Origin of the sequence: Alcaligenes sp. 1735tsa3 (genome assembly GCF_024134565.1) — a bacterium.
Classification (GTDB): domain Bacteria; phylum Pseudomonadota; class Gammaproteobacteria; order Burkholderiales; family Burkholderiaceae_B; genus Alcaligenes; species Alcaligenes phenolicus.
Genome location: NZ_CP099862.1, coordinates 798179 through 854863 on the forward strand (window position 1 = coordinate 798179; position 56685 = coordinate 854863).

At 57.9% G+C, this 56685-nt stretch carries 50 protein-coding genes (2 of these 50 only partly in view); 30 read left to right on the forward strand and 20 right to left on the reverse strand.

All coding sequences use genetic code 11. The annotated features are described in order from the left end of the window. Together NIZ92_RS03680 and NIZ92_RS03685 are read left to right on the forward strand one after the other, a co-directional pair. Positions 1-423: the 3' end of a patatin-like phospholipase family protein gene (locus NIZ92_RS03680; RefSeq protein ID WP_035271147.1), read on the forward strand. The gene continues 774 nt to the left of window position 1, outside the view; the window shows 423 of its 1197 coding nt (coding positions 775-1197); its start codon lies off the left edge, out of view; it ends in the stop codon at positions 421-423. Continuing rightward, positions 423-890 carry a barstar family protein gene (locus NIZ92_RS03685; protein WP_009455142.1) on the forward strand — a complete coding sequence of 156 codons (468 nt, stop codon included), beginning with the start codon at positions 423-425 and terminating at the stop codon, positions 888-890. The genes NIZ92_RS03680 and NIZ92_RS03685 overlap by 1 nt, the downstream gene beginning before the upstream one ends. Positions 891-893: 3 nt before the next feature. Here the strand turns inward: NIZ92_RS03685 and NIZ92_RS03690 are convergent, their stop codons facing one another. After that, complete coding sequence (locus tag NIZ92_RS03690) at positions 894-1622, reverse strand: 16S rRNA (uracil(1498)-N(3))-methyltransferase (RefSeq protein ID WP_009455141.1); 729 nt, start codon at positions 1620-1622, stop codon at positions 894-896. Positions 1623-1816: 194 nt separating this feature from the next. On the opposite strand from NIZ92_RS03690, the gene tkt reads away from it, so the two are divergent. The 3 genes from tkt (at position 1817) to NIZ92_RS03705 (ending at position 6141) form a co-directional block, all read left to right on the forward strand. Further along, a complete protein-coding gene (tkt, locus tag NIZ92_RS03695; RefSeq protein WP_203145076.1) occupies positions 1817-3862 on the forward strand; it encodes a transketolase in 2046 nt (681 codons plus the stop codon). A gap of 12 nt (positions 3863-3874) precedes the next feature. Next, entirely contained in the window at positions 3875-4888 is a 1014-nt protein-coding gene (gap, locus tag NIZ92_RS03700) for a type I glyceraldehyde-3-phosphate dehydrogenase (protein WP_009455139.1), read from the forward strand. Between the two features lie 62 nt (positions 4889-4950). Further along, entirely contained in the window at positions 4951-6141 is a 1191-nt protein-coding gene (locus NIZ92_RS03705; protein WP_063688601.1) for a phosphoglycerate kinase, read from the forward strand. A gap of 64 nt (positions 6142-6205) precedes the next feature. Here the strand turns inward: NIZ92_RS03705 and NIZ92_RS03710 are convergent, their stop codons facing one another. Then, a complete protein-coding gene (locus NIZ92_RS03710; protein WP_367881688.1) occupies positions 6206-6478 on the reverse strand; it encodes a type II toxin-antitoxin system HicB family antitoxin in 273 nt (90 codons plus the stop codon). Then, the gene (locus NIZ92_RS03715) at positions 6468-7310 is read right to left on the reverse strand and encodes an NAD-dependent epimerase/dehydratase family protein (protein WP_238441691.1); all 843 of its coding nucleotides are present in this window, start codon (positions 7308-7310) and stop codon (positions 6468-6470) included. Before NIZ92_RS03715 ends, NIZ92_RS03710 begins: the two co-directional genes overlap by 11 nt. A 75-nt stretch (positions 7311-7385) precedes the next feature. Between NIZ92_RS03715 and NIZ92_RS03720 the strand changes: the two genes are divergently transcribed. The 8 genes from NIZ92_RS03720 (at position 7386) to NIZ92_RS03755 (ending at position 15570) form a co-directional block, all read left to right on the forward strand. Next, the gene (locus NIZ92_RS03720; protein ID WP_254002719.1) at positions 7386-8828 is read left to right on the forward strand and encodes an aldehyde dehydrogenase family protein; all 1443 of its coding nucleotides are present in this window, start codon (positions 7386-7388) and stop codon (positions 8826-8828) included. A gap of 136 nt (positions 8829-8964) precedes the next feature. Continuing rightward, the gene (locus tag NIZ92_RS03725) at positions 8965-9723 is read left to right on the forward strand and encodes an SDR family oxidoreductase (RefSeq protein WP_009455130.1); all 759 of its coding nucleotides are present in this window, start codon (positions 8965-8967) and stop codon (positions 9721-9723) included. Between the two features lie 80 nt (positions 9724-9803). Then, positions 9804-10433 (forward strand): molybdopterin adenylyltransferase, encoded by a 630-nt coding sequence (gene mog, locus NIZ92_RS03730; RefSeq protein ID WP_052159344.1) that lies wholly within the window; start codon positions 9804-9806, stop codon positions 10431-10433. An 81-nt stretch (positions 10434-10514) separates the two neighbouring features. Beyond that, on the forward strand, positions 10515-11579 hold the full coding sequence (gene fba, locus NIZ92_RS03735; protein WP_009455128.1) for a class II fructose-bisphosphate aldolase: 1065 nt from the start codon (positions 10515-10517) through the stop codon (positions 11577-11579). 139 nt (positions 11580-11718) lie between these two features. Then, positions 11719-12600, forward strand: coding sequence for a phosphoribosylaminoimidazolesuccinocarboxamide synthase (locus NIZ92_RS03740; RefSeq protein ID WP_254002720.1), 882 nt, complete (start codon positions 11719-11721; stop codon positions 12598-12600). Positions 12601-12842: 242 nt separating this feature from the next. Continuing rightward, positions 12843-13355: a 5-(carboxyamino)imidazole ribonucleotide mutase gene (gene purE, locus NIZ92_RS03745; RefSeq protein WP_254002721.1), complete on the forward strand. Its 513-nt coding sequence runs from the start codon at positions 12843-12845 to the stop codon at positions 13353-13355. A gap of 24 nt (positions 13356-13379) precedes the next feature. Beyond that, positions 13380-14552, forward strand: coding sequence for a 5-(carboxyamino)imidazole ribonucleotide synthase (locus NIZ92_RS03750; protein ID WP_254002722.1), 1173 nt, complete (start codon positions 13380-13382; stop codon positions 14550-14552). Beyond that, the gene (locus NIZ92_RS03755; protein ID WP_254002723.1) at positions 14545-15570 is read left to right on the forward strand and encodes an L-threonylcarbamoyladenylate synthase; all 1026 of its coding nucleotides are present in this window, start codon (positions 14545-14547) and stop codon (positions 15568-15570) included. The genes NIZ92_RS03750 and NIZ92_RS03755 overlap by 8 nt, the downstream gene beginning before the upstream one ends. A 65-nt stretch (positions 15571-15635) precedes the next feature. On the opposite strand, the gene NIZ92_RS03760 is transcribed toward NIZ92_RS03755, so the two are convergent. Continuing rightward, the gene (locus tag NIZ92_RS03760) at positions 15636-16451 is read right to left on the reverse strand and encodes an alpha/beta fold hydrolase (RefSeq protein ID WP_060185596.1); all 816 of its coding nucleotides are present in this window, start codon (positions 16449-16451) and stop codon (positions 15636-15638) included. Positions 16452-16826: 375 nt separating this feature from the next. On the opposite strand from NIZ92_RS03760, the gene NIZ92_RS03765 reads away from it, so the two are divergent. Next, positions 16827-17273: a MaoC family dehydratase gene (locus tag NIZ92_RS03765; protein ID WP_035271462.1), complete on the forward strand. Its 447-nt coding sequence runs from the start codon at positions 16827-16829 to the stop codon at positions 17271-17273. A gap of 263 nt (positions 17274-17536) precedes the next feature. Here NIZ92_RS03765 and NIZ92_RS03770 read toward each other — a convergent pair whose 3' ends face one another. Continuing rightward, positions 17537-18730, reverse strand: coding sequence for an acyl-CoA dehydrogenase (locus NIZ92_RS03770; RefSeq protein WP_022983442.1), 1194 nt, complete (start codon positions 18728-18730; stop codon positions 17537-17539). A 290-nt stretch (positions 18731-19020) separates the two neighbouring features. Here NIZ92_RS03770 and NIZ92_RS03775 point away from each other — a divergent pair, with 290 nt between their 5' ends. Both NIZ92_RS03775 and ggt read left to right on the forward strand, forming a co-directional pair. Beyond that, entirely contained in the window at positions 19021-19902 is an 882-nt protein-coding gene (locus tag NIZ92_RS03775) for a LysR substrate-binding domain-containing protein (protein ID WP_254002724.1), read from the forward strand. Beyond that, complete coding sequence (gene ggt / locus NIZ92_RS03780) at positions 19899-21644, forward strand: gamma-glutamyltransferase (RefSeq protein ID WP_254002725.1); 1746 nt, start codon at positions 19899-19901, stop codon at positions 21642-21644. Before NIZ92_RS03775 ends, ggt begins: the two co-directional genes overlap by 4 nt. Before the next feature lie 322 nt (positions 21645-21966). On the opposite strand, the gene purU is transcribed toward ggt, so the two are convergent. From purU to NIZ92_RS03805, 5 genes are all read right to left on the reverse strand, one after another. After that, positions 21967-22821 (reverse strand): formyltetrahydrofolate deformylase, encoded by an 855-nt coding sequence (purU, locus tag NIZ92_RS03785; protein WP_164837966.1) that lies wholly within the window; start codon positions 22819-22821, stop codon positions 21967-21969. Positions 22822-22846: 25 nt separating this feature from the next. After that, entirely contained in the window at positions 22847-23962 is a 1116-nt protein-coding gene (locus NIZ92_RS03790; RefSeq protein ID WP_254002726.1) for an NAD(P)/FAD-dependent oxidoreductase, read from the reverse strand. 88 nt (positions 23963-24050) lie between these two features. Then, complete coding sequence (locus NIZ92_RS03795; RefSeq protein ID WP_009455106.1) at positions 24051-24563, reverse strand: flavin reductase family protein; 513 nt, start codon at positions 24561-24563, stop codon at positions 24051-24053. 39 nt (positions 24564-24602) lie between these two features. Beyond that, positions 24603-25235 (reverse strand): pyridoxamine 5'-phosphate oxidase, encoded by a 633-nt coding sequence (gene pdxH, locus NIZ92_RS03800; RefSeq protein WP_035271119.1) that lies wholly within the window; start codon positions 25233-25235, stop codon positions 24603-24605. A 9-nt stretch (positions 25236-25244) separates the two neighbouring features. After that, positions 25245-25916 (reverse strand): gamma-glutamylcyclotransferase, encoded by a 672-nt coding sequence (locus tag NIZ92_RS03805; protein WP_009455103.1) that lies wholly within the window; start codon positions 25914-25916, stop codon positions 25245-25247. Positions 25917-26168: 252 nt separating this feature from the next. On the opposite strand from NIZ92_RS03805, the gene NIZ92_RS03810 reads away from it, so the two are divergent. Beyond that, positions 26169-26969: a ThiF family adenylyltransferase gene (locus tag NIZ92_RS03810; RefSeq protein ID WP_035271118.1), complete on the forward strand. Its 801-nt coding sequence runs from the start codon at positions 26169-26171 to the stop codon at positions 26967-26969. On the opposite strand, the gene NIZ92_RS03815 is transcribed toward NIZ92_RS03810, so the two are convergent. From NIZ92_RS03815 to uvrA, 3 genes are read right to left on the reverse strand one after another with little or no spacing between them, the layout of a single operon-like run. Further along, positions 26946-27596, reverse strand: coding sequence for an aminotransferase class IV (locus NIZ92_RS03815; protein ID WP_254002727.1), 651 nt, complete (start codon positions 27594-27596; stop codon positions 26946-26948). The two genes, NIZ92_RS03810 and NIZ92_RS03815, sit on opposite strands and share 24 nt — an antisense overlap. A 10-nt stretch (positions 27597-27606) precedes the next feature. Next, the gene (pabB, locus tag NIZ92_RS03820; protein ID WP_254002728.1) at positions 27607-28719 is read right to left on the reverse strand and encodes an aminodeoxychorismate synthase component I; all 1113 of its coding nucleotides are present in this window, start codon (positions 28717-28719) and stop codon (positions 27607-27609) included. After that, the gene (gene uvrA / locus NIZ92_RS03825) at positions 28692-34394 is read right to left on the reverse strand and encodes an excinuclease ABC subunit UvrA (protein WP_226348931.1); all 5703 of its coding nucleotides are present in this window, start codon (positions 34392-34394) and stop codon (positions 28692-28694) included. The genes pabB and uvrA overlap by 28 nt, the downstream gene beginning before the upstream one ends. 225 nt (positions 34395-34619) lie before the next feature. On the opposite strand from uvrA, the gene NIZ92_RS19610 reads away from it, so the two are divergent. Together NIZ92_RS19610 and NIZ92_RS03830 are read left to right on the forward strand one after the other, a co-directional pair. Beyond that, positions 34620-34748, forward strand: a complete 129-nt coding sequence (locus tag NIZ92_RS19610; RefSeq protein WP_003803595.1) for a hypothetical protein — start codon at positions 34620-34622, stop codon at positions 34746-34748. 251 nt (positions 34749-34999) lie between these two features. Continuing rightward, a complete protein-coding gene (locus tag NIZ92_RS03830; RefSeq protein WP_251196015.1) occupies positions 35000-35923 on the forward strand; it encodes a glycosyltransferase family A protein in 924 nt (307 codons plus the stop codon). A 6-nt stretch (positions 35924-35929) separates the two neighbouring features. Here NIZ92_RS03830 and NIZ92_RS03835 read toward each other — a convergent pair whose 3' ends face one another. Beyond that, positions 35930-36430 carry a hypothetical protein gene (locus NIZ92_RS03835; protein WP_254002729.1) on the reverse strand — a complete coding sequence of 167 codons (501 nt, stop codon included), beginning with the start codon at positions 36428-36430 and terminating at the stop codon, positions 35930-35932. A 162-nt stretch (positions 36431-36592) separates the two neighbouring features. Between NIZ92_RS03835 and ettA the strand changes: the two genes are divergently transcribed. The 3 genes from ettA to NIZ92_RS03850 all read left to right on the forward strand — a co-directional run bounded on the left by ettA (position 36593) and on the right by NIZ92_RS03850 (position 39166). After that, positions 36593-38266, forward strand: coding sequence for an energy-dependent translational throttle protein EttA (gene ettA, locus NIZ92_RS03840; protein ID WP_009455087.1), 1674 nt, complete (start codon positions 36593-36595; stop codon positions 38264-38266). Positions 38267-38276: 10 nt separating this feature from the next. Then, positions 38277-38813 carry an isochorismatase family protein gene (locus NIZ92_RS03845; RefSeq protein WP_009455085.1) on the forward strand — a complete coding sequence of 179 codons (537 nt, stop codon included), beginning with the start codon at positions 38277-38279 and terminating at the stop codon, positions 38811-38813. Between the two features lie 125 nt (positions 38814-38938). Beyond that, entirely contained in the window at positions 38939-39166 is a 228-nt protein-coding gene (locus NIZ92_RS03850; protein WP_035271107.1) for a glycine zipper 2TM domain-containing protein, read from the forward strand. 122 nt (positions 39167-39288) lie between these two features. On the opposite strand, the gene NIZ92_RS03855 is transcribed toward NIZ92_RS03850, so the two are convergent. The 5 genes from NIZ92_RS03855 to NIZ92_RS03875 form a co-directional block, all read right to left on the reverse strand. After that, complete coding sequence (locus tag NIZ92_RS03855) at positions 39289-40437, reverse strand: aromatic ring-hydroxylating dioxygenase subunit alpha (RefSeq protein ID WP_254002730.1); 1149 nt, start codon at positions 40435-40437, stop codon at positions 39289-39291. A 257-nt stretch (positions 40438-40694) separates the two neighbouring features. Further along, complete coding sequence (gene minE / locus NIZ92_RS03860; RefSeq protein ID WP_009455079.1) at positions 40695-40973, reverse strand: cell division topological specificity factor MinE; 279 nt, start codon at positions 40971-40973, stop codon at positions 40695-40697. Position 40974: 1 nt separating this feature from the next. After that, on the reverse strand, positions 40975-41790 hold the full coding sequence (gene minD / locus NIZ92_RS03865) for a septum site-determining protein MinD (protein WP_009455077.1): 816 nt from the start codon (positions 41788-41790) through the stop codon (positions 40975-40977). Between the two features lie 223 nt (positions 41791-42013). Continuing rightward, positions 42014-42784: a septum site-determining protein MinC gene (gene minC / locus NIZ92_RS03870; protein ID WP_026485162.1), complete on the reverse strand. Its 771-nt coding sequence runs from the start codon at positions 42782-42784 to the stop codon at positions 42014-42016. A 10-nt stretch (positions 42785-42794) separates the two neighbouring features. Next, positions 42795-44552: a glutamine--tRNA ligase/YqeY domain fusion protein gene (locus NIZ92_RS03875; RefSeq protein WP_035271102.1), complete on the reverse strand. Its 1758-nt coding sequence runs from the start codon at positions 44550-44552 to the stop codon at positions 42795-42797. A gap of 161 nt (positions 44553-44713) precedes the next feature. On the opposite strand from NIZ92_RS03875, the gene NIZ92_RS03880 reads away from it, so the two are divergent. From NIZ92_RS03880 to yfaE, 8 genes are all read left to right on the forward strand, one after another. Continuing rightward, the gene (locus NIZ92_RS03880; protein WP_254002731.1) at positions 44714-46054 is read left to right on the forward strand and encodes a cytochrome ubiquinol oxidase subunit I; all 1341 of its coding nucleotides are present in this window, start codon (positions 44714-44716) and stop codon (positions 46052-46054) included. Next, positions 46051-47100 carry a cytochrome d ubiquinol oxidase subunit II gene (locus NIZ92_RS03885; protein WP_009455069.1) on the forward strand — a complete coding sequence of 350 codons (1050 nt, stop codon included), beginning with the start codon at positions 46051-46053 and terminating at the stop codon, positions 47098-47100. Before NIZ92_RS03880 ends, NIZ92_RS03885 begins: the two co-directional genes overlap by 4 nt. An 8-nt stretch (positions 47101-47108) precedes the next feature. Continuing rightward, complete coding sequence (locus NIZ92_RS03890; protein ID WP_083054112.1) at positions 47109-48881, forward strand: ClcB-like voltage-gated chloride channel protein; 1773 nt, start codon at positions 47109-47111, stop codon at positions 48879-48881. Positions 48882-48902: 21 nt separating this feature from the next. Then, positions 48903-50039, forward strand: a complete 1137-nt coding sequence (locus NIZ92_RS03895) for a hypothetical protein (protein ID WP_060185607.1) — start codon at positions 48903-48905, stop codon at positions 50037-50039. A 9-nt stretch (positions 50040-50048) separates the two neighbouring features. Further along, positions 50049-51875: a DNA helicase RecQ gene (recQ, locus tag NIZ92_RS03900; RefSeq protein ID WP_063688547.1), complete on the forward strand. Its 1827-nt coding sequence runs from the start codon at positions 50049-50051 to the stop codon at positions 51873-51875. A gap of 198 nt (positions 51876-52073) precedes the next feature. Further along, on the forward strand, positions 52074-54353 hold the full coding sequence (nrdA, locus tag NIZ92_RS03905) for a class 1a ribonucleoside-diphosphate reductase subunit alpha (RefSeq protein WP_035271093.1): 2280 nt from the start codon (positions 52074-52076) through the stop codon (positions 54351-54353). An 18-nt stretch (positions 54354-54371) separates the two neighbouring features. Then, positions 54372-55508 carry a class Ia ribonucleoside-diphosphate reductase subunit beta gene (nrdB, locus tag NIZ92_RS03910; protein WP_026485169.1) on the forward strand — a complete coding sequence of 379 codons (1137 nt, stop codon included), beginning with the start codon at positions 54372-54374 and terminating at the stop codon, positions 55506-55508. Further along, positions 55505-55813 carry a class I ribonucleotide reductase maintenance protein YfaE gene (yfaE, locus tag NIZ92_RS03915; protein ID WP_009455057.1) on the forward strand — a complete coding sequence of 103 codons (309 nt, stop codon included), beginning with the start codon at positions 55505-55507 and terminating at the stop codon, positions 55811-55813. The genes nrdB and yfaE overlap by 4 nt, the downstream gene beginning before the upstream one ends. A 15-nt stretch (positions 55814-55828) precedes the next feature. Here yfaE and NIZ92_RS03920 read toward each other — a convergent pair whose 3' ends face one another. Then, positions 55829-56685, reverse strand: the end of a protein-coding gene (locus NIZ92_RS03920; RefSeq protein ID WP_035271091.1) for an ATP-binding cassette domain-containing protein. Its footprint extends 958 nt past the window's final position; 857 of the gene's 1815 nt are visible here — the last part of the coding sequence; its start codon lies beyond the right edge, outside the window — the gene reads right to left on this strand; it ends in the stop codon at positions 55829-55831.

Below are 56685 nucleotides of genomic sequence, written 5' to 3' on the forward strand. Positions count from 1 at the left end.
GAATCCAAGGATCCGCCATACCCCTCTTTGGCGCAGATCAGTGGCTATGCTTTATCCAACATATTCCTCGATAGTGTGTCAACGGATATTGAGCGTATGGAACGCATCAATACATTGCTTGCCTATATGCCTGCAAATGTATTACAAAGCCAATCGCTGCGTCCTGTCAGCACGTTTGCCATCACCCCCAGCCGCTCGCTGGATGAAATTGCCACTCGGCATATTCATCAGATGCCAACTGCTGCACGTACCCTATTTCGAGTACTTGGTGTATCTTCAAAGTCCGGTCCGACCACAGGCGGTGCATTAATTTCATATTTGTTATTCGAGTCCGGCTACACCCAAGAGCTGATCGAGTTAGGAAAGACCGATACCATGAGTCGTCGTGAAGAAGTGTTAGCGTTTTTTAAGGAAGCGTCCTGATGAGCCAATCCCTGACTTTGCAAGAAGCTTTGCAACAAGGCGGTGTGCTCGACGCAACGGGCCTGACGGCTGCTGATTTTCTGGAGCAGGCACAGGACCAGGGGCTTACCGCCCTGGAAGTAAGTTGCGATCGTGCGCGCAATCGTTCCGCTGTGCTGCGAGCAGTCGCCAAGGCTGTCGATTACCCTGAATTTTTTGGTGGCAATCTGGATGCGCTCTACGATTGCCTGTGTGACACCGTGCTAGATCAGAAAGCAGGCCTGGCCCTGTGGCTGGACAATCTGCACAGTGGTGATCCTGCATTGGAAAAAGACGCCCAGGCTATTTTGGGTGTGTGTGAAGATGTGCATGCCTGGGCCTCGAATAACGAGCGCCGTTTTGTATGTGTCGTTCTGCACGCTGGCAAGCATCCTGACCCTGAACCGGGTGAGACCCCTGCTTCCTACTCCAGCCAGGACGAAGAATAAGCCTTATTCCCAGCCTTGCAAGGCGCTGATCGCTGCTGTCAGCGCCAAGGCGGCGGTTTCGGTTCGCAGCACGCGGTGCCCGAAACGAATCGCCTGAGCCTGGGCTCCCAGTGCCACCTTCTGCTCTTCGGGCGACCACCCGCCTTCGGGGCCAATCAAGATAGTCATGGCCTGATCTTGCGGTCCAATGGCCTGCGCCAATTGCTGGGGCGCATCGGGATCACAGAACAGATGCAGGCCAGTTTCCGCCTCGCGGAAATATTCGGCCAATGTCAGCGGCGCTGACAGTTCCATCAAGCGGTTGCGACCACACTGCTCGCTGGCCGACTCAATCACTCTTTGCCAATGGCCCATACGCTTGGCCTGTCGCTCCGCGTTCAGTTGCAGCACGCTACGTTGCGCGCGAATCGGCACAAAGCGGCTGACGCCCATTTCCACGGCTTTTTCAATAATCCAGTCCATCTTGTCGCTGGAGGCAATGCCTTGCAGCACCGTTATGCGACCGGCCAGCTCGCGGACAGGTGTTTGGGCATCGCCCAGGCTGGCAAAGCCCTTTTTGCCATCAATGCGCAAGGTGGCGGGATACTGGGTTCCGCGCCCGTCAAACAGGACAATGTCCTGACCGTCCTTCAAACGCAGCACCCGGATAGCGTGATGCGCCAGAGCCTCGGGCAGGGCGATCTCGGTCTGGGCCGTCAAGTCCAGGGGGTGGTAGAAACGGGGAGCTGCCATATCAAGACACCATCAAGCATAAAAAACCGCACAAGCATACCGTACCCAGGCTTCGGGGAGAAAGCGCAAGGCCCCAGCTCAAGTGGGGGCGATTTAGCGCCAGCAATGCTAAAATAGCGCGTTTTATAAACTAATCAGGGCCGTGAGCCGTCCGCCTGTCGGAATTGTCGCGCCGCCGCCCCAATGAGCTTCTAATGGATATTGCGTCAGCCTCTGATAAAACCCTAGCCAATGCCATCCGTGCCTTGTCTATGGATGCCGTGCAACAAGCTAATTCGGGCCACCCCGGTGCGCCCATGGGCATGGCCGATATCGCCCAGGTTCTCTGGACCCGGCACCTGAAACACAACCCTGCCGACCCTGCCTGGTTTGATCGCGACCGTTTTGTGTTGTCAAACGGCCACGGTTCCATGCTGATCTACGCTTTGTTGCACCTTAGTGGCTACGACCTGCCCATGGACGAGCTGCGCAACTTCCGTCAGATGCATTCACGCACTCCCGGCCACCCTGAAGTGGGTATTACCGCGGGCGTGGAAACCACCACAGGTCCTTTGGGCCAGGGTTTGGGCAATGCTGTTGGCTTCGCATTGGCTGAAGCCTTGTTGGCGCGCGAGTTCAACCGCGAAGGCCACGATGTGGTCGACCACCTGACCTGGGTTTTCGCTGGCGACGGCTGTTTGATGGAAGGTATCTCGCACGAGGCTTGCTCCTTGGCCGGTACCTGGAAACTGTCCAAGCTGGTCGTGATGTACGACGATAACGGCATCTCCATCGACGGTAAGGTCGAGAACTGGTTTGGTGACGATACGCCCGCCCGTTTTGAAAGCTACGGCTGGAACGTGATACGCGCGGTTGATGGCCACGATGCCGCTTCGATCAATAGCGCGATTGAACAGGCTCGCCGCAATGCGAAAGAGGGCACGGGTCCTACCCTGATTTGCTGCCGTACCGTGATCGGCAAGGGTGCTCCTAACGCCGCCGGTTCCGAGAAGGTTCACGGTGCCCCACTGGGCGCTGATGAAATTGCCGCCACCCGTGCAGCACTGGACTGGAACCACGGACCGTTTGAAATTCCTCAGGAAGTCTACCAAGGTTGGGATTGCCGCGAAAAAGGCGGCGCCCAGCAAGCAGAATGGCAAAAGCGCTTTGACGCCTACAGCCAGGCTTATCCTGAACTGGCCGCCGAACTGGCTCGTCGTCTGAAAGGCGAGCTGCCTGCCGACTACAGCGCCAAAGTACAGGCCTTTATTGAAGAAACCGCCCAGAAAGCCGAAACCATTGCATCGCGTAAAGCGTCGCAATTGGCCATCAGCGCCTTGGTCAATGTGCTGCCAGAAATGCTGGGTGGCTCGGCTGACCTGACCGGCTCGAACTTCACCGACTGGAAGGGTGCCGAAGCGGTTCGCGCCCACGCCGACGGTGTGCATTTTGGCCGCCACATCAACTACGGTGTGCGTGAATTCGGTATGGCCGCCATCATGAATGGTCTGGCTCTGCACGGTGGTTACCTGCCTTTTGGCGGTACCTTCCTGACTTTCTCCGACTACTCGCGCAACGCCATCCGTATGGCTGCCTTGATGAAGCAGCGTGTTGTGCACGTGTTTACCCACGACTCCATCGGTCTGGGCGAAGACGGTCCGACACACCAGTCCATCGAGCACGCCAACAGCCTGCGTTTGATCCCCAACCTGCACGTCTGGCGTCCTTGCGACACCACGGAAACGGCGGTGGCCTGGGCTTGCTCGGTCGAGCGTCCTACCAGCATCGGTATGGACGTACAGGACGGTGGTCCTAGTGCCTTGCTCTTGTCGCGCCAGAATCTGCCTTTCGTCGAGCGCGATGCGCAAACCATCCAGAACATTCGTCGTGGTGGCTACGTGCTGCGTGACGCGCAAGATGCGCGCGCCATCATTATGGCAACCGGCTCGGAAGTGGGTTTGGCGCTGCAAGCACAGGAGCAACTGGCTCAGCAAGGTATTGCGACCCGTGTGGTGTCCATGCCTTGTACCAACCTGTTCGACGCGCAGGACAAGCAGTGGCGTGACCAGGTCCTGACACCAGGCATCCCGCGTGTTGCGGTTGAAGCCGGTACCACAGGTCTGTGGTTCAAGTACGTGGGCCTGGAAGGCGCCGTGGTGGGTATTGATACCTACGGCGAATCCGCCCCGGCTGGCGTCCTGTTCAAGCATTTTGGTCTGACAGCAGAGAAGGTCGCTGCGGCCGTTCAAGAAATTTTGTAATTGGAGTCTGACATGACGATTCGCGTCGCAATCAATGGTTATGGTCGTATCGGCCGCATGATCTTGCGTGCCCACTACGAGTACGGCAAAAAACACGATATCGAGATCGTGGCCATCAACGCCTCGGGCGGTGCCGAGATCAACGAACACCTGACTCGCTATGACTCCGTGCATGGCCGTTTCAACGCTGATGTGTCGCTGGATGGCGATCATCTGGTGGTCAACGGCGACCGTATCCGCCTGCTGAGCCAGCGTGATGCGCTGACCCTGCCTTGGGCTGAGCTGGGTGTGGACGTGGTGCTGGAATGTACCGGCGCTTTCACCACCAAGGAAAAGGCCGGTGAGCACATTCAAGCCGGTGCCAAGAAAGTCATCATCTCGGCCCCCGGTGGCAAGGATGTGGACGCCACTATCGTGTACGGCGTGAACCACGACATTCTGAAGAGCACCGATACCGTTATCTCCAACGCATCGTGCACCACCAACTGTTTGGCTCCCCTGGTTGCTCCTTTGCACAAGGAACTGGGTGTGGTCAGCGGTCTGATGACCACCATCCACGCTTACACCAACGACCAGGTTCTGACCGACGTGCGTCACAAGGACATGCGCCGTGCCCGTTCGGCCACCAGCAGCATGATCCCCACCAAGACCGGCGCAGCGGCTGCCGTGGGTCTGGTGCTGCCAGAACTGAATGGCAAGCTGGACGGTTACGCCGTGCGCGTTCCCACCATCAACGTGTCCATGGTTGACCTGACTTTCGTGGCCAGCCGCAACACCAGCGTTGAAGAAGTGAACGGTATTCTGAAAGCCGCCTCGGAAGGCGCCATGAAGGGCATTCTGGACTACTGCACCGAACCTCTGGTTTCCATCGACTTCAACCACACCACCGCTTCCAGCACGGTTGATTCCCTGCTGACCAAAGTGACTGGCGGCAATATGGTCAAAGTGGCTGCCTGGTACGACAACGAATGGGCCTTCTCCATTCGCATGCTCGACAGCACCATCGCACTGATGTCGGCCAAGTAAGATCTGAATAGCAGGGGCGGGATTTCCCGCCCCTGTCACGTTAATTCCCAGAACAAAAAATCATGTCTACAAGCATCAAGACCTTGTCTGCGTTGGCCGAAACGGACGCGCTGCGAGGCAAGCGGGTATTTATCCGCTCTGATCTGAATGTCCCCCTGCAAGACGGACGTATTACCGAAGATACGCGCGTGCGTGCCTCGGTGCCTGCCATTCGCATGGCGCTGGATGCCGGCGCTGCGGTGATGGTCACGTCTCACCTGGGTCGCCCTAAAGAAGGCGAGTGCCAGCCTGTGGATTCGCTGGAGCCCGTGGTGCAACGTTTGTCCGAGTTGCTGGGCATGCCCGTTGAGCTGCGTCGCAATTGGCTGGATGGCGTGCAAGTGTCGCCCGGTCAGGTGGTCTTGCTGGAGAACTGCCGCTGCAACGTGGGGGAAAAGAAGAACGATCCCGAGTTGGCTCGCAAAATGGCAGCCTTGTGTGACGTTTACGTAAACGACGCCTTCGGTACGGCTCACCGTGCTGAAGCGACTACCGAAGGTATCGCCCGCTTTGCTCCCGTGGCTTGTGCCGGTCCTTTGCTGGAAGCCGAGTTGAAGGCCTTGGGCCGTGCCCTGAACCAGCCTGCCCGTCCTCTGGTCGCGATTGTGGGTGGTGCCAAGGTGTCCACCAAACTGTCCATCCTGCGCGCTTTGGCTGAAAAGGTTGACCAACTGGTGGTCGGTGGCGGCATTGCCAATACCTTCATGATGGCTAGTGGCCTGTCCGTGGGCAAATCCCTGGTGGAAGAAAGCCAGTTGGAAGAAGCCCGTGAAGTGATCCGCATCATGAAAGAGCGCGGTGCCGAGGTGCCTATCCCTGTGGATGTGGTGTGCGCCAAGTCCTTTGCCGCTGATGCAGCGGCTGAAATCAAGGCTGCTGATCAGGTTCAGGACGATGACATGATTCTGGACGTGGGCCCGCAAACGGCTCAGCAGATCGCTGACATCATCGCCAAGGCTGGCACCGTGGTCTGGAACGGCCCTCTGGGCGTGTTCGAGTTCCCGGCTTTCGCACAAGGCACCGAAACCCTGTCGCGTGCGATTGCAGGCTCCAAGGCCTTCTCGATTGCGGGCGGTGGCGACACCCTGGCAGCGATTGCCCAGTTCAATATTGGTGACGATGTGGACTACATCTCCACCGGCGGCGGCGCATTCCTGGAATTCCTGGAAGGCAAGCGTTTGCCAGCTGTGGCTGCGTTGGAAGACAAGGCTTAAGCCAGTCTTTGCTTCGTAAGAAAAAGCCAGTCAACGAACGTTGGCTGGCTTTTTTGTTTTCTGCCTACTTGGATAGGCCAATATCGACCATCATCCAACACCCCTCTTTATAGTCCTCATGTTCAAACCAGTCTTCAGGTGTGGTCGGTGAGGGGAGGGGGGAGCTATCACCGAAGCAGTGTGCCTTAACCGCTTCTTGGGCAACCCGAGCAAGATTCTGTAATTCATCAGCTGCTGCAAAACAGCCTGGGAAGTCGGGGAAGCGCGCGCCATAGGCGCTATGTTCATCCTTGTGCACGTGGAGTGGATAGAGCATGGACTGCGCTTCACGCCCCATCTTTAATCAACTGAGCATACCCTTGCATCGCATCCGGCCAATCCAACTGAAAGCCGCTGTCCAGCAGTCGCTGGTTGCTCAGACGTTTGCCACCTTCATTGGATTGGCGTCGTTCTGGGTGGGCCACTTCCAGTAGATCCGCCAGTCCGTCATACAGTTCGGTAATTCGATAAGGGCGGCTATCCGTACCTATGTAGCAAGGGAAGGGCGCGGGAGTGCGCAGCAGGTGCCAGCAGGCGCGCGCGGCGTCTTCAATATGCAGGCGGTTGGCCCAGTGCTCCGGGTCGTCCGGCACGGTGGCACGGCCTTCACGCAGGCGGTCCAGCAATTGGGTACGCCCTGGCCCGTACAGGCCGCTGGGGCGGATGACGACGGCTTGGGCCGGGATGCGGTGGTGCAGCAGTTGCTCGGCCTCCAGCAGTACCTTGCCATTAAATTGCGTGGGTTCGGTGGGCGAGTTCTCGTCCACCCATTCAGTGCTCGGCCCGTAGACGGCGCTGGACGATACAAAGACAAAGCGTTTCAGGGCTTTCAGGTCCAGCTCGTTGAGCAGGTTTTCCAGACCGTGCAGAAATACCCGCTCATAAGCAGCCTGGCTACGCTGGTCGGGAGAGACGGCGTAAAGTACGTGGGTGATTTTACGGTGCTTCAGGCGCAGGGAGGTGGGCTCGCTCAGATCAGCTTCCACCCATTCGATCCCGCTGTGATCGTCCAGGGGAACATGACGGCGCAGGCCGATCACCGGCCATTCGTGATGGCGGGCCAGCATCCCGGTGCGGGTGCCCAGATCGCCAGCGCCCGCTAAGAGCAAAGTACGTTGTCGAGAGTCCAAAGCAGCAGGTCCTTGAGTAGAATGATCTCGAGCAAAGCTCGATCGGCTGAGATAACAATAGCATTGGAGGCGGTCATGGAGTGTCGCAATTGGATTGACGGACAGCAACTTGGCGCGGAGGGCGGTGGTTTGCTACCGGTTATCGACCCCTCCACAGGCGAGACCTTCGCCCGCTTGGCGCAATCGTCCGAGGTGGATATTGATTGGGCCGTACAGGCCGCCCGACGTGCCAGCCAGGGGCCGTGGAGCCGTCTGACGGCCGCCCAACGCAGCCAGTTATTGTTGCGTTGCGCTCGAACTCTGTCTGATGCCCGAGAGGAGCTGGCGCGGCTGGAATCTCGCGATACCGGCAAGCCTTTGCGTCAGGCCCAGTCCGATGCTGCTGCCATTGTCCGCTATTTTGAGTTCTATGCGGGCGCGGTGGACAAGCTGCATGGTCAAACTATCCCGCTGGGCTGGGAGATGACGGCGTTCACCTTGCGTGAACCCTTGGGCGTTACCGCGCACATCATCCCCTGGAATTACCCCTTGCAGATCTTCGGGCGCAGCGTAGCCGCGTCCCTGGCTGCGGGTAATACCTGCGTGGTGAAACCGGCAGAGGATGCCAGCCTGTCCTTGCTGCGCGTGGCCGAGTTGTTGCACGAAGCGGGTTTGCCAGCGGGAGTGCTGAATATCTGCACGGGGCTGGGTAGTGAAGCCGGGCAGGCTCTGTCTGCTCATCCGGATATCAATCACATTTCCTTTACTGGCTCTCCCGGCACAGGCCGTCAGGTGGCCTTGCAAGCTGCGCAGAATTTTGTGCCGGTCACCTTGGAGCTGGGCGGCAAGTCTCCACAAATCGTGTTCTCGGATGCGGATCTGGATGCCGCTTTGCCGGTCGTGGTCAATGCGATTGTGCAGAACGCAGGGCAGACCTGCTCGGCAGGGAGTCGAGTGCTGATTCAGCGCGCTATTTATGGCGACTTTACCGAGCGTCTGGCCGAAGCCTTCAAGGCGCTGCTGACCGGGGCGGCCAGCGACAATCTGGATTGCGGTCCCCTGATCAGCGCGCAGCAGCAAGCGCGGGTGCGTTCCTATCTGGAAAATCTGGACCAGGACGGCATTGTGGTGCTGGCGCAAGGCAAGCTGGACTCCAAGGCCCCCGCAGGCGGCTTTTACCAAGTGCCTGTTTTATTGGGCCATGTGCCTGTTGAACATCGTCTGGCGCAGGAGGAAATCTTCGGTCCTGTTCTGGTGGCCCAGCCCTTCGGTACAGAGGAAGAAGCCATCGCCATGGCCAATGGCACGCCTTACAGTCTGGTGGCCGGGGTCTGGACCCGCGACGGGGCTCGTCAAGTGCGTATTGCCCGGCAACTGCGAGCCGGGCAGGTCTTCGTGAATAATTACGGTGCGGCAGGTGGGGTGGAACTGCCTTTTGGTGGAACCGGCCAGTCCGGCATAGGCCGCGAGAAGGGCTTTGAAGCCTTGTACGCCCTGACTTCCCTGAAGACGGTTGCGCTACGTCATGCGGCCAGCTGATCGTAGGGGTATTTAGGGGTAAGCGCGGCTGTGGAGGTTCGGGTTTTCTGGCAGCATGGCAGCTGAACGCTAAACAGGTTTCACCAATGGCGGCGCAAAGCCGCCATTTCTATATAAAAAGCAGAAGGAGACAAACATGCGATTGCAAGACAAAGTGGCTATCGTGACGGGCGGTGCATCGGGTTTTGGCCTGGGCATTGCACAGCGCTTTGCACGCGAAGGAGCGCGTGTACTGATTGCCGACCTGAATGCAGAGCAAGGGCAGGCCGCAGCGGCCCAGATTCAGGCACAGGGTGGTCAGGCCATTTTTGCCGCTTGCGATGTCTCGCAAGGGGACGAAGTTCATGCCCTGTTGGATATTGCCCTGCGCGAATGCGGTGGGCTGCATATTGTGGTGAACAATGCGGGCACCACGCATCGCAATAAACCGTTGCTGGAGGTCAGCGAAAGCGAGTTCGATCTGGTCTATGCCGTCAACGTGAAAAGCATTTACTGGACCGCCAAACACTTTGTGCCGTATCTGCGCGCCCAGGGCTCGGGCTCTTTCATCAATATTGCGTCTACCGCCGCCTTGCGTCCACGCCCCGGACTGGTCTGGTACAACGGCACCAAGGGCGCGGTGGTAACGATCAGCAAGGGTATGGCGGCCGAGTTGGGGCCGGATAATATCCGGGTGAACTGCATTAATCCGGTGATTGGTGACACGGCGTTGCTGGAACAGTTCATGGGCATGCCCGATACGCCGGAAAACCGCAGCCGTTTCTTGGCGGGAATTCCGCTGGGACGTTTTTGCACACCCAAGGACGTGGCAGCGGCAGCGCTGTATCTGGCCTCGGACGAGGCCGAGTTCATTACAGGCACTTGCATCGAAGTAGACGGCGGCCGTTGTATTTAAGCCCCACTGCGATTCGTTACAATCGTGCTATTGGCAGGCCCGTTCAGGGCCTGTAGTTTATTTCGCTTCCAAGGAAAAGCATGACATTCAATCGACAGTCTCCCCGCGAGCATCCGGATCAATTGCGTATCGGCTTGGTGTCGGTTTCAGATCGCGCCTCCAGCGGACAGTACCAGGATCAAGGCATACCGGCGCTGCGCAGCTGGCTGGACTCCGCCTTGACGGTAGCGCCTGCCTATCTGGAACGGCTGATTCCCGACGAGCGTGCCCAGATTACCGACACCCTGGTCGACTTGGTGGAAGCGGGTTGCGACCTGATTTTGACTACCGGCGGCACTGGTCCGGCGCGTCGCGACGTGACGCCGGAGGCCACTCTGGACGCTGGAACGCGCGAAATGCCCGGTTTCGGTGAACAGATGCGTCAAATCAGTTTAAAATTCGTACCAACAGCGATTTTGTCGCGGCAAGTTGCGGTCATCCGAGAAATTCAGGACCACGCTGCTCTGATTATCAATCTGCCTGGGCAGCCCAAAGCCATTCAGGAAACTCTGGAAGGATTACGGGATTCAGAAACCGGACAAGTATTGGTGCCGGGTATTTTTGCAGCAGTCCCGTATTGCATCGACCTGATTGGTGGACCTTACGCACAAACTCACGAGCATGTGGTCAATGCGTTCCGCCCCAAGTCGGCGCGTCGGACCGCCAGTTAATACGCTTACAAACGATCGGCTGTGCACGGAACCGTGCCCGGCCAAGTTTTTCAATTATTTTAGTCTTCAGGAGGTCTTCTCATGGCCCTAGTTTCCATGCGCCAGCTGCTCGATCACGCGGCCGAGCACGGTTATGGTATTCCAGCGTTCAACGTCAATAACCTGGAGCAGGTCCAGGCCATTATGGAAGCCGCCTCGGAGACGGATAGCCCCGTCATCATGCAGGCATCGGCTGGCGCCCGTAAATACGCAGGCGAAGCGTTTCTGCGTCACCTGATCGAAGCCGCTGTCGAGTCCTACCCCAACATCCCTGTGGTGATGCATCAGGACCACGGCCAGTCCCCCGAGATTTGCAAAGGCGCCATCGAACTGGGTTTCTCCAGCGTGATGATGGACGGCTCCTTGCTGCCCGACGGCAAGACCATTGCCGATTTTGAATACAACGTGGAAGTTACCCGCAAAGTGGTCGAAATGGCTCACAAGCTGGGCGTGACCGTTGAAGGCGAACTGGGCTGCCTGGGTTCCCTGGAAACCATGCAGGGCGACAAGGAAGACGGTCACGGTGCTGACGGCGTTCTGACTCTGGACCAGTTGTTGACCGACCCCGAGCAGGCCGCTGAGTTTGTGACACGCACTCAACTGGACGCACTGGCCATCGCCATCGGTACCAGCCACGGTGCTTACAAGTTCACCCGCAAGCCTACCGGCGACATTTTGTCCATCGAGCGCGTGAAAGAAATTCACCGTCGTTTGCCCAATACTCACCTGGTCATGCACGGCAGCTCCAGCGTGCCTCAGGAACTGCTGGCTGAAATCCGCCAGTTCGGTGGCAACATGAAAGAAACCTACGGCGTGCCTGTGGAAGAAATTCAGGAAGCCATCAAGTACGGTGTGCGCAAGGTCAATATCGACACCGATATCCGTTTGGCCATGACCGCTGCCATCCGTCGTTTCCTGTTCGAAAACCCGGAGAAATTCGACCCACGCGAATATCTGAAACCTGCTCGCGAAGCCGCCAAGAAAGTGTGCGTGGCCCGCTACCAGCAGTTCGGCGCCGCCGGTCAGGCCTCCAAGATCAAGGCCATTCCTTTGCAGGAAATCGCCCGCCAGTACAGCACCGGCGAGTTGTCCCAGATCGTTCAGTAATTTTGTCAGGCGGAGCAGGAGTGGGCAGCACGACTGCCCGCCCCGGTCTCCGCGTCTTTGCCCGGTGCCGCAGGCGCCGGGATTGTCGTCCCGCCTGCATCCATAGTCAGCGGGATGTTTTCGTTTTAAGGATGAAATCGTGCAAGAGCCCTTACATCAATCCAGCCTGAGCTCCCTGCCGCTACTCGCGCGCGGCAAAGTTCGGGACATGTATGCGGTGGGTGAGGACAAGTTGTTGATTGTGGCCAGTGATCGCATTTCGGCATTCGATGTGATTCTGGACGACCCCATTCCCGGCAAGGGCGCTGTCTTGACGCAGATGACCGAGTTCTGGCTGAACAAGCTGGCGCACATCATCCCTAATCACACCACTGGCGTGAACCCGGTTGATGTGGTGGCGCCTGAAGAGCGCGCCCAAGTGGAAGGCCGCTCCATGGTGGTCAAGCGCTTGAAGCCCATCATGGTGGAAGCCGTGGCTCGTGGTTATCTGATCGGTTCGGGCTGGAAAGACTACCAGGCTACCGGCGCGGTATGTGGCATCACCTTGCCGGCTGGTTTGAAGCAAGCGGCCAAGCTGCCCCACGTGTTGTTTACCCCGGCTGCCAAAGCCGAAATGGGCTCGCACGACGAGAACGTGGATTTCGCCCACGTGGTCAAGGAAGTGGGTCAGGAACTGGCCGAGCAGATCCGTGACGTCACCTTGCGTCTGTACACCGAAGCTGCCGACTACGCGGCCAGCCGTGGCATTCTGATTGCCGATACCAAATTTGAATTTGGCCTGGACGATCAAGGCCAGCTGCATTTGATGGACGAAGTGCTGACCCCGGATTCCTCGCGTTTCTGGCCAGCCGACAGCTATGCTGAAGGCATCAGCCCACCGTCTTACGACAAGCAATTTGTGCGCGATTGGCTGGAAACCCAGATTTGGGACAAGACGCCACCCGCTCCTCGCTTGCCTGCTGAGGTGGCCGAGCGTACGGCTGACAAATACCGCGAAGCCCTGGAACGCCTGACAGCGTGAACGGTTTACAGCCCGGACAGGCGCTCGCCGTAAACGAGTTGCCTGCTCGTCCTTCGCAGGGTGCCAAGCGGCTGCATGTCCTTGGACGACTTTGCCACAGCGAGCCGAGCTTTGGGGGAGGGCGATGGGCAGAGCAAAGTCTGCCTCGCCGGAAAACCCATCATTGGATGGACCCTGCTGTTTTTCTATTTACCAAGGCGCCTGGCAGCATGGCGCCTTCTTCCTTTTAGGGCGTATCTCTAATGAGCGTACAAACTCCTGCGGCCCCCTCAGTGGGCATTGTGATGGGTTCCTCCAGCGACTGGGATGTCATGAGCCAGGCTGTGGCCATTCTGGACGAATTTGGCGTGTCCTATGAGTGCCGTGTGGTCTCTGCCCACCGCATGCCGATTGATATGGTGGACTATGGTGCCCAGGCTCCGGCCCGTGGCCTGAAAGCCATTATTGCCGGTGCAGGCGGCGCGGCTCACTTGCCCGGCATGCTGGCTGCCCTGACGCACTTGCCCGTGTTCGGCGTACCTGTACCTTCGCGCTACCTGCGTGGTGAAGATTCCCTGCTGTCGATTGTGCAAATGCCCAAGGGCGTGCCGGTTGCCACCTTTGCCATTGGCGAAGCCGGTGCTGCCAATGCCGCGCTGCACGTGATTGCCAATCTGGCGGTCAACGATGCTGTGCTGACTGAAAAACTGATTGCGTACCGTGCCCGCCAGACCGAGGCCGCCCGAGCTATGCGTGTTCCTCCTGCTACTGCCTGATTTTATTTTGTGATGATGACCCCCATGACTGATGTTGCCCTTCTGGTCCCTGGCTCCTGGCTGGGCATGATTGGAGGCGGCCAACTGGGCCGCATGTTCTGCCATAGCGCCCAAAGCCTGGGCTACAAGGTGGCCGTGCTGGACCCGGACACCCATAGCCCTGCAGGCGCAGTGGCGGATCTGCATATCTGTGCGGCCTACGATGACGCACAAGCGCTTTCCCGTCTGGGGGACTTGTGCCAAGCCGTCAGTACCGAGTTCGAGAACGTCCCGGCGCAGTCCTTGCTGACCTTGGCCCAGCACACACGAGTCACACCGTCTGGTGATGCCGTAGGCATTGTGCAGGATCGTATTCGTGAAAAAGCCTTTATCGCGCAGGCCGGTGTGCCGGTGGCTCCTTATGCGGCCATCGAAAGCCTGGACGATTTGCAGGCCGCTGACAGCGCCTTGTTCCCCGGCATTTTGAAGACTGCGCGTTTTGGTTACGACGGCAAGGGTCAGGCACGTGTGGCAGACCGTGAACAGGGGCTGGCTGCCTTCAAGGAGTTCGGTTCCCAGGCTTGTGTGCTGGAAGCCCTGCAACCCTTGAAATCCGAAATTTCGGTTGTCTTGGCCCGTGGCCTGGACGATCAGGTCAAAACCTTCCCATGTGCCCGTAATGAGCACCGTGATGGCATTTTGGCCGTGTCCACCATCAGCGCCCAGTTTCAGGATGATGCCTTGTCCGAGCAGGCCCGTCAGGCGGCTGCCGCTATCGCCCGTACGCTGGACTACGTGGGTGTCTTGTGTGTGGAGTTCTTCATTCTGGAAGATGGCCGTTTGTTAGCCAATGAGGTGGCTCCCCGTCCGCACAATAGCGGTCACTACACCATGAACGCCTGCGTCACCAGCCAGTTTGAACAGCAAGCCCGCGTGATGGCGGCCTTGCCTTTGGGTGATACCAGCGCTTTGTGTCCTTCCATGATGCTCAACATCCTGGGCGATATCTGGTTTGATGAACAGGGCCAGATGCGTGAACCTGATTGGGCTGCCTTGCTGGCTGTGCCTGGCGTGTCCTTGCACCTGTACGGCAAGGCCGAGGCCCGTGTTGGCCGCAAGATGGGTCACGTCAATATTGTGGGCGAGTCGGATCAGCAAGTGCGTGAACGCACTGCCCGAGCCGCCGCTGCCTTGCGTATCGCGTTTGATCATGAGTGATTCCACCCGTAGCCCTTCCGAGCAGCAGATAGAGCAAGCCGCCCGTGTGCTGGCACAAGGGGGGCTGGTGGCCTTTCCAACCGAGACAGTCTACGGTCTGGGCGCGGATGCAGAAAACCCGGCGGCGGTGCAACTGATTTACAAAGCCAAGGGCCGCCCTGCGAATCATCCCTTGATTGTGCATGTGGCCCCCGGTGCTGACTTGCGCTATTGGGTGACGGATATTCCGCCAGTGGCGCAGCAATTGATTGATGCCTTCTGGCCGGGTCCTTTGACGCTGATCTTGCCGCGCAATCCGGCTATTCCGGATACGGTCAGTGGCGGGCAAAGCAGCATTGGTATTCGTTGCCCTTCGCATCCGGTGGCACAGGCTTTGCTCAAGCGCATGGCAGAACTCAAGCCCAGCGGTCAGGCCGGTGTGGCGGCGCCTTCGGCCAACAAGTTCGGTCAGGTATCGCCCACGGCGGCCAGCCATGTACGCGATGAATTCGCGGACATGAGTGCAGAGGAACTGCTGATTGTGGAAGCGGGCCCGTCGGAAGTGGGCATCGAGTCCACTATTGTGGACGTGTCGCGTACTCATCAAGGTGTGGGTGCCGTGCTTTTGCGGCCTGGCCACATTAGTGCCGCCATGATTGCCGAGGTTATCGGCTACGAACCCGCCAACCCGGATCAACAAGCCCCACAGGTTTCGGGCAGCTTGAAAGCGCACTATGCGCCGCGTACCCCTTTATCTTTGTTTGATGAAGACAGCGCGGCTGCGGTGCAGGCTGCTTTGAGCCAGGGGGGCAAGCAGGCCATTGTCGCTTTTGCCTCCTTGCCGCCATTTTCGGCGGAGGTGCACGACTGGTATGTGTGCAGCCCGGATGCGCAGCTTTATGCCCAGGACTTGTACGCCATGTTGCGTCGTCTGGACCAAGGCCAGTACCAACATATTTGGGTGCAGCGTTGCCCGGATACGCCGGACTGGCAGGCGGTCAATGACCGCCTGGGCCGAGCAGCAGCAGCCTTTGAATAAGTCTGCTGTTTAGTAGTGCGTGTGTGCTTTAAGGGCTGAGCTTAGGGACTGAGTGAGTTCGCTACTTAGCGGGCTGTTCGTTTCAGAAAGTCCACAATCGCCTGGTTCACCTGCGCTTCCTTATCCCGGTAGGGCAGGTGACCGCATTGCTCCAGTTCCAGCAGCTCCGTGTGGGGCACCAGCTCCTTGATGCGGCGGATCTGTTCCAGCGTGCCGTACTCATCATCCACGCCCTGAATCGCCAGAATCGGGCAGGTGATACGGCTGACCTCTTGTTCAATATTCCAGTCGCGGAATCGGGGATCGGTCCAGGTGGCGTTCCAGCCCCAGAAAGCGGATTCCACATCATCGTGATAGCGGCCCAGACGTTCGCGTAAAAAGCCTTGCTCGTAGGCTTCGCGGGCAACCAGAATGCCGCGCAGGGAAATGTCTTCCACGAACAGGTGCGGGGCCATCACTACAATGCCTTGCAGCTTGTCGCTAAAGCCACTGGCCGCCAGCAGGGCAATCGAGCCACCATCGCTGTGGCCGACCAGCACAATCGGGCGCTTCTTGCCGTCTTCGCCCAGTTGCTCCAGTAGTTGAGGCAGCACGTCCAGCGACTGCTCATGCAGGTAGTCGGGCTCTTTGGGGCGATTGTCCGGGCGAGGGGTGCTGCGGCCATAGCCATAGCGGGAATACATCAGGCCGCTACAGCCGGTTTGTTCGCACAGTTGTGCCGGCCAGTCTTTCCACATGGCAATCGAGCCCAGACCTTCGTGCAGGAACACCAGCAAAGGGGCGGTTTCCCGTTCGGGGGCAATGCGTTGATATTCCAGCTGGATGGCTTGTGAGCCCTGAGTCAGGCTCGCAAATTGCAAAGATGAATCGAGTGTTGTCATAGCCTTGGTTGTGCATAGCCCCGAACAAACCGGGCGCTCAGGTAATTAGTAATCAGGAAACTCTCTTTATGCCATAGATTGGTATAAGACGCACAGGCTGGCTTCTCCTGATACCGGATGTGGACAGTTTGCTGCGGTTTGTGGCGCAGTAGGGGCAGGGGCTGCAAATTCTGGCAGAGATGGTAGAGTGGCGATCTCGATCTTTTTTGCCGCCGGGCCGTCCCAAGGTGAAAGCTCCCCCTTGGAGGGGCAGCAAGCCGAAGGTGTAGCGTGGGGGCTTTTTTTTGTCGCCGGGCCGCCCCAAGGCAAAACCTCCCCCTCGGGGGGCAGCAAGCCGAAGGCGCAGCGTGGGGGCTTTTTTCGTTGTACAACAACATGAAATTTGCTGAATTTGAAGTGGGTATGGTCATCAAGCACCCACTTGTCCCTGTGACTCGCGAAGAAATGCTGGAATTTGCCCAGAAATACGATCCGCAGTCCTTTCATATTGACGACAAGCAGGCCGAAGAGGGCCATTGGGGCGGTTTGATCGCCAGCGGCTGGCTCACTTGCGGCAAAACCATGCGCATGGCCGTGGATTCTGCCTTGCACGATTCCGAGTCCTTTGGTTCGCCCGGTCTGGAGCGTCTGCGCTGGGTTTTGCCTGTGCGGGCCGGTGATTCAATCCGTCTGGAGGCCACGGTGGCGTCCAAGCGTGTGTCCAGCAGCCGTTCAGATCTGGGTATCATTCGCTGGAATTGGAATGTGTTCAATCAGCGTGATGAGCTGGTGCTGGAAATGGAATCGACCAGCATGTTTGAGTTGAAGTCCGAACAAGAATAAAAAGACCGCCACCGCATAGTTTTGGTTTACCAACTTTCCAGCGGCCACTTTGATCTTGAGACGGCCCTGCGACTGGAAAGAACCTTCATTCCAGGCTTTTTGCCCGCTGCTTATGAAGGGATACTGTTTACCTCGAGTCTCTCGGTAGTAAAAACCGTAAATGCAGACGGGAGAGAAGTCCCCTTACGGCATGTAATTCACCAGTTTGTTCCGGTTGAAACGGACAAGGGCAAAGCCTTTGGCTTTGCCCTGTTTGGTTTGCTTTAGAAGAAAGCCTGAATCCCGGTTTGTGCGCGTCCCAGAATCAGGGCATGTACGTCGTGGGTGCCTTCGTAGGTGTTCACCACTTCCAGATTGACCAGGTGGCGAGCAATACCGAACTCGTCAGAGATACCATTACCTCCCAGCATGTCGCGTGCCAGTCGGGCAATATCCAGTGCCTTGCCGCAGGAGTTGCGCTTCATGATGGAGGTGATTTCGACCGCCGCTGTGCCTTCGTCTTTCATGCGTCCCAGACGCAGGCAGCCTTGCAGCGCCAGTGTAATTTCGGTCTGCATATCAGCCAGTTTTTTCTGGATCAGTTGATTGGCCGCCAAGGGGCGACCAAACTGCTTGCGGTCCAGGGTGTACTGGCGGGCGGTATGCCAGCAGGATTCGGCGGCGCCCAAGGCACCCCAGGCAATCCCGAAGCGGGCCGAGTTCAGGCAGGTGAAAGGGCCACGCAAACCCGAGACATGGGGCAGCATCTGGCTGTCTGCAATCTCCACATCGGCCATGACGATTTCGCCGGTCAGGGAAGCACGCAAGCCTACTTTGCCGTGAATGGCCGGGGTGGACAGACCTTTCATGCCTTTTTCCAGAATGAAGCCGCGGATCTTGCCGTCGTCGTCACCACCCACGACTTTGGCCCAGACCACCAGCACATCGGCGATGGGGGAGTTGGTAATCCAGGTCTTGTTGCCGCTCAGACGATAGCCACCGTCCACTTTTACAGCGCGGCTTTCCATGGCGCCGGGGTCCGAGCCATGATTGGGTTCAGTCAGGCCAAAGCAGCCAATCCATTGGCCGCTGGCCAGCTTGGGCAGATATTTCTGTTTTTGTTCTTCGCTGCCAAATTCAAAAATCGGCACCATGACCAAAGAGGATTGCACGCTCATCATGGAGCGGTAGCCTGAATCCACACGCTCCACTTCGCGGGCGATCAAACCATAGCTGACATAGTTCAGACCAGCGCCACCGTAGGCTTCGGGAATGGTGGCCCCCAACAGGCCCAGCGAGCCCATCTCGGCAAAGATGGCGGGGTCAGTCTGTTCGTGGCGAAAGGCCTCCAGTACGCGTGGCAGCAGCTTTTCCTGTGCATAGGCGTGGGCGGCATCGCGCACCATGCGCTCTTCATCGCTCAACTGCTGATTCAACAGCAGGGGGTCGTCCCAATGGAAAGAGGGATTGGCAGACATAGAGGTACTCCGGGAAGATCAAAGAGGGTCAGTCAGGTGGAGCCTGGATGGGCGCCATCAATCTGGAAAATAGAAAAGAGCTGCTTCAGTATCGCTGACAGTCGCCACTATGAGCAGCAAGCGCATCTTCAGGTGGCTGTGGATCAGCGAGATCAATATAAAGTCTCAGCATAGTGTGCATAAAGCGCACAAGGCAATTGATAAAATTGCACAATGTCGTGTTCTGGCGTAACGATCCGGCCCTGCACTGAATGGGCAGGGCGGAGGCGGCATGATTAAGAGGAAGACCTATGAGACAAGGCGTACCCAGTTTGGGCGCATTACAGGCCTTTGAGGCCACGGCCCGTTTGGGGACTTTTTCCCGTGCGGCCGAGGAATTATCCTTGACGCATAGCGCGGTGTACCGGCAGGTAAGCGGCCTGGAACAACGTCTGGGCGTGACCTTGCTGACACGGGTGCGGCGGCGTCTGGTGTTGACTCCGGCAGGGCGCGATTATGCTGCTCGCATCCGTCACCATCTGGAGCAAATCGGCAAGGATACTTTCAGCCTGATTGCACGCGCCGGTGTGGGCCGCAGCATCCATCTGGCCGTGCTGCCTACCTTGTCGACCGTGTGGTTGATGCCGCGTCTGGCCCGTTTCTCCCAGCGCTATCCGGATATCACCGTCAGCCTGTCCGTGCGTACCACTCCGTTTCAGTTTGGCGACCACCCCTTTGATGCTGCCATTTATCATGGACGGCAGTTGTGGCCGCAAACTGAAGGGATCAAGCTGTTTGACGAAGGCGAACTGGTGCCGGTCTGCTCGCCCGAGCTGGCCGCCAGTGACGACTGGCAAAAGCTGGTTCACCTGCATATGTCCACGCGCCCCGATAGCTGGTCGGACTGGTATCGATCTGCCGGTCTGGAGCCTGATTTGCGTGTCAGTTCCGGCCCGCGTTACGAGCTGTTCAGCCTGGTGATGGCGGCATTGCATGCTGACATGGGCGTGGCCTTGATGCCGCGTTTTCTGGTGCAACAGGCGCTGGAGCAGAGCGAGCTGATCATGCCGCTGGACCATGCCATGCCTGTCAGTGAGGCCTATTTTTTTAGTTATCCTACGGCCAATGAGCCCAGCGAAGCGGTGCTTTTGCTGGAACAATGGCTGCTTGAGGACCAAAAGGAGAACACATGAGATTGCACTGGAAACCGGCTCTGTTGTCGGCTGCCTTGACCTTGGCTCTGGCGCTACCTGCGCACGCTCGGGAAGCAGCCAACCAGCATTTGAACCCGGAAACCGCCAGCAGTGTCATGCAGCGTGACAAGCTTGTCACCCAGAAAAGCATGGTGGTGACGGCACATCCTTTGGCGACACAAGCGGGTTTGCGCATCCTGGATCAGGGAGGCAGTGCGGTGGATGCAGCCATTGCGGCTCAGTTGGTTCTGGGGCTGGTGGAACCACAGTCTTCCGGCATTGGCGGTGGCGGCTTCTTGCTGATGTTCCAGCCCAAGACCGGCCTGATGAGCTATGACGGACGGGAAACGGTGCCCGCAGCCAGCAGTCTGGATCGCTTCGAGCTGGACGGTAAAACCATGTCCTTCAAGCAGGCGGTCAATAGTGGTCGCTCGGTAGGCGTACCGGGTTTGCTGCGTGCCCTGGAGTTGATGCATAAAGACGGCGGCGTGCTGCCGTGGGCGAATTTGTTTGACCCGGCGATTGAGCTTGCCGAGGTCGGTTTTGAAGTCAGCCCACGCTTGAATACCTTGATTGCCGATAATCCTGAACTGGCTGACAAGGCGGCTACACGTGCCTATTTTCTGGACGAGCAAGGCAAGCCCTGGCCAGTTGGCCATCGTTTGCAGAACAAGGAATACGCGCAGGTGCTGCGCTTGTTGGCCAGGCAGGGTGCACAGGCTTTTTATCAAGGTGAACTTGCCCAGGATATGGTGGCTGCCGTCGCTGCCGATCCCATTGCGGGTGATCTGGCCGTGTCTGACTTGACGCAGTACCGCGCCTTGCGTCGTGAACCCCTCTGTATGGACTGGCAGCAAGTGGCCCTCTGTGGCATGGCACCGCCCAGTTCCGGGGCTATCAGTGTGATGCAGATGCTGGGTATCTTGCAGCACACGCCCATTGCTGAGGCGAAGCCGCAATCTGTGGAAGCGATTCACTATTTCTCTGAAGCGGGGCGTTTGGCCTTCGCGGATCGGGATGCCTGGGTGGCCGATCCGGCATTTGTGTCTGTCCCTCAGCAGGCTTTGCTGGCTCCGGAGTATCTGAAATCCCGCGCTGCCTTGATTCAGCCAGACCGATCCATGGGACACGCTCAACCGGGTAAGCCCTTGGCCGACTCACAAGCTGCCAGCGATAACACGCCCGAGCTGCCTTCCACGACGCATTTGTCCGTGGCGGATGCCAAGGGGCAAGTGGTGTCCATGACCACTTCGGTCGAGTCAGCTTTTGGTAGCAAGATCATGGTGCATGGTTTCTTGATGAACAATCAGCTGACTGACTTTGCCTTGAGCCCCAAAGACGAAATGGGACGCCTGTCCGTGAATCGGGTGGAGCCCGGCAAGCGTCCACGCAGTTCCATGGCACCGATGATGGTGATGCAGGATGGCCGCCCTGTCATTGCCCTGGGTTCACCCGGTGGCAGTGCCATCATTCCTTACGTGGCTCAAGCCCTGACCGGCATGTTGATGTGGAATCTGGATGCTCAACAGGCAGTCAGCCTGCCCCACTACGGCAGCCGCAATTGGGCGACTGAGCTGGAAGCTGGGACTACGGTGACGGAACAGGCGCAGGCCTTGAGGGCAATGGGGCACGAGGTGCGTGAGCAGCCTTTTCCTAGCGGTACGCATGTGATTCGCTGGACTCAGGAGGGACTGGAAGCGGGGGTAGACCCTCGGCGTGAAGGTTTAGCGTTAGGGCAATAAGCAGAGCTTGTAGCCGTGTACCCGAGGTAAACATGGGTCTTGCCGACGAGACATGCTGCAAGCGCATGGCGGACTTGGGTAAGCAGTCAGTATTCGGGAGAGGCTGTTGGCGATTTGAAGCAGATACTCGTCAGAGATTGGCAGAGACAGCAGTCGATCGTTGCCATAGGCTGGTAGAGCTAATTGCCAAGTAGCTAGCAGGCACAAATCGTCTGGCTTCTGAAAAAATGGGTGACCAGTAAGAAGCCCTCAATGCGTGGATCTATATCCATAGCATTGAGGGCTTTTTTTCAGTCTCTTAAGTCCGGTCTGATCTCGCTGCTTAGCGGAATACCACCGTGCGCTGATCGTTCAGCAAGATGCGGTGCTCTACGTGGGCACGTACTGCACGGGCCAGAACCAGAGACTCCACATCGCTACCGATCTGGGTCAGTTCGGCTGGGCTGACCGAGTGGGTCACGTGTTCCACGTCCTGCTCGATGATCGGGCCTTCGTCCAGGTCAGCCGTTACGTAGTGGGCGGTAGCACCAATAATCTTCACACCGCGAGCATGTGCCTGATGGTAGGGGCGTGCGCCCTTGAAGCTGGGCAGGAAGCTGTGGTGAATATTGATGGCGCGGCCAGACAGGGATTGGCACAGATTGGTGGACAGAATCTGCATGTAGCGGGCCAGCACAACCAGATCAATCTTCAGATCACGAGCCAGGTCGATGATTTGCTGCTCTTGCTCGGGGCGGGTTTCCGGTGTCACGGGCAGGTGATGGAAAGGGATGCCGTAAGAAGAAGCCAGACCGGCGTGGTCGGTATGGTTGGAGGCCACAGCAGCAATTTCCACCGGCAGTTGGCCGCTATGGGCGCGGAACAGCAGATCGTTCAGGCAGTGGCCCTGACGGCTGACCAGGATCAGCAAGCGGGCTTTGCGTTGTGCGTCGTAAATATTGGCGTCCATGCTGAATTTTTCAGCAATGGGTGCGAAGCTGGTTTGCAGCGCATTGACGTCCTGCTTTTCGGGCAGGGAAAACTGGATGCGCAGGAAAAAGCGGTTGGTGGCGGCGTCGCCGAACTGCTGTGCCTCAAGAATGTTGCCGTTCTGCTCAAGCAGCCAGCCCGATACGCTGTGGACAATGCCGGTACGATCCGGGCAGGATAGGGTCAAGATGTAATCGTTCATCGACAGTATTGTAAAGATTTCAGAAAAGTTTTTAAGCTGCCTGGGCCAGGGCTTCTTGGCTGTGTTGTGCAATCGCTAAACACGCGGTCAGGCCGGGCGATTCGATGCCGAACAGATTCAGCAATCCGGGTATGCCGTGCTCGGCAGGACCCGAAAAGACGAAGTCGGCTGCCGCATGGCCTGCGGGCACAATTTTAGGCCGGATACCGCTATAGGCGGGGTTCAGGCTGTTATCGGGCAAAGCGGGCCAGTACTCGCGCACGGCCGCGTAAAAAGATTGGCCCCGCTGCGGGTCCATATCGTAGTTCTCGTCCTGTACCCATTCGGTGTCCGGGCCAAAGCGGGCCTGACCGGCCAGATCCAGCGTCAGATGCACACCCAGCCCGGCTTTATTGGGCATGGGGTAGATCAGGTGCTTGAAGGGCGAGCGACCCGCCAAAGAGAAATAGCTGCCTTTGCACAGATAGGCATGCGGGATATGGCTGGCATCCAGCCCCTCGATCTGGCGTGCGGCGGCGACCGCGCCCAAACCAGCCGCATTGATCAGATGGGTGCTTGTCAGGCTGAACGCTTCTGCGCCACCCACATGCACTTCGAAACCTTGTCCGGGTAGGACTCGCGCACTGACAAAAGGCGTATTGAAGACCAGTTGGGCACCGTGGTTTTCTGCATCGCCTTGCAGGGCCAGCATCAAGGCATGGGTATCTACAATGCCGGTGGAAGGAGAGAGCAGGGCGGCGCTGCAATTCAAGGCCGGCTCCAGAGCCTGGGCCTGGGCGGCATTTAGCCACTGCAAATCGTCCACACCACAAGCGCGCGCCTGGGCCTGCAGCTTGAGCAGATCGGCTTCCTGTTCGGGCGTGGTCGCCACAATCAGCTTGCCGCAACGGGCGTGGGCTATATGGTGTTCCTGGCAGTAGTCATACAGCCGGGCTTTGCCTTCTACACACAGGCGGGCCTTCAGGCTGCCCGGCGTGTAGTAAATGCCCGCGTGTATGACCTCTGAATTGCGGGAACTGACGCCATTGCCAATGCTGGCGGTTTGCTCGATCAGCAGAACCTCCATGCCTTGCTGGGCCATTTGTCGGGCGCAGGCCAAGCCTACGACTCCCGCTCCCAGCACTATGCAATCGACATCGTTTGCCATGAATCAGGACCTTATTGGCGCGTTGGAGCAAAAGGCGTAGTGTACTCCCGCCATGCTGTCGTCGTCAGGGCTGCGTTGCAACACCCCGTCATGCCAGGGAGGGAGTCAGGTCAAAGTCGCCCGCATGGTAGATCAGGGGCTGATGGGCGCTGCGTTCGCAGTGGGTGACTTCACCGATAAAGATCAGGTGATCGCCTGCCTCATGCACGGCATAAGGCTTGCACTCGAACCAGGCACTGCAGCGCTCGTCGTCCAGCATGAGCAAGCCGTGCGGGGAACGCTTGATGGGGTGATCGCGAAAACGCTCGGCCTGATCGCCCCAGGCAAAGCGCTTGGCCAGCGATAGCTGACTGGCTCCCAAAACGTGAATCACGTAGCCCTGGCCGTCCACAAAGTGTGGCAGGGACTGGGAGCGCTTGGCCAGCGACCACAGCACCAGAGGTGGGTCCAGGGAAACAGAGTTAAAGGAGCTGACGGTCAGGCCAATGGCCTGATCCGGGTGGTCTTTGTTGGCACCGGTCACGACCGTCACGCCAGTGGCGAAACGGCCCAGTGCCGAACGGAAGAAGTCACTATCGAAGGTAGAAGAAAAAACAGTCATTGCATCAATGCTGAGGGCAGGCGTCCCCAAGGGAACGGCTTAAGGAGCCAGTCGGCTCACCTGCCAGTCAGATGTGTCCTTGCGGTCGAACACCAGCCTGTCGTGCAGGCGCGAGGCACGGCCTTGCCAGAATTCGACATGGTCTGGAGTCAGTCGGAAGCCACCCCAGTGTTCAGGGCGGGCGGGATGTTCACCTAAGCTTTCAGTGTACTGCTTGGCACGGGCATCCAGCTCTGTGCGGCTGATGGGTTGGCTTTGCGGCGAGGCCCAGGCACCAATGCGAGAGCCCAGAGGACGGCTGTGAAAGTATTCGTCGGATTCGGCCGCGCTGATGCGGCTGATGCGGCCTTCAAAGCGCACCTGGCGCTGCATGGAGGCCCAGAAAAAGGACAGGCTGGCCCAAGGGTTATGGTCCAGGTCCGTACCCTTGCGAGATTGGTAATTCGTAAAGAACACCAGGCCTTGTTCGTCGTAACCCTTGAGCAGAACAATGCGCGCCGATGGGCGGCCTTCCGGGTTCACGGTGGCCAGCGTCATCGCCGTGGGTTCGACTTCTTTCAGCTCAATCGCCTGATCCAGCCAGCGTTGGAATTGCTGGCGAGGATCGGCACAGAGTTCGTTTTCGCTCAGGGAAAAGCGTTCGTATTCGTTACGCAAATCGGCAAGGGACATGGGGCGCTCTTAGGCTTGTTGAGGATTAAGCAGTGCGGTCTGGCTCTGTAGTAATTGAACCACTGATTGCAGGCGTTTATCCAGAATTTTAGAGCGTTGCAGCGCCGAGGCGGTTTCCATGACGTATTCGATGCAAGGGCCGTTGGTTCCCTGGGCCGAGTACACCACTTGTCGCAACTGTTCGTCCGGCATACGGGGGACGTAGGCGTCGGTCTTGCGGTTCATGGTAAAGACCAGGGCACGAATATCGCCCTGGCTGGTGCGGCAGCGCAACCAGCGAGGAATATAGGCACCGCTGGGCATCTCGCGCAGCCATAGGGCGTCAAATACCTTGGGGACGCTTTCGGCGGGAATACGAAAGGCCATGCCCCGGCAAGAACCGCCTACATCCAGCCCGAAAACCAGACCGGGCTGCTCGGGCGTACCGCGGTTGATACGTGACCACAAGCACAGCGCCCGGTGGTAACCGCGCAGCAAGGCTTGGCGCTGCTCGGCAAATTCAAAATCGGGACGCCAGATCAGAGAGCCGTAACCATAGACCCACAGGTCTTGTTTTTCACACCACTGCACCTCTTCCAGGGATTGACGCAAAGAGGCGTTGCGCTCTTCGTCAGTCAGGACACGAAAGCTGCACGGTGTGGGTACGGCGGAAGGCGAGGCGGAAATAGAATCGATGTTCACGGCAAAAAGGGGTGGTAAGCCAAAATCACAGATGCTTGAAACCTATGACAATTGTAGAGCAAGCACAGTCCACTGTAGCGGGCTTTGATGCTGATAACTAAGGAAAAATACTAATTTGCTTATATGAGTGTTGCTATTTGGCAGGGCCCAGTCAAGCTACCAGGGCATAAGGCCCGTTTCGCAGGCTGGTCAGGGGCAATTAGACGTAGAATTAACGGGTTTGGCCGCATGGGCCGGTGATGGACAGATTGCATGACAGAGCAGCACAACATGGATGCCGAACGCCGTTTCGGCGGTTTGGATCGTTTGTATGGAGCCGGAGCGCGAGAGCGTCTGGCGGCCGCCCATGTGATGGTGGCGGGTATCGGGGGCGTGGGAACCTGGGCGGTGGAAGCGCTGGCCCGTTCTGCTGTGGGCCGGATTACCCTGATTGATCTGGATAATATTGCCGAATCGAATATCAACCGCCAGTTGCCTGCCCTGGACAGCACCTTGGGCATGGCCAAGATTGAAGCCATGGCCCAGCGCATTGCGCAGATCAATCCTCAGTGCCAGCTGCAGCTGATTGAAGATTTTGTCACCGAGGACAATGCGGCCAGCCTGATGGAGCAGCGTCCCGACGTGTTTCTGGATTGCACTGACCAGGCTAGTGCCAAGATTGCTCTGATCTTGCAGGCCAGGCGCTGCAAGGTGCCCCTGCTGAGCTGCGGCGGGGCAGGAGGCAAAACCGATCCGCTGACGTTGCGCCGGGGAGACTTGTCGGTAGCACGCCATGATGCCTTGTTGGGCAAGCTGCGCCAGATCCTGCGCAAGCAGCATGGCTTTGCGCGTGGCAGCGATGCTCAGGGCCGCGCCTTGAAGCGTGTGCCTCGCATGGGAGTGGATTGCCTGTGGTTCGAGCAGGAAACGCGTCTGCCACAGAACTGGACCCAGGCCGAAGACGGTGCGCTGCAAGGACTGGCCTGCGCGGGTTATGGCTCCGGGGTCACTGTGACGGCCAGCATGGGCATGCAGGCCGCCGACTACGCCTTAAATCGGATACTGAACCAGTAAGGCGTCCTGCCAGCCACGCAAGGCATTCGAGACTCGGATTGCCTTGGCGTTCAGTAAATCCTCCAGGGAAATTTCGGTTTCACGAACCAGCTTGCTATTGAGAAGCGCCTGCCGTTGCACGCCGGGCAAGAGCCAGCCTTGGGCGGGCGGTGTCCACCACTGGCCCTGTTCGTCCTGAATATAAATATTGCTGCGACTGCCTTCACAAACCCGGTTCTGTGTATCCAGATAGATCACATCAAAGATTTGGGGATGCTTTTCCAGCAGGGCGCTGGCCTCTTGATACCAGGGGCGATGCGTCGTCTTGTGCGAGAGCAGCGGGTCCTGAGCGGGCAGGGGTGTGCGGGACAGGCATAGCTGTAAGGGGCCTTCCAGTGCTGGCAGTGCGTTCGCCTGTGCCTGGGCGCTGGCGTCGGCACCCCACAAGATACGCAGTCGCAAGGGTGTGTTGACTGGGGCTTGGCCCAACGCGGTATGCATGGCCTGCAACCAGGTTTGTGCATCCCAGTCGTAGCCCAGTTCCGTGCAGCTGCGTGCCACGCGCTCCAGATGCAGTTCCAGCAGGGGGATCTGGCCGTCCGCGTCTACCCGCAAGGTTTCTATCAATTCAGGTTTGCTTTGGCTCATGATGCTGCCTTTAAGTCAGTGTTACAGGGGCCTGCAAGACACGTGCTTTCCACAAGCACTCCAACCATTCCTGGTCCGGGTCCGAGTCCAGCACAATGCCACCGCCCACGCCAAACCTTCCTTGGCCGTGATTGTCCAGCTCCAGACTGCGGATGCTGACATTCAGGGACAAGTCGCCCTGGGGGCTGAGATACCCCACCGAGCCGCAGTAAATACCGCGTCGCTGCGTTTCCAGTTGGCGTATGCATTGCATGGCGGCCAGCTTGGGGGCGCCGGTAATCGAACCACAGGGAAACAGGGCGCGTAGCAGGGTCTGCAGGCGGCAGTCCGGCTCTACCTCTGCCTGAATGCTGGAGGTCATGGTCCACACCGAGGCATATTGCTCTACATCGAACAGGCTGGTGGTGTGCACCGTGCCCGTGCGGGCCACCTGACCCAGATCATTGCGTAGCAAATCCACAATCATCAGGTTTTCGGCCCGGTCTTTCAGGCTGCTTTGCAGCTCCTGGGCGTTTTTCTGATCTTGAACAGGGTCGGTATCGCGCGGGCGGGTGCCTTTCATGGGGCGGGTTCGCACGGTGTTGCCACGTTTTTCCAGAAACAGCTCGGGTGACAGCGACAGGATATGACGATCACCCAGATCCAGATAAGCACCGTAGGCTACAGGGTGGCGGCTGGCCAGTGCGGTATAGAGATCACGCGGTGCCATGCCGGATTGAATGCACAGGGGCATGGTGTAGTTGATCTGGTAAAAATCCCCGGCCTGCAAACCTTGCTGAACCTGGGCCAGCGCATCCCGATAGTCTTTCTGACTGATTTGAAGGCTGACCTTCAATTCGGGCTTTGCCTGACTATCCCATAAAGCCACTTCCTGAGCCTGCTCAAACACCAGCGCATTCAGGGGCGCATGGGGCGCTGGATCACGCGCAGACAGACGGGGTTCGAACAACTCGGCCAGTTCGTAGTCCAGTGCCAGGGCCACCCAGTGGCCGGCTTGGCGAGCCTGTTCGATTTTTTCAAAAGCAGTACTTAAGTCTTCCGGGCTACGAGCCTGGATATGGCCCAGGTAGCCCTGCATTTCCAGCGCATAGCCTTTTAGTCTGTCTTCAAATCGGCCATACATGCGCCGTGTTCCTTTAAAAATTCCGCCAGGGCCATGCCGGTATGCGAGGCATGGTTGGCTTGTACTTGATCCGGCGTGCCTTGCACCACCAGTCTGCCGCCGCCCGAGCCGCCTTCGGGGCCCAGATCGACAATCCAGTCTGCTTCGGCAATCAAATCCAGATTATGTTCAATCACCAGCACGGTATGACCGGCATCGACCAGTCGGTGCAGCACCACAATCAGCTTTTCCACATCCGCCATGGATAGGCCTACGCTGGGTTCGTCCAGCACGTACAGGGTGTGCGGAGCCTTGTAGGCGCGGCCTGTGCGAGTCAGACCTTCGTCCAGACGGGCCTTGACCAGTTCGCTGACCAGCTTGACGCGCTGCGCCTCGCCACCGGACAGGGTGGGGGAGGGTTGGCCCAGGGTCAGATAGCCCAGGCCCACGCTTTGCATCAGCTGCAGGGGGCGCAATATTTTAGGATGTGCAGCAAAGTATTCAACCGCCTCGTCCACATCCATTTGCAAAAGCTGACCGGCGGAGACGTCGCGCCAGGTCACCGCCAGGGTTTCCGGATTGAAGCGCTGGCCGTGGCAGGCGTCACAAGGCACCTTCACGTCCGGCAGGAAGCTCATTTCCAGGGTGCGCATGCCTTGGCCTTCGCACAAGGGGCAACGGCCATCGCCGGTATTAAAGGAGAAGCGTGAGGCGCTCCAGCCGCGCAGACGGGCATCGTTGGTGTTGGCAAACAGTTTGCGCACCTCGTCCCAGAAGCCGATATAGGTGGCCGGGCAGGAGCGGGGTGTTTTGCCAATGGGGGTCTGGTCCACTTCCAGCACGCGGTCCAGGCTTTCCCAGCCGCTGATGCTGGAACAACCCTGCCACACCGGTTTTTCTTTGCTGCCGACAACACGTTGCAAGTTATCCAGCAGCACATCGCGGGCAAAGGTGGACTTGCCGGAACCTGACACGCCCGTCACCAGACTGAGCTTGCCCAGCGGAATACCGGCCTGGACCTTGTTCAGGTTATGCAGGCTGGCATCGTGCACCGTCAGCATGGGTGCATCGGCCTGGACGGGACGGCGTGCCTGCATGGGGTGCTTGAGCGGCTCGCGCAGATAGCGGCCAGTCAGCGAATTGGGGTTGGCCTCGATTTCTGCCAGTGTGCCCTGCGCGATGACTTCACCGCCGCGTTTGCCCGCACCGGGGCCCATATCAATAATGTGCTGGGCACGGCGTATGGTGTCTTCATCGTGCTCGACAACCACCAGCGTATTGCCGTTGCCTTCCAGACGCGCCATGGCGTTCAGCAGAATCTGGTTGTCGCGCGGGTGCAGACCGATCGTGGGTTCATCCAGCACATAGCACACGCCCTGCAGGTTTGAGCCTAACTGGGCCGCCAGACGGATACGCTGGGCTTCCCCACCCGACAAGGTGGGGGCGGCACGATCCAGCGCCAGATATCCCAGGCCCACTTCGTGCATGAAGTCCAGACGGCTGCGGATCTCGTTCAGAATGTCGCGCGCAATATCGGCCTCGCGGCCACTCATGTTCAGGCTGCCAAAAAAGGTCTGCGCTTCATCCACGGGCAAACCGGCCAGCTTGGCAATGGATTGGTCGCGCCATTCAAAAGCCAGAGAGACCGGGTTCAAACGTTGGCCATGGCAGCTTGGGCATTCCACGGCTTCGCCTTCGTAGCCGTTATTCCAGCTGTTTTCTTCGCCCGTTTGTTCCTGGTCGAAGCCGGTCAGCTTCAAGCCCGTACCAAAGCAGTCCTTGCACCAGCCGTGCTTGGAGTTGTAGGAGAACATGCGCGGGTCCGGCTCGGGGAAGCTGGTGCCGCAGCACGGGCAAGCCCGCTTGACGGAGAAGTGTTGCTGGCTGGCCGTGGACAGCGGTTGACCTTGTCGGCGTTGCTCCAGCGACATGGAACCCGATGGCGTCAGGGGAGCCAGCACACTGAAGGAGCCGTGACCCAGCTCCAGCGCCTCGCGTATGGCTTGGCGCAGTTGCAGTTCGTGGCGAGGATCAATGATCAGGTCGGCCACTGGCAGTTCCAGCGTGTGTTCGCTGTAACGATCCAGACGAGGCCAAGGGTTGACGGGGATGAACTCGCCATCCACGCGCAGATGGGTATAGCCCTTGCCCTGCGCCCATTTGGCCAGGTCGGTGTAGTAGCCCTTGCGAGCGGTGACCAGGGGAGCCAGCAAACCAATATGCTCACCCTTATGATCACGCAGCAATTGCGCGGCGATTTGCTCGGCCGTTTGCGGGGCCACAGGCACATGGCAGTCCGGGCAGTATTGGGTGGCCAGCTTCACATACAGCAAGCGCAGGAAATGGTGGATTTCCGTCATGGTGGCCACGGTGGATTTGCGACCCCCACGGCTGGTGCGCTGCTCAATGGCAACGGTAGGTGGAATACCGTAGATTGCGTCCACATCGGGCTGACCGGCGGGCTGCACAATCGCGCGGGCGTAGGCGTTCAGGGATTCCAGGTAGCGGCGTTGACCTTCGTTAAACAAAATGTCGAAGGCCAGGGTGGATTTGCCCGAACCGGAGACACCCGTCACGACGGTGAAGGTGTTGTGCGGAATGTGCACCGAGATGTTCTTCAGGTTGTGTTCGCGTGCATTCAGGATGGCGATCTGGCCATCGTTGCTGCCGCCCGAGCTGGCCTTGTAATCTACCTCGGGTTCCTGGAACAGGGCCGAGCCTTTACCCAGAATGGCTTGTTCGTATTCTTTCAGGGCATGGCCGGTGTGCGATTGCTCCAGCGCCATGATGTCGCCAGGCGTACCCGCGCCCAGCAATTGGCCGCCATGCTCGCCACCTTCGGGGCCCAGATCAATAATCCAGTCTGCCGCGCGGATCAGGTCCAGATTGTGCTCAATAATCAGCAGGCTGTGACCAGCGGCCAGTAGCTTGCGGAAGGCGCGCATCAGGCGGGCAATATCGTCAAAGTGCAGGCCGGTGGTGGGCTCGTCGAACAGGAACAGATTGCCTTTCTTGGCGACCTTCACCTGGCTTAGACGGGTGCGCGAAGCCTGGGCCAGATAAGCCGCCAGTTTCAAGCGTTGTGCCTCACCGCCCGAGAGCGTAGGCACAGGTTGGCCCAGTTTCAGGTAATCCAGGCCCACATCGGCCAGGGGTGCCAGGCCGGTTTGCACATCGCGCAGGCCTTCAAAGAACTCCATGGCCTGATGCACGGTCATGTCCAGCACCTCGTCAATCGAGGCGCTGCGACCAAAGTGTTCGATACGCACTTCCAGCACTTCGGGGCGGAAGCGCTTGCCATCGCAATCCGGGCAGCGCAGGTACACGTCCGACAGGAACTGCATTTCGATATGCTCAAAGCCCGTGCCGCCACAAGTCGGGCAGCGGCCATCGCCACTATTGAAGCTGAAGGTGCCGGGCGTGTAACTGCGTTCTTTGGACAGCGGGGCCTGGGCAAACAGCTTGCGGATAGGGTCAAAGGCACCGACATAGCTGGCCGGGTTGGAGCGGGCCGTTTTGCCGATAGGCGTCTGATCCACCATCACTACTTCGGCAATTTGCTCGGCGCCCAGCAAGGCACCGTAAGGGCCAGGGGCTTCCGTCGGCTTGCCTTGCTGTTTCAGGATGGCTGGGTAGAGCACGTCCTGGATCAGCGTGGATTTGCCCGAGCCGGAAACACCGGTCACGCAGACCAGACGGCCCAGCGGAATGGACACGGAGATATGACGCAGATTGTGTGCGCTTACGTCTTCCAGCAGCAGGCGCGGGGTGTTGTCGGCCACAGGCATGGGGCGGGGCGATTCGATGCTCAGCTCGCCACTCAGGTAGCGGCCTGTCAGCGTTTCTGCACCGCGCAAGGCTTGGGGCGAACCATCAAACAGAATCTGACCGCCACGCTCGCCAGGGCCGGGGCCCATGTCCAGAATACGGTCGGCGGCCACCATCACTTGCGGGTCGTGCTCGACCACCACCAGGGTGTTGCCATTGCCGCGCAGACGATGCATTACTTCAATAATGCGGTGCATATCGCGTGGGTGCAGGCCAATCGAGGGCTCGTCCAGCACGAACAGGGTGTTTACCAGCGAGGTGCCCAGTGCCGTGGTCAGGTTGATACGCTGCACTTCACCGCCAGACAGGGTGCGGCTTTGGCGGTCCAGCGACAAATAGGACAGGCCCACATCGCACAGATAATCCAGGCGGGACAGGGTTTCTTTCAAGAGCAGATCAATGGCCGCATCGCGTGCATCGCCAAAGTGCAGGCCTTGGAAAAAGCTGCGCACGTGCTCGATAGGCAAACGCATCAGGTCCGGGACGCTCAGGCCGGGCATGGCATCCAGTTGCTCGCGCAGCCAGTTTGAATGCACGGGCATGAAACGTGGGTAGCGGGAATCGGCGGGGGCCGCCTGATCGCCCACACGCCACAAGCTGGCTTCGGGTTTCAGACGCGAGCCGGCGCAGGCCGGGCAGGTGTTGTAGCTGCGGTATTTGGACAGCAGCACACGCACGTGCATCTTGTAGGCGCGCGACTCCAGCCAGTCGAAAAAGCGCTGTGCACCGTACCACTGGGTTTTCCAGGCCTGATTGCCGCCTTTCCAGTCCGGGGTGCCGTTAATCACCCAGTCGCGCTCTTCCTGGCTCAAGTCCTTCCAGGGCACGCTCAGGCGTACACCGGCTGCCGGAGCGTAGCGCTCCATCTCGACCTGACATTCTTTGTAGCTGGCTGTCTGCCAAGGGCGGATCGCACCTTCCAGCAGGCTTTTGCTGGGATCGGGAACGACCAGGCCGTAATCAATACCCATCACGCGGCCAAAGCCACGGCAGGATTCACACGCACCCAGGGGCGAGTTGAAGGAGAAGGTGCTGGCAACCGGCGTGCTGTATTCAATATCGCACTGAGCACAGTGCAGGCCCTGGCTGAAACGCCAGGCGGTTTCCGGGCCATCGGCACTGGCCGAAGCATACACCGTCAACTTGCCTTGTCCGTGGCGCAAGGCCGCTTCGATCGCTTCCATGAAACGTTCCGGCTCTACCGTGCTGGCACGGAAGCGGTCCTGAATCACATAGAGAAGCTTTTGCTCCGTGGGGGCGGCTTTGCTGCTTTTACCCTTTTTCGTGCTGCTGCTGGCCGTGACGGTCTGTGTTTCCTCGTGGTGCAGGCGGGTGTAGCCCTGCTGATGCAGCAAGGTTTCAATTTCTTGCTGCGTGAAGTTGGCCGGAACCTTGACGGCAAAGGTCAGAACCAGGCGTGGGTCATCGTGGTCCTCTGCCAGCTTGCGAATCTGCTTGGCGATGCTGTCGGCATTGTCGCGGCGCACAGGCTGGGCGCACTGGCGGCAATACAACTCGCCCAAGCGGGCGTACAGCAGCTTGATGTAATCGTTCAGCTCCGTCATGGTACCCACGGTGCTGCGCGAGTTGCGCACCGGGTTCACCTGGTCAATGGCAATGGCGGGCAGAATGCCTTCAATGCGATCGACCTGAGGTTTGTCCATGCGGTCCAGGAACTGGCGCGCATAGGGTGAGAAGGTTTCTACATAGCGTCGTTGGCCTTCTGCATACAGAGTGTCAAAGGCCAGCGAACTTTTGCCTGAGCCGGAAACGCCGGTAATAACCAATAACTCGCCCGTTTTGATACGTACATTCAGGTTTTTCAGAGTGTTCTGGCGGGCGCCAAAAATGCGAATTTCTGAGCTCATGGCAAGGTCGGCTTTCTGGAGAGGGCAGAGTAGGGAAGCGGCAGCGAAAAGGCCTGTCAAACAGGCCCCATGCGCCAGTGAGAGCGGTACACGCCAGCAAGGTGTTGCCAGGGATGCACACTCTAGCCTTTGTATCTTAACGCGGATTACGGTAGAATTTCTGGTTAGCTATTGCGCTTTTGTCGGGATCATCCGGCAGGGCTTACATTAAGATCGGAGATCACCATGGCGGAAATCAAACGCACTCGCCGCAACACGCTGGAGCGTCGTTGCCTGGGTAAAGCATTCAAACGTCTGTTTGTGCGCGCACCCAAGGGCGTTTTCAAAATGCTGGAAAAGGTCAAGCGCGTCTAAGTGCCTGGCTTGAGCGGTGTACAAGCAGAAACCTGATTTTTCAGCTTGAAATCACACCCAGCAGCAAAAAAACCACAGGCTTGCCTGTGGTTTTTTTGTGCGCGTTTGATTTTGCTTCGGGTTTGTCTGGAGCCCTGCAGATAGTGCGCTGCACAGCGCCGTGCTTGCTTTATGATGATGTCATTCTGATGCAGATGTAAGTAGCTGCCCGTAACAATAATCAAAACAGTGGTTTATGGGGACACCCGCGTATGGAATGGCGCCATTTGTTCACCGTCCTGACACCTAGCTATAACCGCGCTCACACCTTGGAGCGCGTCTATCGTTCCTTGTGCGAGCAAACCTGTCAGGACTTTGAGTGGGTGGTCATTGACGATGGTTCCACAGACGGGACACGGGAACTGGTGCAAGGCTGGCAACAGCAAGCCTCCTTTCCGATTCATTATGCCTGGCAGGAAAATCGTCACAAGAAGGCGGCGTTCAATCACGGCGTGGCTCTGGCCCAAGGTGAACTGGTCGTTGCTTTGGACAGTGATGACACCCTGCTGGTGAATGCGCTCTACGATATGGCGCAGATCTGGGCCGACATCCCTGTATCAGAGCGAGCAGCTTATGCAGGCATTACGGGTCTGTGTGTGCGACCGGATGGCAAGGTCGTCGGGGATATGTTTCCCCAGGATATTTTTGATGCCAGCTCTTTGGACCTGAGTTTTCGCTACCACGTGCGGGGCGAGAAGTTCGGCTGTTTGAGTACCGCCGTACTGCGCAAGTTTCCCTTTCCCGATCAGATCGACGGCTTTGTGCCTGAAAGCCTGGTGTGGCGGGCGATTGCCCGTGCGGGCTACAAGAACCGATTTGTGAACACCGTATTCCGTGTCTACCACGACAGCCCGGACTCCTTGTCGGTGCAAGGCAAAACCAGCCAGCAACATGCACTGGGCTTGTGGCTGCTGGCGCAGGATACGGTGGTGAAGTGTCTGCCCTGGTTCCGCTACGAACCCAAGGCGTTCTTGATGGCTGCCGCGCGTTACACCCGCTTTGGGCTGCACCTGCGTGCCAGTGGGCGCAAGCCACCAGCAGGTTATGGCTTGAAAGGCCTGGCCTCTTATCTGCTGGTGGGTTTGATGTGGCCGGTGGGTGTCGCTTTATATCTGCGGGACAAGCGACGGGCCTGAACGCGATTAGTGCAGGGTGTGGCCGTGCACGCCCGGTTCCGGGCTGTCATCATCGTCGTCCTCGTCGTCTTCATCCGTCTCATCCTCGACGGCGAAGGCATCTTCGCTCAGGGCGAAGGGCAGCAATTCTTCCAGGGTCTCGGTCCAGGCGACTTCCTCGCCTTCTTCGTCCACTTTGATAAAGCGCACAGGCTCGGCATCACTTAACTGGATGGCCCACAGGTAACGGCAGGCGTAGACCGCCGTGTCCTTGGGGTCCAAGCCGCCGCGGTTGCCCACGATGCGGGCCTGTTTGCCGCCTACCTGCACAATCGTGAATTCGCTTTCGTCTTCATTCTTGTCCAGGGGCATGGCAAAGATGACCCATTCAAAGCCGGTTTCTTCCGCTCCCACGATCTCGGCCAGGACGGCACGACCCAGGTAGGCACTCAGCGCATCGGCGGTGCGGCCCAGGGTTTCGATCTCTTCGGTGGTAAATACAAGTTCAGGGGCGTCAGGTGTGGGCATGGCGGTTTTGGATTGTCAGCAAAAGTGAGTATATTACCTGAGACAGGCCTGCACTCAGGCCGGGTGTTTCGTTCTGAACCTGACAGAAGCGCACCTTTCGGGCGCCAAACGCCTACAATCCCAGTTTTCCGAACACGACCTGTTTTTCCTTTTTAGGTTTATATGGCTCAATACGTTTATTCGATGAACCGCGTGGGCAAGATTGTGCCGCCCAAGCGGCAGATTCTGCGCAATATCTCCTTGTCTTTTTTTCCAGGTGCCAAGATTGGTGTGCTGGGCCTGAACGGCTCGGGTAAATCCACCTTACTCAAGATCATGGCCGGGGTAGATACCGAGATCGAGGGCGAAGCCGTCCCCATGGCGGGGATCAAGATCGGTTACCTGCCACAAGAACCTCAGCTGAACCCCGAACACAGCGTGCGCGAAGCCGTGCAGGCCGGTTTGGGTCAGGTGTTCGAGGCGCGTCAGCGTCTGGAACAGGTCTACGCCGAATACGCCGAGCCCGACGCAGATTTTGACGCTCTGGCCGCCGAACAGGCCGAACTGGAATCCATTATTGCCGCCGCCGCGACCAGTGGTGCGGACGACATCGAAACCCAAATGGAAATCGCGGCCGATGCGTTGCGTCTGCCACCTTGGGATGCCTCCATTGCAAACCTGTCCGGTGGTGAAAAGCGCCGCGTGGCCCTGTGCCAGTTGCTGCTGTCCAAGCCTGATATGTTGCTGCTGGATGAGCCCACCAACCACCTGGACGCGGAAAGTGTGGATTGGCTGGAAGTGTTCCTGCGCCAGTTCCCCGGCACTGTAGTAGCAGTCACTCACGACCGTTACTTTCTGGACAACGCCGCCGAGTGGATTCTGGAACTGGACCGTGGCCACGGTATTCCCTGGAAGGGCAACTACAGCTCCTGGCTGGAGCAGAAGGACGACCGCCTGAAGCAGGAAGAGGCGTCGGAAAGTGCTCGTCAGCGCACCATCAAGAAAGAGCTGGAGTGGGTGCGCCAGAACCCCAAGGGACGTCAGGCCAAAGCCAAGGCCCGTCTGGCCCGTTTCGAGGAACTGTCCTCGCACGAATACCAGAAGCGCAACGAGACCCAGGAAATCTTCATTCCTGTGGCCGAGCGTCTGGGTAATGAAGTTATTGAGTTTGAAAACGTCAGCAAGGGCTATGGCGATCGTCTGTTGATCGACAACTTGAGCTTCAAGGTGCCAGCTGGTGCCATCGTCGGGATTATTGGTCCTAACGGTGCCGGTAAGTCCACCTTGTTCCGCATGCTGGCCGGTAAAGAGCAACCTGATTCCGGTACGGTCAAACTGGGCCAAACCGTCAAGCTGGCTTATGTGGACCAGTCGCGCGATGCCCTGGCTAATGAAAAGACCGTCTTTGACGCGATTGCCGATGGCGCAGACCTGCTGACCGTGGGCCGCTTTGAAATGCCATCGCGTGCGTACCTGGGCCGCTTCAACTTCAAGGGCGCGGATCAGAACAAGATCGTGGGCAATCTGTCTGGCGGGGAGCGTGGTCGTCTGCACCTGGCCAAGACCCTGATCGCCGGCGGCAACGTCTTGCTGCTGGACGAACCATCCAACGACCTGGACGTGGAAACCCTGCGTGCCCTGGAAGATGCCCTGCTGGAGTTTGCCGGCTCGGTCATGGTGATCAGTCACGATCGCTGGTTCCTGGACCGTATCGCCACCCATATTCTGGCTTTTGAGGGTGATTCGCAGGTCGTATTCTTTGATGGCAACTATCAGGAATACGAAGCAGACAAGAAGAAACGTCTGGGCGAAGATGCTGCCAAACCTCGTCGTATCCGCTACAAGTCCCTGAAATAAGGAAAGTGCCATGCCTGTGCTCAATGCTCACCAGTCTTTCGTCCTGATTGTGGATATGCAAACGGGGCTCCTGCCCGCCATTGCAGACCACCAAGCCTTGGTCGAACGGGCCGGGAAGCTGGCACAGGCGGCGCGTCTTTTAGGGGTGCCGGTGCTGGCAACCGAGCATTGGGCCGAGAAAATCGGCCCAACCGATGCTTCTTTGTTGCCACATATTGATAAAGTGCTGCATAAAACCCACTTTGATGCCACGCGCGAAGCCGATTTTTTGCCTGCCTTGCCGGTAGGGCGCACACGAGTCTTGTTACTGGGTACAGAGTCTCACGTGTGTGTGTTACAAACTGGCCTGGGTTTGATGGAGCGCGGTTATGAACCTGTGCTGGTCGGGGACTGCGTAGGCTCGCGCCATCCCGAGTCCCGACAAGCCGCCTGGGATCGCTGGGCGATGCATGGATTGGAGCGCGTTAGCGCCGAAATGGCCATGTTTGAATGGCTGGAAACGCCGGCTAACCCTGTATTCAAGCAGGTTCTGGCTTTGATCAAATAAACTGAACAAAAGCTGAATTACATCTGTTGCGTTGCCTAACAATAGGGTCTGGACTAATTGGCTCCGTAGGGTGAAGATAGACTTTAATGCCGTGTTGAGCACGGATACTTCACGGAGGTTTACGGATGAAAATGACGACTATCACTAAAGTGGGTATGGCCACGGTTCTGGCCGTCGTGATGGCGGGCTGCTCTTCCTGGGATGGTATGAGCAAACGTCAAAAGGGTGCCGTAACCGGCGCGGGTCTGGGTGGTGTTGCCGGTGCAGTGATTACTGACGGCGGCATTCTGGGTACGGTCGGTGGCGCAGCGATTGGTGGCGTGATCGGCGATCAGATCGGCAAGAACCGCTAAATTCAAATTCTCTGATTGAGCTGAAACGCTCATCGGATTAAAAGCCTCAAAGCCTGGGAGATCCCTCCCGGCTTTGAGGCTTTTTTCTTGCTTAGGGCAGTAAGCAGGCTTGCGGTGATGTCTTACGGGTGGTGCCGCTCGTCCATCATGGAGCGATACCATTCGTGAAAGTGCTTCATGCCGTCTTCCAGCGGTGACTGGTAGGGGCCTACCTCGCAGACCCCACGCTCCATCAAGGCGCGGCGGCCGGCATCCATACGTTCGGCGATCTCATCATCTTCTATGGCCGTTTCCATATAGGCGGCGCGTTGTGCTTGCACAAAGTCACGCTCGAAGGCCACGATGTCTTCCGGGTAGTAGAACTCCACCACATTCATGGTTTCCTGCGGCCCCTTGGGGTACAGCGTAGAGAGCACCAGCACATGCGGATAGATCTCGATCATGTGGGTGGGAAAGTAGGTTACCCAGACGGCACCGAAATCCGGTGCTTCGCCCTGGCGGTAGGCCAGCAGATTGTCATGCCATTGGCGATAGGTAGCTGAGCCTGGATTGGCCAGGGCCTGATGCACGCCGACTCGTTGCAGGCTATACCAGTCGCTGAACTCCCACTCCAGGTCATCACAGGTCACGAACTGACCCAGACCGGGGTGGAAGGGGGCGACGTGATAGTCCTCCAGATAGACCTCGATAAAGGTCTTCCAGTTGTAGTTGCACTGGTGGATTTCGACGTGATCCAGTACATAGTCCTGAAAGTCGAATTCAGGGCGGCTGAACAAGGCGGCCATATCCTGGGCTGGATCGCGCGGGCCTTCAAACAGCAGGCCATGGCAATCCCGCAAGGGGTAGCGTTCCAGGTTCAGACAGGGCTTGTCCTTGAAACGGGGAGCCGCCAGCAAGTCGCCTTGCGCGTTATAAGTCCAGTTGTGCAGGGGGCAGACAATATTGCCGCCTGTGCTGCTCAGGGAGCCGTGGTTGGCCTGATTGGGCTGGCCGGGCATGCCACCAAGCATCAGGGCCTGACGATGCCTGCAGACGTTCGAGAGCAGTTCTACGCCGTGTTGGCTGCGTATCAGGGTACGGGCAGCGTTTTCCTGGATCAAGGTGCGCCAGTCGCCGGGTTCGGGAACAAGTTTTTCATTGCCGACGTACAAGGCCGACTGCTGAAAAATACGCTCTTGTTCGCGCTCGAACAGAGCGTGGTCGAAATAGGCGCTAACAGGAAGCTGGGGGTGAGCGGGCACAAGACGTGCCATCTGACCGAGCTCGGTCATGATTCCCTCCGCATGGGTCAATAAGCCAGGCCTCAGGGGGCATCGATGGCACTACTTGCCATCTCTGGCGCGAAGAAAAATCGGAACGGGCCGATTACCAAGGGAAAATTGTACCTGATCTATTAGCCGCCTAGCCGCATTGCGCTGCTCGTTGCAGGTGTTTTGCGGCTTGCTTTTGGTATAGGCAGCAGCCATGAAAATGGCCATCCGCAAGGGATGGCCATTTCAAGCAGCAAAGTTTTTTTGTCAGCGACGCTTTACTTGTTTTCCAGCGTGCTGGCATCAATTTGCGGCATTTCGATTTTGACTTCCAGCACTTCCAGCGAGTCCTGGCGATCAAGGTTCACCTTGATGTCATCGGGATTAATCTTCACGTAGCGCGAGATCACTTCGACCAGCTCTTTTTGCAAGCGGGGCAAGTAGTCCGGGGCAACACCCCCTTGGCCACGTTCGTTAATAAGGATCAGTTGCAGACGGTCCTTGGCAACTGTTGCCGACGTTTTCTTGTGACCGAGCAGGAAGGACAGGAAAGACATATTACTTTCCTCCGAACAGGCGCTTGAACAGACCTGGCTTTTCGTAATCCACAAAACGCAATGGTTTTTCGCCACCCAGGTAACGATCTACGATGTCCTGATAGGCCTGGGACACATCACTTTCCTTGATATGGATAACGGGTACTCCTTGGTTGGATGCTTGCAGCACGGTTTCCGACTCGGGGGTGACACCAATCAGCTTGATGCGCAAGATATCTTCAACGTCTTGCAAGGACAGCATCTCGCCGTCCGACACGCGTTTGGGGCTATAACGGGTCAACAACAAATATTCTTTGATGGGCTCTTTGCCCTGTTCACCACGTCGCGATTTGGCGGCCAGAATGCCCAGGATGCGGTCCGAGTCACGAACCGAGGACACTTCGGGGTTGGTCACAACCAGCGCATCATCTGCGAAGTAGGAGGCCATCAAGGCGCCGGTTTCGATACCTGCGGGCGAGTCGCACACAATGTATTCAAAACCCATGCCCTTGAGCTCTTCCAGTACTTTCTCCACACCTTCGCGGGTCAGCGCGTCTTTGTCACGCGTCTGGGAAGCGGGCAGGATGAACAGATTTTCCAGCTGCTTGTCACGGATCAGGGCCTGGTTCAATGTGGCTTCGCCCTGGATCACGTTGACGAAGTCATACACCACGCGTCGCTCGCAACCCATGATCAAGTCCAGGTTGCGCAAGCCAACGTCAAAGTCGATGACCACGGTCTTGTGACCGCGCATCGCAAGACCAGATGCAAAACTGGCACTGGTGGTGGTTTTGCCCACGCCACCCTTGCCGGAGGTCACTACAACTATACGCGCCATGACAATCGGATTCCTTTGTTTTTCAAGTCACATAATCGTAAAGCATAACGGGCCTAATTTTGACATCCGTTCTGCCACTTAGCCTACTGCTTAGAAACAAAACATATCAATTGCTTTGTTCCGTGTCAGCTTACACGGTTGCGCTTGCACTTGCTTGCTCTCATGCGGGCTCTCAGTGCAAGCCTCTATAAAAAGCGCCGGCAAAAGCCGGCGCCTTGTACTGCTAGGAGCTCAGAGGATCAAATCTGAGCGTATCTTCTTCCAGCGTGACGACAACGGGCTTGTTGCGTAGCTGTGCATCCAGTCGCGTTTCAATAATGCGATACACACCGGCAATGGCAATCAGTTCCGGGTCCAGCTCGGTGGTGAAGATGCGTGCTTTTGCATCGCCACGGGCACCAGCCATGGCCTTGCCGCGCAGTGGTCCGTAGACGTGGATATTGCCATCGGCTACCACTTCTGCACCCTGACTGACCGCCCCGATCACGATCAGATCCGTGTGGCGCGCGTAGATGCGCTGGCCGGAACGCAGCTGACGGTTGATGATGAGCGCAGCCGGCGCAATAGCGGGCGGTGGCGGGGCGACCGCCGCGGGTGCTTCTTGCTGGGCGGCTTGCGACAACACGGGCACTTCCTTGTCCGGTGCGGCCTGGGTTTGGGGGCGGGCTGGCGGATTGGACAACTCCACATGCGGCAAGCCGCTGTCGATGGCGTTATCGGCATGGTCAGGGTGGGCAATGATACCCACCGGGTGCAGCTTGTGCTCACGCAAAGCGGCAACCAGGGTGGCCCAATCCACCGGCGCATCAATAGCGCTGGCATCAATGACGACGGGTTCGTCCTCAAAGAAGGAGCCAGCGTCTTTCATGCGTTGAGACAGAGCGGCTAACTGCTCGGCCGTGTCAGCCGAACGCAGCACCACCCGTACGGCGTACAGCGTGGCGCTTTTGAAATCCAGGGCCTGCGGCCCTTTGGCATGAGTCTGATCGTTCACGTCAATAGCCTTAGACCCAAGTGTCTTTCAGAGTCGTAGTACGGTTAAGAACGGGTTTTTCTGGCGTGGAGTCTACACGGTCCGCCACAAAGTAGCCCAGGCGTTCAAACTGCCAGCGGGCATCGGGCGTAGCCTTGGTGCCGGGTTCCAGCCACCCCTGAATCACGCGCAGCGAGTTCGGGTTGATGTGCTCCAGGAAGTCCTGGTCGGCTGCATCAGGCTGAGGGTGGGCAAAGAGACGGTCGTACAGACGAATCTCGGCGGCAATCGCGTGCTCGGCGCTGATCCAGGTGATATTGCCCTTGACCTTGACCGAGTCCGCGCCGGGCGTGCCGCTCTTGGTGTCGGGCAGGTATTCCGCCAAAACCTGGGTGACATTGCCTTGCTCGTCCTTGACGCAGCCGGTGCAACGCACGACATAGCCGTACTTCAGACGCACGGTATTGCCGGGGAACAGACGGAAGTACTTTTTAGGCGGCTCTTCCTTGAAGTCCTCGCGTTCAATGTACAGGCGACCGGAGAAGGGGAACTCGCGTTGGCCGGCCTCCGGATTGTGTGGGTTGCGCGGTGCGTGACACAGCTCGCTTTGGCCTTCCGGGTAATTGGTAATGATCAGTTCGATCGGGTCCAGAATGGCAACGCTGCGGTCGGCCACCGGGTCCAGATCATCGCGCAGGGCTTGTTCCAGCAGGCTGTAGTCCACGTGCTGGGCTGCTTTGGACACACCCAGACGGTCCGTGAACAGACGAATGGCACCGGCGCTGTAACCACGGCGGCGCAAACCGGCCAGGGTAGGCATGCGCGGATCGTCCCAGCCCGATACGTGGTTTTCCTGAACCAGCTGGCGTAACTTGCGCTTGCTGGTGACCACGTAGGACAGGTTCAGACGCGAGAACTCGTACTGCTTGGGCAGCGGGTCGGACAACTGACCCAGTTCGACCAGGCGTTCCAGAATCCAGTTATAGAAGGGACGCTGGTCTTCAAATTCCAGGGTACACAGACTGTGGGTGATGCGCTCGAGCGCGTCTTCCACAGGGTGTGCCCAGCTGTACATGGGGTAGATACACCATTTGTCGCCTGTGCGATGGTGTTCGGCATGGCGGATACGGTACATGACCGGGTCGCGCATATTGATATTGGGCGAGCCCATATCGATCTTGGCGCGCAGGGCCATGCTGCCATCGGGGTGCTTGCCGTCGCGCATTTCGCGCAGCAGCTTGATGGACTCCTGGGCAGGGCGGTCGCGCCAGGGCGAGTTCACGCCTTTTTCAGTCAGGGTGCCACGGTTGGCACGCATTTCTTCGGCGCTTTGCTCGTCAACGTAGGCATGGCCCGCGTTCACCAGGGCTTCGGCGAACTGGTACATATAGTCGAAGTAGTCGCTGGCAAAGTACAGGTTCTCTTCTTTATTGAAGGTCCAGTCAAAGCCCAGCCATTTCACCATGTCGATAATGGCGTCCACGTACTCCTGTTCTTCTTTTTCAGGGTTGGTGTCGTCAAAGCGCAGGTGGCAGGCACCTTGGTAGTCGCTGGCCAGTCCGAAGTTCAAACAGATACTTTTAGCGTGCCCAATGTGCAGATAGCCGTTGGGCTCGGGGGGAAAGCGCGTACGGATACGCGCGGCATCAACAGCCGCCCCTTCCTGGGTACTGGCCGGGCCTGGCTGACCGGCCCAGGATTTTTGTGCGTAACGGCCAGCGCTCAGATCCTGGTCGATGATCGTGCGCAGAAAATTAGATACGGGAGCGGGAGTGGTGTCAGAGGTCATACACGTTTGAAATAAAGAAGCCGACAGACTAATCGGCCATTTTGCCACGTTCTTGTTTTAGAGGGGTATTTACCCCATGAACGGGTTCTAAAAAATCAGGGAAGAACTTGGGGTAGTATGGTGGCGTTTGCAGGCCAATTCACCCTACACTAGCGCTCATTATGACGCACTCCGCCCTTTCTCTGTCTCATGCCCAGTTTTTCCTTAGCCTGGGCTTCATGCTGCTGTTTCTGGCCCTGGAGCTGGGACTGGCCTGGGTGTTGCTGTATTTCAAGATCAGAACCTTTGGCAACAAAGCGGCGGCCTGGATGGGGGCGTACCGTTTTTGGGTGCGTCTGTTTGCGCTGGCGTTTATTTTAAGCTTTGCGGCGTCCATGCCCGTGCTGCTTCAGTTTGGCAGTGTCTGGCCGGGCCTGATGGAGCAGGTGGGTGATGTCATCGGTCCCATGCTGGCCGCCTCCATGCTGTCCTTGTTCATTTTCAAATCCTGCTTTTTGGGTGTGATGCTGTTTGCCCAGCGCATGCTGTCCAATCTGGTTCATACCGTGGTGGTGCTGATGGTGGCCCTGGGCGTTACCGTCACGGCGTTCTGGCTGGTGGCGATTGTGGCCTGGATGCAGGTGCCAACGGGTGTCGATGTGATTGAAGGCCATTATGTGGTGATGGAATGGCTGGATGTGCTCAGCACGCCCGCCTTGCCCTGGTATGCCGGTCTTTTGTTTGCAGGCAGTTTGCTGACGGTGGCCTTTTTCATGTTGGGTGTAACCTGCGCCCAGACCATGCAAAAGCCGGTTACCGACCAGGAGCGTCTGGCCTTTCGCAGTGCCTTGTTTCTGGGCGGGGTGGCTTGGCTGGCCCTGATCCTCGCTGTGATAGGCAATGGTTTCATGACTGCGGAGCATCAGCCTGCCAAGGCAGCGGCTGCGGCGGCGTACTGGGAAAGCGGCTCGCAGCCTGATTTGATTCTGGTGGCGGCGCCCTCCGCCATGCAGGACAGTGTTCTGGGTGTGCTGCGCTGGTCTCATGCAGGTGGACGCTGGTTGGGTCGTAATGACAGTGGCATTTTGATGGGTCTGGATCAGTTTTCCGACGCCATGCCGCCCGTCAACCTGACCTTCTGGTCCTTCCGTGTAGCCGTGCTGGCAGGAGCCTTGATGCTGTTCCTGCTGCTGTGGGTCTTGTTGCGCACTCGCCGTTATGGCCTGGACCCGCACTCTCTTTCTTATAGAGAACGTCAGCTCATGGTGGTCGCCTCGGTGTTGGGCTGGATCATGTTGCTGGGTGGCGCAGCCTACGTCTTGTTGGGCTTTTTGCCTTATCTGGTCGGTAACGATATTCAGGCCGTGCAAGTGCAAAGCACCGAGAGCGTCTTTACCGTCGGGCTGGGTTTGCTGAGTTACGGCCTGGTCTACGTCTTGTGCATGATTGGTTTTTTCCAGAAGTTGCGACATGCCGTTCGTTTTGGTGTGGTACCGATCGCGCGTCATCGGGGGCGGGCATGATTGACTCTTTTGCAAATGCGTTGGGCCTGGGCGCCCATGATCCGGCGTTCTGGATGCCGCTGGCGTTTCTGGCCCTGTTCTTTTTGATTATTGTGGCCGGGACGGTTCTGGACGGTTTCGATATTGGCGTGGGCTGTCTGTCCTTGCTGGCACCGGACTCCTTGCGTCCCCGCATGCTGTCATTGCTGAGCCCCTGGCGCGATGCCAACGAGTTCTGGCTGTTTCTTGGCCTGGGTTTGTTTGTCTGCGCTTTCCCCAAAGCCTGGGGGGCGGTGATGGGCGGCCTGTACGGACCGTTATGTGCGCTGGGCGTGGGCGTTTTTGCCCGTTCCGTCTCCTTCGAATTCCGACTGCGCGCGCCGGTAGAGCGTCAGTCCCGCTGGCAAATGGGTTTTGCCCTGGGGTCCTGGTTGACGGCGTTCTCCCATGGTGTGTTGCTGGCGCAGGTCGTAGTGGGCTTTCAGAGCGATGCCGGTTATATCTGGTTCTCTGTCTTCATGGGCTTTTGCGCTATTGCCGCGTACTGCTTGCTAGGTGCTAGCTGGCTCATCATGCGTGAAGCAGGCGAGCTGCGTGCCCGAGCAGTCAATTGGGGCCGTCGTTCGGTACGCTGGTTTGCGGCCGGTGCCGTGGGTGTGTCCGTCGTGTTGGCCTTTGTGAATGCCGGCGTGCTGCTTAAATGGAGCGACGGGCCGTATTGGGGCTTGGTATTGTTCCTGTGGGCCTTGATTCTCAGCTGCTTTGTGTCGATTGAAATGAGCCTGCAGCGCATGATCAACAGCAGCTATCGCACCACGACCTTGCCCTTTTTGCTGACCCTGTTCGTGATGGTGTCCGTCATGGCCGGGCTGGCGTTCAGCTTCTTCCCCTATCTGATCCTGGACGAGATGACGATCTGGGACGCCGCTGCCGGGGTGCCAGCCCTGAGCCTGATCCTGTCGGCGATTGTGATTACCTTGCCCATCGTGCTGATTTTCAACGTGTGGGTGTACTGGCGCATGTTTGGATTGTCTCGCCCACCTTTGCCGCCCAGCTTTAAAGGCTGACCTTTTTTATGATTGCCCATTCCGTGCTGTCGATGCGCAAGCGTCTGCAGGGTTTCAAGTGGTTGTCTGATATGCCCGCCATGCTGGCCTGGGCGGTCTTGGCTGGTATTTTGGGTGCCTTGGCGACTTTGGCCTTTCATCAGGGCATGCGCTTTGTGCAGCAAGTTGTCACGGGTCAGCACGGCGGGATCGTCGCAGTCACGGAAAGTCTGCCCTGGTACATGCGCCTCCTGTTTCCCACCTTGGGCGGTTTGTGTGCCGGTATCCTGCTATGGCTGGCAGGGCGTCTGCCGTCGGGAAGCAATTCTGACTATATGGAAGCTGTGGCCATTGGCGATGGCCGCTTGTCCATTCGCCAGGGGCTGCTGCGATCCTTGTCGTCCTTGATGACGGTGGCCTCGGGCGGCTCGATCGGTCGGGAGGGGGCGATGGTGCATCTGGCCTCCTTGTCCGCTTCCGCGATAGGCCGTTTCACCTTGTTTGGTGAAGCCCGTCTGCGCCTGCTGGTGGCCTGTGGTGCCGCAGCCGGTGTAGCTGCCGCTTATGGCGCTCCGATCGCCGGTGCCGTGTTTGTGGCCGAGATTGTGCTGGGCACCATGACCATGAGCAGCTTTGGCCCCCTGTTGATGGCGGCTGTCAGTGCTCACCTGACCATGCGTATGCTGGGTGGTTATCATGCCCCTTACGAAATGACGAACGTTCAGGCCGTTGCAGGTTGGGACATCTTGCCCTTTCTGGTCCTGGGGGTGCTGATTGGTCTGGCTGCACCCGCTTTCCTGAAATTGTTGAATCTGTTCCGCACCCTGTTCAAGCGTACTGGCCTGGGTTTGCCTTTGCGCTTGGCTTTGGGTGGTTTGTTGCTGGGACTTTTGCTGATTGTCATGCCGCGCGTGGCCGGTAATGGCTTTAGCGTAGTGTCCTCCATGCTGCACAGCGACTGGGCCTGGTACAGCGTGCTGCTTATCCTGGCGTTCAAGGTTCTGGCCACAGGGCTGACAGTTGGTTCGGGCGCTGTCGGCGGTGTGTTTACCCCCGCCATCTTTGTGGGCGCGGCCTTTGGCACCTTGTTTGGTCAACTGACTTTGCTGATCTTGCCGGGTCTGGATTTACCGTTGTACTTGTTCACCCTGGTGGGCATGGGCGCGTTTCTGGGGGCCGCCACCAGCGCTCCCTTCATGGCCATACTGATGTTGTTTGAAATGACATTGAGCTATCAGTTGGTGCTGCCCTTGATTGTGGCCTGTGTCATGGCCTATTTTGTGTCCCGTGGTGTGGCCGAGGTCGCCATGTATGAAGTCACCCTGGTGCGCGAGCGCGATGCCTTGCTGCGCCACAAGTTGCGTCACACCACCTTGGCCGAGCTGGTACGTCCGGCTGATACCGTCGTCAGCACCACCACCCAGATGCGCGATGCCTTGCAGATGTTTCTGGACTACCCCGTGCGTTATTTGTATGTGGTGAACGAAGAACAGGTTTATCAAGGTGTGATTGCCCAGCCCGACCTGACGCGTATGTTGTTGGACGACAACGCTGCCCAGGAGCGTGTGGTGGGCGATATTCTGCGCATGGATTTCGTCAAGACGCTCTACCCGAACATGAGTCTGGACGAGGCTCAGGAACACTTTGTGAGCTTTGCCGGAGAGCGTCTGCCCGTATTGAATGGTGACGGCTCGGGTCGTCTGATTGGTGTAGTCTATAAGTCTGCTGTGCTGGAAAAATACTCCGCCATCAAACGCTCCCTGGATGCGAGCGGCGAAGTGATGCTGGATGCCCGGCGCTAAACTCTTTTTGTGACATAAATCATGCGTACAAAAGCTTGCCAGCGAGGCTTGGCAGGCGGGCTGTTGGTCGGTCTTGCCATGCTGTTCGCTGTTCCATTGGCCACCGCTCAAAATCGTGTTGGGCTGGAGAATTTGTCTGCTACCCGCGTGTATGGCGTGGATGAGGCACAGGCCATTCCGGCCCAGGAGCTCCCGCCTGTGGAGCCATTTTTTGATGCTACGCAGTGGCATCGCCAAGGAGATCAGGACTTGCTCAGTCCAGCGGCCTCCATGGATTACACATTTTCCGATTTCAGTCTGAGTGGTGCCAGCACCGCCAGTCTGGCGCGCTCCATCCAATATAGTCAGCAGTCCTCTCCAATTTGGAGTGCCCGCTGGTTGAGCAGTGCGCCCGACCAGGTCTGGCAGTTTGGCGAGCGCAACTGGCGCTATGTGAATGAAGACGGGCTGCAGCTGACCCTGGGCAATGACACGGTTACCGCACCGGACTGGGCGCGGCCCGTGGAACTGGGCGGTATCAATATCACTCAGCAGTTCGAGCATGGCCCGGCCGGGCCATGGCGTTATGCCCTGGCTGTTGGCGCGCTGGATATGACGGGCAAGCAGGATAACGGGGATCTGGTGTATGGCTCTTCGGCCGGCAGCTTGATGCTCAGCACCGATGTCACCAGTCGTACCAGTATTGATACTCAGATGGAAAGCGCTCGTGATTTTGGGCTGACCGGTCTGGGTGCAACCTATCGATCGCCGGACTTTGGCGTGTGGCAGGCCAGCGTGGCCAAAGCTTCCCATGCGGTGGGGCAAGGTTGGCGTTATCAGGCAGCCTATGGCCTGGATGTGCTGGATGATTTGCATCTGCAGTGGCAGGGTGAACGCTACCAGGACAATTTTCTGGATTTGAGCCGTTACCAGGGCATGAAGGTGGATGCGGCTAGCAGTCGGCAGATTGTTGGCCTGTCCGTGCCCCTGCGCCGCTGGGGTGAAGTGAAGACTCAGTACGAGGTGCAGCAGGTAGTTGCCGGGGGGGAGAACCGCTACCTTGGGGTCACGCAGCAGTTCTGGTACAGTCCCCACCTTAGGGTGGGTTTGCAAGCTCGCCGTCATCTGGAAAGTCGTCAGTCGAACATCGCGCTGCGTTTTTCTATTCCGATTTTTTAAGCAGGCGGCATGGCCCAGTCAGCACTTGAGGTTCTTCAGGAAGTTTTTGGTTATGACAGTTTTCGTGGTTCTCAGCACGAGATTATCGAGACCCTGATCCAAGGCGGCGACGCCCTGGTCTTGATGCCCACCGGCGGCGGCAAGTCGCTCTGTTACCAGATTCCTGCTTTGGTGAGACCCGGCACCGGTGTGGTGGTGTCTCCCCTGATTGCCTTGATGCAGGATCAGGTGGACGCCCTCAACGAGTTGGGCGTTAACGCGGCGTATCTGAATTCCACCCAGGATTGGCAAACTGCCCGGGAGGTCGAGCGCGAGTTTCTGACGGGGCAGTTGGATCTGCTCTATGTGGCTCCTGAACGCTTGCTGACAGACCGCTGCCTCGATTTGCTCGCGCGCGGCCAGATTTCCCTGTTTGCCATTGACGAGGCTCACTGCGTATCGCAATGGGGGCACGATTTTCGCCCTGAGTATCTGGGTCTGGACTTGCTGGCCCAGCGTTGGCCAGGTGTGCCACGGGTTGCCTTGACGGCTACCGCCACTCAGTTGACGCGGGTAGAAATTGCCCAGCGCTTGAAGCTGGAAGAGGCTCGGCATTTTGTTGCCAGTTTTGATCGTCCCAATATTTGCTACCGCATCATCGAAAAGAACGAGGTGCGCAAGCAGCTCCTGAGTTTCATTCAGGAGGAGCACTCCGGGGATGCGGGGATTGTGTATTGTCTGTCGCGTTCACGCGTGGAAGATACGGCCGAGTTTCTCTGCAAGAACGGTATCCATGCCTTGCCCTACCATGCGGGGCTGGATGCGCAGCAACGCGCCATCAACCAGGCCCGCTTTCTTCGAGAAGAAGGGGTGGTCATGGTGGCGACCATTGCGTTTGGCATGGGCGTCAACAAACCGGATGTGCGTTTTGTGGCCCACATCGACCTGCCCAAATCGGTAGAGGGGTATTACCAGGAAACCGGACGGGCAGGGCGCGATGGTGAAGCGGCTACGGCCTGGCTGGCCTATGGCCTGCAAGACGTGGTGCAGTTGTACCGCATGATTAACCAGTCGCAGGGCGATGCGGCACACCGACGCCAGCAAGGCCAGGCGCTGGATGCCATGTTGGGTCTGTGCGAAACCATTTCCTGCCGCCGTCAGCGCTTGCTGGCGTATTTCGATCAGCAGATCGAGCCTTGCGGTAATTGCGATACCTGCCTGGAAGCACCGGAAGCCTGGGACGGTACGGTGGCCGCGCAAAAAATGCTGTCCACTATCTATAGATTGTGGCGCGAGCGTGGTCAGCGTTTCGGGGCCGGGCACCTGATCGACATCTTGCTGGGCAAGCTGACGGATCGTGTCAAAGAGCATGAACACGACAAGCTTACTGTCTTTGGTGTGGGCAAGGAATTGACCGACCAGGCTTGGCGCGGGGTGCTGCGCCAGTTGCTGGCACACAGTCTGGTTACCGTTGATCCGGAAGGCTACGGTACCTTGTTGTTGACCGATGCCAGCCGTGAAGTGCTCAAGGGCGAGCGCACCTTAATGTTGCGGCGCGAAACCGTAACACGTGGACCGGCTGCACACCGAGTAAAAGGTCAGGCGCCTGCCGGACCTGCTCTGGAACCCGACCAACAGAGGCGGTTCGAGGCTTTGCGCGCCTGGCGTGCGGCTACCGCACGCGAACATGGTGTGCCGGCCTATGTCATTTTCCATGACGCGACTTTGCGCGAAGTGGCTATTCGTTGCCCTAGTTCAGAGGCTGATCTGGAGCCGATTACAGGCATAGGCGTACGTAAAAGAGAGGCCTATGGCGAGGCTTTGCTGCGCTGCGTGCAAGAGTTCCAGACGCAATAGAAAATTGTTAGCAGAGCAAAGTTTGGTTGCATTTTTATGTGCCGAATCTGCTCTGCAGTCCAAAAACCGCTATTCGCTCAATCCGCTATATGTAGTAGAATGACGTCAATATCACACTATATATGGTGTGCATCAACTGACGCTGGCGGCTGCAAAAGCCGCGTCTTCCGTCAATCTTCACCGATTTCCGAGACTGAAATGCAATCAACCGAACAGTTAATGGTCACTAAAAGAGATGGCCGTACAGAACCTATTAACCTCGACAAGATTCACCGAGTGGTTGATTGGGCCGCTGAAGGTCTGAGTAATGTGTCCGTCTCTCAAGTAGAGCTGCGCTCTCACATTCAGTTCTATAACGGCATTCGCACTAGCGACATCCACGAAACGATCATCAAGTCGGCTGCGGATCTGATCTCCGAAGATACGCCTGACTACCAATATCTGGCTGCCCGTCTGGCGATTTTCCATTTGCGCAAAATCGCTTTTGGTCAGTTTGAACCTCCAAGCCTGTTCGATCACGTGACCTTGCAAACCAAGGAAGGTCGCTACGATCCGCATCTGCTGCAAGACTACACGCGCGCCGAGTTCGATGAGCTGGATGCTCATCTGGATCACTGGCGTGACATGAACTTCTCTTACGGTGCCGTCAAGCAGCTGGAAGGCAAGTACCTGATTCAAAACCGCGTGACCAAGCGCATCTACGAAAGCCCCCAGTTCCTGTACATGCTGGTGGCCATGTGCCTGTTCGCCCGTTACCCTGCCGACACTCGTCTGGGCTTTATCAAGCGTTTCTACGACGCGGTATCGCAATTCAAGATTTCCTTGCCCACGCCCATCATGGCTGGCGTGCGCACACCCACTCGTCAGTTCAGCTCTTGCGTGCTGATCGAATGTGACGACAGCCTGGACAGCATCAATGCCACGACCAGCGCCATTGTTCGTTACGTATCGCAGCGCGCCGGTATCGGTATCAACGGTGGTCGCATTCGCGCTGTCGGCAGCGAAATTCGCGGTGGTGAGGCTCAGCACACCGGCTGCCTGCCTTTCTTCAAGATGTTCCAGGCCGCTGTGAAGTCCTGCTCGCAAGGCGGCGTGCGTGGTGGTGCGGCAACCTTGTTCTACCCCATGTGGCACCTGGAAGTGGAAACACTGCTGGTTCTGAAGAACAACCGTGGTGTGGAAGAAAACCGTATCCGTCACCTGGACTACGGTGTTCAGATCAACCGCTTGCTGTACCAACGCTTGATCAAGGGCAGCCATATCACGCTGTTCTCGCCTCATGACGTGCCCGGTCTGTACGAAGCCTTCTTTGCCGACCAGGACGAGTTCGAGCGTCTGTACGAGATGTACGAACAAGATCCCGCCATCCGCAAGCGCAGCCTGCCTGCTGTGGAGCTGTTCTCCCTGCTGATGCAAGAGCGTGCCAGCACCGGCCGTATCTACATTCAGAACGTGGACCACTGCAACACGCACAGCCCATTCCAGGCCGACCGCGCTCCCGTGCGCCAGTCCAACCTGTGCATGGAAATTGCCCTGCCCACCAAGCCTTTGAACGATCTGAACGATCCCGAAGGTGAAATCGCGCTGTGCACGCTGTCGGCTTTCAATCTGGGTGCTCTGGAGTCCCTGGACGAGCTGGACGGTCTGGCTGAACTGATTGTTCGCGCTCTGGATGCTTTGCTGGACTATCAGGACTACCCGGTCAAGGCTGCACTGAACGCAACCAACAAGCGTCGCTCCCTGGGCGTTGGCGTCATCAACTACGCTTACTACCTGGCCAAGAACGGCACCCGTTACTCCGACCCGGCAGCGTTGGGCCTGACCCACCGTACCTTTGAAGCCATCCAGTACTACCTGTTGAAGGCTTCGGTGCAGTTGTCGCGTGAATACGGTCCTTGCGACGCCTTTGACGAAACAACCTATGCCAAGGGACTGCTGCCTACCGACACCTACAAGAAAGATGTAGACGGTATTTGCAACGAGCCGCTGCACCTGGACTGGGAAGCCCTGCGCGCTGACATTGTCAAGCACGGTCTGCGCAACTCCACCCTGACCGCCTTGATGCCTTCGGAAACCTCCAGCCAGATTGCTAATGCCACCAATGGTATTGAGCCTCCGCGTGGCCTGGTGTCCGTCAAGCAGTCCAAGGACGGCATCTTGCGTCAGGTGGTGCCTGAATTTGAAAAATATAAGGATCAGTACGAGTTGCTGTGGCAAATGCCTGGTAACGACGACTACCTGAAGTTGGTTGGCGTGATGCAGAAGTTCGTTGACCAGTCGATCTCTGCGAACACCAACTATGACCCACAGCGGTTCGAGGGTGGTCGCGTACCGATGAAGCAACTGCTCAAGGACTTGCTGCTGGCCTACAAATACGGTGTGAAGACCTTGTACTACCACAACACCCGCGACGGTGCCGATGATTCGCATGGCGAAGTAGAGGATGACGGTTGCGCAGGCGGCGCGTGCAAGATCTAAGCAAGGGTAAATAGCATCATGACTACCTATAGTACTTTTTCTAAAACGGATAACGACCAGCTCAAAGAACCCATGTTCTTTGGGCAGCCGGTGAACGTGGCTCGCTACGACCAGCAAAAATATCCGATTTTTGAAAAGCTGATTGAAAAGCAGTTGTCCTTCTTCTGGCGTCCGGAAGAAGTGGACATCACCCAGGACCGGATCGACTACCAGAACCTGCCTGACCACGAAAAGCATATTTTCATCAGCAACCTGAAATATCAGACCTTGCTGGATTCCATTCAGGGCCGCAGCCCCAACGTGGCCTTCCTGCCTCTGGTATCGATTCCGGAGCTGGAAACCTGGATTGAAACCTGGGCTTTCTCCGAGACAATTCACTCGCGCTCGTACACGCACATCATTCGCAATATTGCCAATGATCCGTCCGTTATTTTTGACGACATCGTGCGTAACGAAAACATTCAGCTGCGTGCGGCCGATATTTCTTCGTACTACGACGATCTGATCAGCGACACCATGCTGTATGCCCAACTGGGCGCGGGCGAGCATGAGATCAACGGTGAAACCCGCACGCTAAGCGTCTACGAGCTGAAGAAGAAGCTGTACCTGTGCATGATGAGCGTCAATATTCTTGAGGCCATCCGCTTTTACGTCAGCTTTGCCTGCTCCTTCGCTTTTGCCGAGCGCAAGTTGATGGAAGGTAATGCCAAGATCATTCGCTTGATTGCGCGTGATGAAGCGCTGCACCTGACTGGTACGCAACACATCATCAATATTCTGCGTTCCGGTAGCGATGATCCCGAGTTCGCTCAGATTGCCCGCGAACTGGAGCCGGTCTGCTTTGATATGTTCAAAGACGCAGCCGAGCAGGAGAAACAGTGGGCGGATTACCTGTTCCGCGACGGTTCCATGATTGGTCTGAACAAGGACATTCTGGGACAGTACGTGGAATACATCACCAATATCCGTATGGGTGCCGTGGGCCTGAAGCCTGCGTTTGAGTCCGTCAAACACAACCCCATTCCCTGGATCAACACCTGGCTGTCCTCGGACACCGTGCAGGTGGCACCTCAAGAGGTGGAACTGAGCTCTTACCTGGTCGGTCAGATCGACTCGGCCGTGTCGGCTGGCGACTTCGACGGTATCGAGTTATGAGTCAAGTCCGGACAACTGATCATGACTTTCAGTTGCGGGACGGCGAAACTTTGTTGGAAGGTTTGGAACGAACCGGCCATCAGGTTGAGTATCAATGCAGGAGCGGCTATTGCGGCTCCTGCCGTATTCCTCTTGTGTATGGAAAGGTTGCTTATAAAGAGCAGCCTTTAGCGTACGTCGGCCCAGGCGAGGTTCTGCCGTGTTGTTGCACGGTACTCGAACCGATCATGGTCGACTGTCAGCGCATTGCCCGGATTGAGGAGGAACCGGAGGATCAGTTCGGCTTTACCGGGCTGAATCCCTGATTCCTCTGTCTCCCTTTAGCTGGCCAAGCGCTTTTCTTCCAGCTTTTCCCAACGCTCAAATAACTGCTCCAGGTCAGTGTTGAGCTGATCCAGTTGTTGGTTGATCTCGTCGGCTCGAGCAGAGCCATCTTTATACAGATCTGGTGCGCTCAGCTGTTCTGCCAGTTCGGCTTGCTGGCTTTCTATGGCTGCAATTTTCTCGGGCAGCGCGTCCAGTTCCTTTTCTTCCCACGGGGCCAGACGGCCAGGCTTGTTAGTCTTATTGTTGCGCTCTGCAGCAGGCTTTTCAGTGGCGGCGGGAGTTGGAGTGCTGGCTGCCGGTGTCTCGGCTTTGGCTTGCGGGCGTTGTGCCAGCCACTCGTCGTAGCCACCCACATACTCGCCCCAATGGCCGTCGCCTTCGGCCGCAATCACCTGGGTGACCACGTTGTCCAGGAAGGTACGGTCGTGGCTGACCAGCAGCACGGTGCCCGTGTAATCCTGAATCAGGTCTTCCAGCAGCTCCAGAGTTTCGATATCCAGATCGTTGGTCGGTTCGTCCAGTACTAATACATTAGTAGGTTGGGCAAACATGCGGGCCAGCGCCAGTCGGGCACGTTCACCGCCAGACAGACTGCGTACCGGGGAGTGAGCGCGGGCTGCCGGGAACAGGAAGTCTTCCAGGTAGCTCATGATGTGCTTGCGCTGATTGCCAATTTCCACCCACTCACTGCCGGGGCTGATGGTGTCCGCCAGAGTGGCGTTTTCGTCCAGGCGACTGCGCATCTGGTCAAAGTAGCCAATGTTCAGTTTGGTGCCGTGGCGCACGGTGCCAGAATTAGGCTCTTGCAAACCCAGCATGATGCGTAGCAGGGTAGTCTTGCCGGCGCCGT

Excerpts from the sequence above, each read along its gene's own strand:
- NIZ92_RS03880 (WP_254002731.1), top strand. The coding sequence starts at position 44,714 with ATGACGCACTCCGCCCTTTCTCTGTCTCATGCCCAGTTTTTCCTTAGC.
- yfaE (WP_009455057.1), top strand. The coding sequence starts at position 55,505 with ATGAGTCAAGTCCGGACAACTGATCATGACTTTCAGTTGCGGGACGGC.
- NIZ92_RS03720 (WP_254002719.1), top strand. The coding sequence starts at position 7,386 with ATGGAGTGTCGCAATTGGATTGACGGACAGCAACTTGGCGCGGAGGGC.
- NIZ92_RS03685 (WP_009455142.1), top strand. The coding sequence starts at position 423 with ATGAGCCAATCCCTGACTTTGCAAGAAGCTTTGCAACAAGGCGGTGTG.
- mog (WP_052159344.1), top strand. The coding sequence starts at position 9,804 with ATGACATTCAATCGACAGTCTCCCCGCGAGCATCCGGATCAATTGCGT.
- NIZ92_RS19610 (WP_003803595.1), top strand. The coding sequence starts at position 34,620 with ATGGCGGAAATCAAACGCACTCGCCGCAACACGCTGGAGCGTCGTTGC.
- NIZ92_RS03770 (WP_022983442.1), bottom strand. The coding sequence starts at position 18,730 with ATGTCTGCCAATCCCTCTTTCCATTGGGACGACCCCCTGCTGTTGAAT.
- NIZ92_RS03895 (WP_060185607.1), top strand. The coding sequence starts at position 48,903 with ATGCGTACAAAAGCTTGCCAGCGAGGCTTGGCAGGCGGGCTGTTGGTC.
- purE (WP_254002721.1), top strand. The coding sequence starts at position 12,843 with ATGAGCGTACAAACTCCTGCGGCCCCCTCAGTGGGCATTGTGATGGGT.
- NIZ92_RS03775 (WP_254002724.1), top strand. The coding sequence starts at position 19,021 with ATGAGACAAGGCGTACCCAGTTTGGGCGCATTACAGGCCTTTGAGGCC.
- NIZ92_RS03850 (WP_035271107.1), top strand. The coding sequence starts at position 38,939 with ATGAAAATGACGACTATCACTAAAGTGGGTATGGCCACGGTTCTGGCC.
- ggt (WP_254002725.1), top strand. The coding sequence starts at position 19,899 with ATGAGATTGCACTGGAAACCGGCTCTGTTGTCGGCTGCCTTGACCTTG.
- NIZ92_RS03835 (WP_254002729.1), bottom strand. The coding sequence starts at position 36,430 with ATGCCCACACCTGACGCCCCTGAACTTGTATTTACCACCGAAGAGATC.
- minE (WP_009455079.1), bottom strand. The coding sequence starts at position 40,973 with ATGTCTTTCCTGTCCTTCCTGCTCGGTCACAAGAAAACGTCGGCAACA.
- pdxH (WP_035271119.1), bottom strand. The coding sequence starts at position 25,235 with ATGTCCCTTGCCGATTTGCGTAACGAATACGAACGCTTTTCCCTGAGC.
- NIZ92_RS03855 (WP_254002730.1), bottom strand. The coding sequence starts at position 40,437 with ATGACCGAGCTCGGTCAGATGGCACGTCTTGTGCCCGCTCACCCCCAG.
- NIZ92_RS03710 (WP_367881688.1), bottom strand. The coding sequence starts at position 6,478 with ATGGGGCGTGAAGCGCAGTCCATGCTCTATCCACTCCACGTGCACAAG.
- NIZ92_RS03885 (WP_009455069.1), top strand. The coding sequence starts at position 46,051 with ATGATTGACTCTTTTGCAAATGCGTTGGGCCTGGGCGCCCATGATCCG.
- NIZ92_RS03810 (WP_035271118.1), top strand. The coding sequence starts at position 26,169 with ATGACAGAGCAGCACAACATGGATGCCGAACGCCGTTTCGGCGGTTTG.
- NIZ92_RS03795 (WP_009455106.1), bottom strand. The coding sequence starts at position 24,563 with ATGACTGTTTTTTCTTCTACCTTCGATAGTGACTTCTTCCGTTCGGCA.
- NIZ92_RS03725 (WP_009455130.1), top strand. The coding sequence starts at position 8,965 with ATGCGATTGCAAGACAAAGTGGCTATCGTGACGGGCGGTGCATCGGGT.
- NIZ92_RS03690 (WP_009455141.1), bottom strand. The coding sequence starts at position 1,622 with ATGGCAGCTCCCCGTTTCTACCACCCCCTGGACTTGACGGCCCAGACC.
- minD (WP_009455077.1), bottom strand. The coding sequence starts at position 41,790 with ATGGCGCGTATAGTTGTAGTGACCTCCGGCAAGGGTGGCGTGGGCAAA.
- fba (WP_009455128.1), top strand. The coding sequence starts at position 10,515 with ATGGCCCTAGTTTCCATGCGCCAGCTGCTCGATCACGCGGCCGAGCAC.
- NIZ92_RS03845 (WP_009455085.1), top strand. The coding sequence starts at position 38,277 with ATGCCTGTGCTCAATGCTCACCAGTCTTTCGTCCTGATTGTGGATATG.
- NIZ92_RS03890 (WP_083054112.1), top strand. The coding sequence starts at position 47,109 with ATGATTGCCCATTCCGTGCTGTCGATGCGCAAGCGTCTGCAGGGTTTC.
- NIZ92_RS03705 (WP_063688601.1), top strand. The coding sequence starts at position 4,951 with ATGTCTACAAGCATCAAGACCTTGTCTGCGTTGGCCGAAACGGACGCG.
- nrdA (WP_035271093.1), top strand. The coding sequence starts at position 52,074 with ATGCAATCAACCGAACAGTTAATGGTCACTAAAAGAGATGGCCGTACA.
- NIZ92_RS03750 (WP_254002722.1), top strand. The coding sequence starts at position 13,380 with ATGACTGATGTTGCCCTTCTGGTCCCTGGCTCCTGGCTGGGCATGATT.
- ettA (WP_009455087.1), top strand. The coding sequence starts at position 36,593 with ATGGCTCAATACGTTTATTCGATGAACCGCGTGGGCAAGATTGTGCCG.
- recQ (WP_063688547.1), top strand. The coding sequence starts at position 50,049 with ATGGCCCAGTCAGCACTTGAGGTTCTTCAGGAAGTTTTTGGTTATGAC.
- NIZ92_RS03765 (WP_035271462.1), top strand. The coding sequence starts at position 16,827 with ATGAAATTTGCTGAATTTGAAGTGGGTATGGTCATCAAGCACCCACTT.
- nrdB (WP_026485169.1), top strand. The coding sequence starts at position 54,372 with ATGACTACCTATAGTACTTTTTCTAAAACGGATAACGACCAGCTCAAA.
- tkt (WP_203145076.1), top strand. The coding sequence starts at position 1,817 with ATGGATATTGCGTCAGCCTCTGATAAAACCCTAGCCAATGCCATCCGT.
- NIZ92_RS03875 (WP_035271102.1), bottom strand. The coding sequence starts at position 44,552 with ATGACCTCTGACACCACTCCCGCTCCCGTATCTAATTTTCTGCGCACG.
- uvrA (WP_226348931.1), bottom strand. The coding sequence starts at position 34,394 with ATGAGCTCAGAAATTCGCATTTTTGGCGCCCGCCAGAACACTCTGAAA.
- NIZ92_RS03815 (WP_254002727.1), bottom strand. The coding sequence starts at position 27,596 with ATGAGCCAAAGCAAACCTGAATTGATAGAAACCTTGCGGGTAGACGCG.
- pabB (WP_254002728.1), bottom strand. The coding sequence starts at position 28,719 with ATGTATGGCCGATTTGAAGACAGACTAAAAGGCTATGCGCTGGAAATG.
- NIZ92_RS03760 (WP_060185596.1), bottom strand. The coding sequence starts at position 16,451 with ATGACAACACTCGATTCATCTTTGCAATTTGCGAGCCTGACTCAGGGC.
- NIZ92_RS03830 (WP_251196015.1), top strand. The coding sequence starts at position 35,000 with ATGGAATGGCGCCATTTGTTCACCGTCCTGACACCTAGCTATAACCGC.
- NIZ92_RS03790 (WP_254002726.1), bottom strand. The coding sequence starts at position 23,962 with ATGGCAAACGATGTCGATTGCATAGTGCTGGGAGCGGGAGTCGTAGGC.
- NIZ92_RS03755 (WP_254002723.1), top strand. The coding sequence starts at position 14,545 with ATGAGTGATTCCACCCGTAGCCCTTCCGAGCAGCAGATAGAGCAAGCC.
- gap (WP_009455139.1), top strand. The coding sequence starts at position 3,875 with ATGACGATTCGCGTCGCAATCAATGGTTATGGTCGTATCGGCCGCATG.